General features: G+C 38.0%; 41 protein-coding genes and 2 pseudogenes (1 of these 43 running past the window's edge). 24 read left to right on the top strand and 19 right to left on the bottom strand.

The genetic code is table 11. The features are described from left to right. Positions 1-2,099, top strand: partial view of a TIGR02302 family protein gene (locus tag ACFIM1_RS00215; protein ID WP_375609032.1) — the 3' portion only. The gene continues 331 nt to the left of window position 1, outside the view; the window shows 2,099 of its 2,430 coding nt (coding positions 332-2,430); its start codon lies off the left edge, out of view; it ends in the stop codon at positions 2,097-2,099. A 223-nt stretch (positions 2,100-2,322) separates the two neighbouring features. After that, positions 2,323-3,093: a methyltransferase domain-containing protein gene (locus ACFIM1_RS00210; protein WP_375609033.1), complete on the top strand. Its 771-nt coding sequence runs from the start codon at positions 2,323-2,325 to the stop codon at positions 3,091-3,093. A 900-nt stretch (positions 3,094-3,993) separates the two neighbouring features. Here ACFIM1_RS00210 and ACFIM1_RS00205 read toward each other — a convergent pair. The 3 genes from ACFIM1_RS00205 to tsaD all read right to left on the bottom strand — a co-directional run bounded on the left by ACFIM1_RS00205 (position 3,994) and on the right by tsaD (position 7,988). Beyond that, complete coding sequence (locus ACFIM1_RS00205; RefSeq protein ID WP_375606042.1) at positions 3,994-4,674, bottom strand: response regulator transcription factor; 681 nt, start codon at positions 4,672-4,674, stop codon at positions 3,994-3,996. Between the two features lie 1,189 nt (positions 4,675-5,863). Continuing rightward, positions 5,864-6,298, bottom strand: coding sequence for an EVE domain-containing protein (locus tag ACFIM1_RS00200; RefSeq protein WP_375606041.1), 435 nt, complete (start codon positions 6,296-6,298; stop codon positions 5,864-5,866). A 595-nt stretch (positions 6,299-6,893) separates the two neighbouring features. Beyond that, positions 6,894-7,988: a tRNA (adenosine(37)-N6)-threonylcarbamoyltransferase complex transferase subunit TsaD gene (gene tsaD / locus ACFIM1_RS00195; protein WP_375608454.1), complete on the bottom strand. Its 1,095-nt coding sequence runs from the start codon at positions 7,986-7,988 to the stop codon at positions 6,894-6,896. A gap of 362 nt (positions 7,989-8,350) precedes the next feature. Here tsaD and ACFIM1_RS00190 point away from each other — a divergent pair, with 362 nt between their 5' ends. From ACFIM1_RS00190 to ACFIM1_RS00175, 4 genes are all read left to right on the top strand, one after another. Continuing rightward, entirely contained in the window at positions 8,351-9,535 is a 1,185-nt protein-coding gene (locus ACFIM1_RS00190; protein ID WP_375606039.1) for a hypothetical protein, read from the top strand. A gap of 11 nt (positions 9,536-9,546) precedes the next feature. After that, the gene (locus ACFIM1_RS00185; protein ID WP_375609034.1) at positions 9,547-11,106 is read left to right on the top strand and encodes a heme biosynthesis protein HemY; all 1,560 of its coding nucleotides are present in this window, start codon (positions 9,547-9,549) and stop codon (positions 11,104-11,106) included. Positions 11,107-11,255: 149 nt separating this feature from the next. Next, positions 11,256-12,002 carry a glutamine amidotransferase gene (locus ACFIM1_RS00180; protein ID WP_375609035.1) on the top strand — a complete coding sequence of 249 codons (747 nt, stop codon included), beginning with the start codon at positions 11,256-11,258 and terminating at the stop codon, positions 12,000-12,002. 792 nt (positions 12,003-12,794) lie between these two features. Next, on the top strand, positions 12,795-13,781 hold the full coding sequence (locus tag ACFIM1_RS00175; RefSeq protein WP_375606036.1) for a DUF2125 domain-containing protein: 987 nt from the start codon (positions 12,795-12,797) through the stop codon (positions 13,779-13,781). Between the two features lie 1,306 nt (positions 13,782-15,087). On the opposite strand, the gene ACFIM1_RS00170 is transcribed toward ACFIM1_RS00175, so the two are convergent. Beyond that, positions 15,088-19,797 (bottom strand): NAD-glutamate dehydrogenase, encoded by a 4,710-nt coding sequence (locus tag ACFIM1_RS00170; protein WP_375609036.1) that lies wholly within the window; start codon positions 19,795-19,797, stop codon positions 15,088-15,090. Between the two features lie 274 nt (positions 19,798-20,071). On the opposite strand from ACFIM1_RS00170, the gene ACFIM1_RS00165 reads away from it, so the two are divergent. The 4 genes and pseudogenes from ACFIM1_RS00165 to rpsP all read left to right on the top strand — a co-directional run bounded on the left by ACFIM1_RS00165 (position 20,072) and on the right by rpsP (position 23,271). Next, positions 20,072-20,728, top strand: a complete 657-nt coding sequence (locus tag ACFIM1_RS00165; protein WP_375608458.1) for a carbonic anhydrase — start codon at positions 20,072-20,074, stop codon at positions 20,726-20,728. 230 nt (positions 20,729-20,958) lie between these two features. Next, a complete protein-coding gene (gene ffh / locus ACFIM1_RS00160; RefSeq protein WP_375609057.1) occupies positions 20,959-22,527 on the top strand; it encodes a signal recognition particle protein in 1,569 nt (522 codons plus the stop codon). Between the two features lie 24 nt (positions 22,528-22,551). Next, positions 22,552-22,880, top strand: a pseudogene (locus ACFIM1_RS00155) (chorismate mutase). 16 nt (positions 22,881-22,896) lie between these two features. Then, complete coding sequence (gene rpsP / locus ACFIM1_RS00150) at positions 22,897-23,271, top strand: 30S ribosomal protein S16 (protein WP_375609037.1); 375 nt, start codon at positions 22,897-22,899, stop codon at positions 23,269-23,271. 132 nt (positions 23,272-23,403) lie between these two features. Here the strand turns inward: rpsP and ACFIM1_RS00145 are convergent, their stop codons facing one another. Next, the gene (locus ACFIM1_RS00145) at positions 23,404-23,619 is read right to left on the bottom strand and encodes a DUF1674 domain-containing protein (protein WP_375608460.1); all 216 of its coding nucleotides are present in this window, start codon (positions 23,617-23,619) and stop codon (positions 23,404-23,406) included. Between the two features lie 84 nt (positions 23,620-23,703). On the opposite strand from ACFIM1_RS00145, the gene htpX reads away from it, so the two are divergent. The 3 genes from htpX (at position 23,704) to ACFIM1_RS00130 (ending at position 27,972) form a co-directional block, all read left to right on the top strand. After that, positions 23,704-24,750, top strand: coding sequence for a zinc metalloprotease HtpX (gene htpX, locus ACFIM1_RS00140; RefSeq protein ID WP_375609038.1), 1,047 nt, complete (start codon positions 23,704-23,706; stop codon positions 24,748-24,750). Positions 24,751-24,797: 47 nt separating this feature from the next. Next, positions 24,798-26,162: an RsmB/NOP family class I SAM-dependent RNA methyltransferase gene (locus ACFIM1_RS00135; protein ID WP_375609039.1), complete on the top strand. Its 1,365-nt coding sequence runs from the start codon at positions 24,798-24,800 to the stop codon at positions 26,160-26,162. 64 nt (positions 26,163-26,226) lie between these two features. Then, on the top strand, positions 26,227-27,972 hold the full coding sequence (locus ACFIM1_RS00130) for a heparinase II/III family protein (RefSeq protein WP_375609040.1): 1,746 nt from the start codon (positions 26,227-26,229) through the stop codon (positions 27,970-27,972). Positions 27,973-30,291: 2,319 nt separating this feature from the next. Here the strand turns inward: ACFIM1_RS00130 and ACFIM1_RS00125 are convergent. The 3 genes from ACFIM1_RS00125 to ACFIM1_RS00115 form a co-directional block, all read right to left on the bottom strand. After that, positions 30,292-30,444, bottom strand: a complete 153-nt coding sequence (locus ACFIM1_RS00125) for a DUF1127 domain-containing protein (RefSeq protein WP_375608464.1) — start codon at positions 30,442-30,444, stop codon at positions 30,292-30,294. A gap of 352 nt (positions 30,445-30,796) precedes the next feature. Continuing rightward, positions 30,797-32,416: a bifunctional phosphoribosylaminoimidazolecarboxamide formyltransferase/IMP cyclohydrolase gene (purH, locus tag ACFIM1_RS00120; protein WP_375608465.1), complete on the bottom strand. Its 1,620-nt coding sequence runs from the start codon at positions 32,414-32,416 to the stop codon at positions 30,797-30,799. Between the two features lie 2,443 nt (positions 32,417-34,859). Next, positions 34,860-35,648 (bottom strand): SURF1 family protein, encoded by a 789-nt coding sequence (locus ACFIM1_RS00115; RefSeq protein WP_375609041.1) that lies wholly within the window; start codon positions 35,646-35,648, stop codon positions 34,860-34,862. Positions 35,649-35,924: 276 nt separating this feature from the next. Here ACFIM1_RS00115 and rpmB point away from each other — a divergent pair, with 276 nt between their 5' ends. The 3 genes from rpmB (at position 35,925) to ACFIM1_RS00100 (ending at position 37,913) form a co-directional block, all read left to right on the top strand. Continuing rightward, positions 35,925-36,242 (top strand): 50S ribosomal protein L28, encoded by a 318-nt coding sequence (gene rpmB / locus ACFIM1_RS00110; RefSeq protein WP_375609042.1) that lies wholly within the window; start codon positions 35,925-35,927, stop codon positions 36,240-36,242. 78 nt (positions 36,243-36,320) lie between these two features. Next, positions 36,321-37,004: a VUT family protein gene (locus ACFIM1_RS00105; protein ID WP_375609043.1), complete on the top strand. Its 684-nt coding sequence runs from the start codon at positions 36,321-36,323 to the stop codon at positions 37,002-37,004. A gap of 765 nt (positions 37,005-37,769) precedes the next feature. Next, positions 37,770-37,913, top strand: coding sequence for a hypothetical protein (locus tag ACFIM1_RS00100; protein WP_375606024.1), 144 nt, complete (start codon positions 37,770-37,772; stop codon positions 37,911-37,913). Between the two features lie 517 nt (positions 37,914-38,430). Here the strand turns inward: ACFIM1_RS00100 and cobT are convergent. The 3 genes from cobT to ACFIM1_RS00085 form a co-directional block, all read right to left on the bottom strand. Then, entirely contained in the window at positions 38,431-40,329 is a 1,899-nt protein-coding gene (cobT, locus tag ACFIM1_RS00095; protein ID WP_375609044.1) for a cobaltochelatase subunit CobT, read from the bottom strand. A gap of 15 nt (positions 40,330-40,344) precedes the next feature. Further along, the gene (gene cobS / locus ACFIM1_RS00090; RefSeq protein ID WP_375609045.1) at positions 40,345-41,325 is read right to left on the bottom strand and encodes a cobaltochelatase subunit CobS; all 981 of its coding nucleotides are present in this window, start codon (positions 41,323-41,325) and stop codon (positions 40,345-40,347) included. A 203-nt stretch (positions 41,326-41,528) separates the two neighbouring features. Further along, entirely contained in the window at positions 41,529-42,149 is a 621-nt protein-coding gene (locus tag ACFIM1_RS00085; protein ID WP_375606021.1) for a J domain-containing protein, read from the bottom strand. Between the two features lie 124 nt (positions 42,150-42,273). Here ACFIM1_RS00085 and ACFIM1_RS00080 point away from each other — a divergent pair, with 124 nt between their 5' ends. Further along, the gene (locus tag ACFIM1_RS00080) at positions 42,274-42,546 is read left to right on the top strand and encodes a BolA family protein (protein WP_375606020.1); all 273 of its coding nucleotides are present in this window, start codon (positions 42,274-42,276) and stop codon (positions 42,544-42,546) included. A gap of 18 nt (positions 42,547-42,564) precedes the next feature. Here ACFIM1_RS00080 and ACFIM1_RS00075 read toward each other — a convergent pair whose 3' ends face one another. Continuing rightward, on the bottom strand, positions 42,565-43,533 hold the full coding sequence (locus tag ACFIM1_RS00075; protein ID WP_375609046.1) for a tyrosine recombinase XerC: 969 nt from the start codon (positions 43,531-43,533) through the stop codon (positions 42,565-42,567). Between the two features lie 3 nt (positions 43,534-43,536). Next, on the bottom strand, positions 43,537-44,358 hold the full coding sequence (locus ACFIM1_RS00070) for a SapC family protein (protein WP_375606018.1): 822 nt from the start codon (positions 44,356-44,358) through the stop codon (positions 43,537-43,539). A 131-nt stretch (positions 44,359-44,489) separates the two neighbouring features. Between ACFIM1_RS00070 and rimM the strand changes: the two genes are divergently transcribed. The 7 genes from rimM to ACFIM1_RS00035 all read left to right on the top strand — a co-directional run bounded on the left by rimM (position 44,490) and on the right by ACFIM1_RS00035 (position 50,604). Next, complete coding sequence (gene rimM, locus ACFIM1_RS00065) at positions 44,490-45,047, top strand: ribosome maturation factor RimM (RefSeq protein ID WP_375609047.1); 558 nt, start codon at positions 44,490-44,492, stop codon at positions 45,045-45,047. 286 nt (positions 45,048-45,333) lie between these two features. Next, entirely contained in the window at positions 45,334-46,032 is a 699-nt protein-coding gene (trmD, locus tag ACFIM1_RS00060; RefSeq protein ID WP_375606016.1) for a tRNA (guanosine(37)-N1)-methyltransferase TrmD, read from the top strand. 209 nt (positions 46,033-46,241) lie between these two features. Beyond that, positions 46,242-46,682: a 50S ribosomal protein L19 gene (gene rplS / locus ACFIM1_RS00055; RefSeq protein WP_375606015.1), complete on the top strand. Its 441-nt coding sequence runs from the start codon at positions 46,242-46,244 to the stop codon at positions 46,680-46,682. 470 nt (positions 46,683-47,152) lie between these two features. Then, complete coding sequence (gene sdhC, locus ACFIM1_RS00050) at positions 47,153-47,554, top strand: succinate dehydrogenase, cytochrome b556 subunit (RefSeq protein ID WP_375606014.1); 402 nt, start codon at positions 47,153-47,155, stop codon at positions 47,552-47,554. 18 nt (positions 47,555-47,572) lie between these two features. Continuing rightward, complete coding sequence (gene sdhD, locus ACFIM1_RS00045) at positions 47,573-47,959, top strand: succinate dehydrogenase, hydrophobic membrane anchor protein (RefSeq protein WP_375606013.1); 387 nt, start codon at positions 47,573-47,575, stop codon at positions 47,957-47,959. Between the two features lie 6 nt (positions 47,960-47,965). Continuing rightward, positions 47,966-49,810 (top strand): succinate dehydrogenase flavoprotein subunit, encoded by a 1,845-nt coding sequence (sdhA, locus tag ACFIM1_RS00040; protein ID WP_375608474.1) that lies wholly within the window; start codon positions 47,966-47,968, stop codon positions 49,808-49,810. Between the two features lie 14 nt (positions 49,811-49,824). Next, positions 49,825-50,604: a succinate dehydrogenase iron-sulfur subunit gene (locus ACFIM1_RS00035; RefSeq protein ID WP_375606011.1), complete on the top strand. Its 780-nt coding sequence runs from the start codon at positions 49,825-49,827 to the stop codon at positions 50,602-50,604. A 1,912-nt stretch (positions 50,605-52,516) separates the two neighbouring features. Here ACFIM1_RS00035 and ACFIM1_RS00030 read toward each other — a convergent pair. The 6 genes and pseudogenes from ACFIM1_RS00030 to ACFIM1_RS00005 form a co-directional block, all read right to left on the bottom strand. Further along, entirely contained in the window at positions 52,517-52,816 is a 300-nt protein-coding gene (locus tag ACFIM1_RS00030; protein ID WP_375608475.1) for a hypothetical protein, read from the bottom strand. 1,067 nt (positions 52,817-53,883) lie between these two features. Continuing rightward, entirely contained in the window at positions 53,884-54,945 is a 1,062-nt protein-coding gene (gene virB11 / locus ACFIM1_RS00025) for a P-type DNA transfer ATPase VirB11 (RefSeq protein ID WP_375608476.1), read from the bottom strand. Further along, complete coding sequence (gene virB10, locus ACFIM1_RS00020; RefSeq protein WP_375608481.1) at positions 54,920-56,080, bottom strand: type IV secretion system protein VirB10; 1,161 nt, start codon at positions 56,078-56,080, stop codon at positions 54,920-54,922. The genes virB11 and virB10 overlap by 26 nt, the downstream gene beginning before the upstream one ends. Then, entirely contained in the window at positions 56,080-56,886 is an 807-nt protein-coding gene (gene virB9, locus ACFIM1_RS00015) for a P-type conjugative transfer protein VirB9 (protein WP_375609048.1), read from the bottom strand. Before virB9 ends, virB10 begins: the two co-directional genes overlap by 1 nt. 13 nt (positions 56,887-56,899) lie before the next feature. Further along, a complete protein-coding gene (locus ACFIM1_RS00010; RefSeq protein ID WP_375609049.1) occupies positions 56,900-57,598 on the bottom strand; it encodes a virB8 family protein in 699 nt (232 codons plus the stop codon). After that, a pseudogene (locus ACFIM1_RS00005) lies at positions 57,595-57,671 on the bottom strand (TrwH protein); the annotation flags it as partial. The gene ACFIM1_RS00010 and the pseudogene ACFIM1_RS00005, both read right to left, overlap by 4 nt.

Here is a 57,671-nt window from a genome sequence, read left to right as displayed (position 1 = left end):
TATGTTCTGAAAATGATGAAGATTTTAGTGTTGTTATTTGGCGTGAACATCAACGCCGAATGGCAAAGCAATTATACCATTTAAAAACTGGATTTATCTCTCTTAATAGTGCGGATTATGATCCTTTAGCTTTGAGGGCTTTGTGTGCTCTTCTTTTTGTGTGCGCTTTTAGTTTTTCTTTTGGTTCACAAGGGGGGCGTTTGGCTGATGCCTTTGATTTTCGTCCTGTCGTTGATGAAAAACTCATGCGGATTGATGCTTGGGTAACACCACCTGCTTATACCGGTGTGGCACCGATTTATTTGACAAAAGATGAGAAAACACAACTAGAAATCCCTGAAGGGAGTAATGTTGTTGTGCGTGTTGTCAATGGGGCTGGCATTACAGTAAAAGCAAAGTCTGTAGAAGATGGGAGGGAAATTTCGTTTTCAGAGAAAACGGAGCAAACAGCTTTGAATGATCCAATTGTTCATTTTGAAACACATTTAAAGCATTCAATAAATTTATTTGTATCATCACGTCGTAAAAAACAGCAATGGCATTTGCAGATAATTAAGGACACGCTTCCAACAATTCATTGGTTGGAAAAACCAGGGAGGATTTTAACGGGATCATTGGAGTTACGATATGTGGTGGATGATGATTATGGTGTGACAAAGGCTTTTGTTGAAATAGAGCCTTTTCTTCCTCAGAATAAAAGTGCTTCTTCTCTTTATAATGCTCCGGAAATAGAACTTCTTCTTCCGCGTGGTGGAAAGGGGAAAATGCGAATGGTGCAGGATATATCAGCGCATCCATGGGCGGGTTCGCAAGTCAAAATTACTTTGGTGGCAGAAGATGGTGCGGGGCAGAAAGGACGTAGCAAAACTTTTGTTATGATATTACCACAGCGTGTTTTTTCGAATCCTGTTGCACGCGCAGTGGTTGAACTGCGTCGTTTATTAGCTCTTAATCCTTTAGCGCGAGAGCGGGTACTTGATATGCTTTCTGCTTTGCTTGTGCGTCCAGAAAAGGGGTTGCAAAATGCATCGCATTTTATTGTTCTACAAAGTGCGTGGACAAGACTTTCTTTAGCACAAACAGACGAGGATTTGCGCAATGTGGTGGATTATTTATGGCAAATTGCTTTGGGTATTGAAGGCAATCAACTTGAATCCGTGCAAAAAAAGTTAAAACAAGCACAAGCTGCTTTACGTGATGCATTGCGTTACGGTGCTTCAGCGGCAGAAATTGAACGGCTTATGGCAGATTTACGTCAAGCTATGGATGCGTATATTCGTGCTTTGGCTGAAAAAGCACCGGATAGTCAAGTTTCTAAAAATTCTAAAAGCTCAAAAAGTCCTAATCTTTCTGAAGCTACATTACAAGAAAAGCTAAATTTAATTGAGGAAATGGCTAAAACAGGCTCTTCTTTAGCAGCTGAACAACTCTTGGCGGAAGTTGAACAGACGCTTGATCATTTGCATGTGCAAAAAGGTAATCAAAATGAGGGAGAAAAAAGCCAATCTGCACAAATGAAAGAAAAGATGGACCAGCTTGGAGATTTAATGCGTCGTCAGCAAGAAATTCTCAATGAAACACATCAGTTAGAGATGGAACAAAAACGCGGAGAAAATGTACCGGAAACACAAAAAAAATCTTTAAAAAAACGTCAAGCTGAATTGCAATCTGAATTATCAACATTAGAAAAAGAATTATCAGAACAAGGATTTGAAACAGGAGGCGCCTTGAAAAGGGCAGAAGAAAAAATGAATTCTGCGGAAAATGCTCTTGATAATGGAAATCATCAGGTATCTATACAAAATCAGTCTGATGCTTTGGAATCTTTGAGGCAAGGTGCACAAAATGTTTTGAAAAAAATGCGCGAAACACTTAAAGAAACGGGAGATGATCAAAATGCTGATTCTGGTCCTAAAGATCCGTTAGGACGTCCACTTTCTTCAAAAACAGATGAAGAACAAGAAGGCGAGGCACTCCCACAAGAAAGTGATCAAATGCGTACGCGGCAGATTTTGGATGAAATTCGCAAACGTCTTGGTAAAGAGCATCTTTCAGAAGAAGAAAAAAACTATCTTGAAAGATTGCTTCATTTTAATTAATCAGTGTTGGCTTTTTTCTTAATTGATGTCAAAAACAGTGTATGAAGAACCTCTATGGAGTTCAGCTTCAAAGAAAATAATTAAAGCACTTGTAAAGCGATAATCATTCTGTTGTACTGCTTTTTTAATCATTTAAGTTTAAAATATGCAATATTGAAGTGTTCGCTATTGCGGAGAAAGAGCAGAAGTCCATATAAGTTGGATATATGAAAATCTGTAATGTTTGAAATTTGTTTCTACATGGTATGTTGAGTTGGATATCGTTACGCTGAAAGATTTTTATGCTTCTGCACTTGGGCTGCGTGTGCAAAAGACGCTGTGTGACCAATTAAATTTATGGTGGCCTGATCTTACGGATAAACGGATTATGGGGTTGGGTTATGCGATTCCTTATCTTTCTGTATTGCATGAACGTGCCCAACAATGTTTTGCTTTTATGCCTGCTGCTCAGGGTGTTTCGCCTTGGCCTTGTGCTGAGAAAGTTGCTACAGCGCTTGTTTTTGAAGAAGATTTGCCGCTTCCTGATGCGTCAGTTGATTGTATTTTATTGGTCCATGCATTAGAATATACAGAAAATTCATTTGAAACGTTGAATGAAATATGGCGTGTTTTAGCACCCAATGGTCATTTGATCGTTATTGTTCCTAATCGCTCTGGCTTTTGGGCGCGCAATACGACTACGCCCTTTGGTTATGGCGAACCTTATAGTCAACAACAGCTTATTCGTTTGTTCGAAAAAACAAATTTTATTTCTGGACCAATACAAGAAATTGTACACTATATGCCCTCTACGGGGTATTTTTCGCGGTTGTTCTCATTTTTTTACGAGCCATTTGCTCGCTATCTTTTGCCTTATTTTGGTGGACTCTTAATGTGTCAGGCACAAAAACGTGTTTATCAGGGTCTGCTCGTACAGCGTCGTCAGTCGCGACGTATTTTTATTCCTGCTTTATCACCACAGACAAGAAATATTTTAAATTATAAAGATAATTAATCATTTTGTCATTGTCATAAGAACCGCAAGTATAAAAGGATTCTCTTATTTCAATTTTTTGCATTTACAATTAAAAAATATTCTTTTGTACATTAATATGTGGAATTGGTATGTGAATAAAAATCTCAAGTATCTATATATCGAACCATATTTCATGAATAGCGGAAACATTTTAAAAGAAAAAATGCTGGTATCTTCGTAAGCATAAAAATAGCAGAGTCCAAAGGATCTTGCATAATATGGTTTATGGTGGTTAAAAACTGTACAAGGAAGGATTAAAATGCTTCTTATGAACCATCTCAAGTATCAAGGGCTCCTCTGCAACATCGAGATCTAACATAAGTGTGTGATGGTGCTGGCTTGTTCTTTTATAAGCGTAAAGATGGTGGTGCTCAGTGGCTTTATCATTAGGATAAACATTTAGCGTTATATCATGAATTATATAATCTCTTAAGAGGAGATAAAGTCATAAAGAATGGAGGAAAACTATAAAGATAAAAAACATCTCTCAAGTTAGGTTAGTGAATGTGAGATAAAGCAATGTGTGGAGCGGTTTTTCTGAAAAAAATAATTATAAATAGCACTCATCTAAAGATGATAGTTATGATCAAGAATGTTGCTAAAAGATATCACGATTATTTATATGCGAAACATATTAAAAACTTTAGAAAGAACAAAAGCATGTGAAACAGAAGTTACAAAGTATATCGTGAGAGTTGAAAGCATTTTTGTTTCTGGTTCTCATGTTGGAATATTTCGTTTTTTATTCGTAATGTTATATATTTTGTCATAAGAGTAAGTTCTAAGTAATAGCATTCGAATTATATGCGAAGGTTTTTTCATCTCGTTTCTGTTTTCATTTAGGATATTAAAATTATTTTTGAAACAGTAAATCTCGAATTAAAGATTTAAACGGTAACCATTTTGATCTGTTATGAGAATTTGTGCATTGGAGGGATCGTTTTCGATTTTTTGTCGCAAACGATAGATATGGGTTTCTAAAGTATGGGTGATAATATTTTCATTATATCCCCAAACTTGTTCTAACAATGTTTCACGGCTGACAATTTTATCATTAGCATAATAGAGACATTTAAGGATCGCTGCTTCTTTTTCTGTGAGACAGATTTTATTGTTGCATTGATCAAGAAGAAGTTTTTGTCTTAGTTTAAAAGTATAGGGACCAATATGAAAGGTTGCGTCTTCATTTTGTTCATATTGGCGCAACTGTGCTCGAATTCTCGCCAATAACACTGCAAAGCGAAAGGGTTTTGTTACATAATCATTGGCGCCTGTTTCAAGATCTAAAATATTATCACAGTCTGTATCATAATTTGTTATCATGATAATGGGAGCACGAAATCCTTGGGTGCGTAATTGTTTAACGGCTTTGTAGCCATCAAGATCAGGAAGTTGAAATCCCAAAATAGTGAGATCAATATTTTCTTTTTGGATTATTCTCATTCCCGCTTCTGCTGTTTTTGCTTGGGAAATTTTAAATTCTTGATGCATTTGCAATTGTTCTACTAAAATGGGGCGTAGATCATCGCCTTCAACGATTAAAAGAGTGTATTGGTTCATGTTTTTCCTTATAGGCATGTTGATGCACTGATTGATATAGTTTCATGAAAAATGAGATTTCATGCAAGAAAAATTAAAAGAGGAAAATTAAAAAAAAGTCTTTGAAAAAATAAACTTTTATAATTTCTATGGTTGTTTGCCGAAAAGAAGGTGTTTCCGTCTGCAGAGTATTTTACGTATTGGTTGGAAGCATTTTTTATGCTTTAGAATGTGTTTTAGCCATTGAGTGTCATCATTTTTACGCTTATGGAGAAACAAGCTAGCACTATCATTCACTTTGCCAGCTCGTGGGTGTTGCGGACAGTTCTTGGCACTTGAGACGATTCATAAGAGGAATTTTTAGTGCTTTCTTTCACGTTTTTTATCTATATGGGACTTTCTCCGCTTAGAATATGCAAGCAAATAGCTTTTGATTGATTCAATATAAACAGGTTGGGAATGAGAGAATCCAGCGGCATGAGAGGCTCTCATCCAACATGCGAACAATGAACACTCAATATGATGCGTTTTTTAAGCGTGAAGAGAACTGTGCAACACCTAGCAGATATGTACCGTTTAGGAGAATTTCACGGTCATTTTTATTGTTTTTTTATCCACGTTCAGTTTTGTTTTTTCGTAGAGTTTGTGTGCGAAGAGGTCTGTGTGATGCTCGTGGGTGTTGCTTATTATAATCGTTGAGTAAGTCTTGCCTTTAGAAATGCCTAAAAAATACCTAATGAAGGGGGGAAGTTTTGGGGCATTTTATATTGAGAAGAGTGCAGAATGAAAAATGATAAGGAAGAGTATCCTATTTATGTATTTAGCGTGAAAACACATCAATAGAGAGGGATGCCTTGTGCGATATGAAGTGCTTTTTCATATGAGTCTAACGGTAAATTCATCGAACACTCCCATCTTTACGCTTATGAACAAGTAAGCCGGATCACACACTTTGCCAGCTCGTGGGTATTTCGAGACAGCCCTTAGCACTTAAGACGGTTCATAAGAGCCATTTTCACTCTTTTCTTTAACAATTTTTATTCACACACTCATCCCGCTTTTTATGTGCAAGAAAGTGGTTTTAATTGATTCAACATGGGACAAATTTGAAATGGGAGAATCTTACGATATTCGGGACTCTTATTCAACATGCAAAACAGTAATTTATCATTATAAATCAATGGATTATTAATGAATAAAATTTATTGCTTTAAGATAAAAGCATTTCCTTCTTAAGGTTGCCCATCAAACAGACTTCTGTCCATTCCTCTTCTGTCACGGGTTGTACTGATAAGCGGCTGGCCTTGACCAACACCATATTTGCTAGTTTAGGATTGGCTTTGATTTGTTTTAATGAAACAGGTGTTGGCATGTCACAAAGTGCTCGGATATCTACACATTCCCAGCGTGGATCAGAACTTGTAGAATCAGGGTGTGCTTCAGCACATATTTCTACAATTCCTACAATTTCTAAACCTTTATTTGAGTGATAAAAAAAACCTTTATCACCATATTTCATAGTGCGCATATTGTTACGTGCTTGATAATTGCGTACACCATCCCATTGTTCGCCATTAACTCCTTTTTTCTTTTGCATCTCCCATGACCATTTATGGGGTTCAGATTTAAAAAGCCAATAAGCCATGAGTTCTCCTTTTTCATAGACTGTTATGCATTTTTATAAGTATCTTTGTAATACCATCAACGATGATTTTTAAAATGGGGTAAATAACGGCTATTATCTATTTTTCTTGTTTCAAAATAATGTGTAGTAGAGAGACGCGCTCCATTGATATTTCATGTTGTATAAAAGTATTTTGCTCTTTGTTTCTCTTTTCAACTATGGTCTGAAATGCGGTCACTATAAGAGTTTGTTGGAAAAAATTAAGAAAATTGGTTCTAAAAAGCTTTAAGATTACAATGACAATGAAACGAATAAATGGTCAAAGATGATGAGGTCAACGAATGGCATTCATATCTATGCTTTGTGGGAGAGAGTAGATCTTATTATGCTGTAAAATACCGTCATTTGAAGTGTAATGATATAAGGCAGTTTTTTGAGACATGAGGTTTTTAAGAATGTGTGGTGAATATTTAGATTTACGTGTCGAGCTTTGGGTTAAGTGAATTGTGTGAGTGGGAAGCAGGTGGAATCTGCTCGATAGAGAATTCGGACTATCTATAGACCGGAGTGAGTAGAAATCTTCGTTCTTTAAGATGTGTGTGGGACGTCAATTTTATTATGCTTTTGTTCCACGGCGTCCCATCCCGATCAAGGGCGGGGCTTTTTCATCTAATGGCCAGCGTGAGCGGGGTGCAATGTCAAGAGAGCTTGTTTCTCCTCGTGCGAGTTTTTGTGCACCGGCAAAAGCAATCATTGCAGCATTATCCGTACACAAGGAAAGAGGAGGGGCTATAAATTCAAAACCATGTTGATGAGCAAGGTCTTGCAACGTAGAGCGAATGGCTTGGTTTGCGGCAACGCCGCCCGCAACAACTAAAGCAGGAGAACGCTTTTCTTGATTATCAGAGAGAGGATATTGGTGGGTAAAGTGTTGTAAAGCTAGGTGAACACGATCACGTACCGTATCAGTCACAGCGGCTTGAAAACTTGCGGCAATGTCAGCAATATCATTTTCTGTAAGGGGAGCTATGGCTGTTGCGGCTTGTCGAACAGCAGTTTTGAGTCCTGAAAAAGAAAAGTCTAATCGTTTTTCACCTTTTAAAGGTCGTGGAAGAGGGATGCGATTTTTATCACCAAATAAAGCTGCTTTTTCAAGTGCTGGTCCACCAGGATAAGGAAGACCTAAAAGTTTTGCTGTTTTATCAAAGGCTTCTCCTAACGCATCATCAATAGTGGTTCCTAAACGCTGGTAGTTGCCTACTCCATGAACAATGATTGTTTGTGTATGACCTCCTGAAACTAAAAGTAATAAATAAGGAAAGCTGACGTTGTGCGTTAACACAGCTGTTAAAGCATGTCCCTCTAAGTGATTTACCGCAATAAATGGTTTGCCAGTGGCAAGAGAGAGTGCTTTTGCGCTCATAACGCCTACCAACAATCCTCCTATCAAACCAGGACCACTGGTGGCTGCAATGCCATCAATATCTTTTAATTTTGTGTTTGCTTCTGTTAGTGCTTGCAGAATTAAATGATCAAGAACTTCAACATGGGCACGAGCAGCAATTTCAGGAACAACACCGCCGTAAGGTGCATGGTGATCAATTTGACTCCAAACAACATTGGAAAGAATTCGGCTGTTTGATTCATTGTTATATTCAATGACAGCCGCTGCCGTTTCATCACAACTTGTTTCTATTCCCAGCAGACGCATTTTAAACAAAACCTTATATTGAAGCTTCTTTCTTACGTGCGTACCATGAACAGAAAAAGATGCAAAGTATTTCTCTTAGAATTGATTTTTCTATGAAAAATATGTGTTTTGGCATTTTCTTTGAATTTTATGATATCGTTGATTAAAAAATAAAGCTGTATTTTCGAGTATAAAATGCAAATATTTTTTTAAAACTTGTCTATTAAAGTCTATAATTGTAAATATTATTGAGAAAAATGAGATTTGGAAAATTTCTGTAAATTTATACTCTTTCGAAGATATTTGAGAAAAGCTTCATTTTTAAAACTTTTTTCATTTTATTATTTTATTTTTGAAAAAAGTGTGCACAAAAAGTGATAAAGATGGTCGATTCTTCAAAACCAAAAGTTAAATCACATTATACTGGTACGCGCCGTAAGAAACCAGTTATTGAACATGAAGCTATTCCCCATGATTCAGAGGAAAAAATCCACAATTCTGTAGAATCTCCTGCACGAGAAAAACAGAATATGCAAGGTCAGGATAAAAGTATCTCTAGTACAATTTGGCTTTTCTTATCCCTTTCTGGGATTTTGGGGGGATTCATTGCTTTGGGAATTTTTATGGGGCTTCAATGGGCTGGTTTTTTTCCTTCTCCTTTTGTGGCAAATTCTGCTGGGGAGGAAAAAGCCTTGCAGATTGCTGAAGCCGCAAAAAGTCAAGGTGAAGACACAAAGGAACAATTGAGCCGGGTCTTTCAAGAAATCGATGCGTTAAAAACAGAGTTTTCTTCTTTTTCATCACAACAGTTTAAAACAACGAAAAATGATGAACTATCGAAAGAAGAAAGCAAAAAAGCTTTTGCGATTTTAGAGGAAAAAGTAAAAACTCTTGAAGAAACTGTACAAACTTTTGTTAGAGAGTCGAAAGAGATAGAGACGGCTTTGTCTGTTGGGCAGAGCAATGCAAATGATCTTGCTGCGTTAAAACAACAGTTAGAAGCACTACAGGAAGAAACTGCTGTTAAAAATAGTGAGAAAAAAGAAATAGATACCGCGCTCTTTACTGCAATTAGTTCATTAAAAAATGCTGTAGAGCGTGGTGGATCTTATAATAATGAATTAAAGCTGTTGCGGCAATTATCGCCTTCGATTAATGGACTTGATGTGTTGCAAAAAACAGCTACTGTGGGTCTTCCAAGTTCAGCACAACTTTCAGTTGATTTTGCTCATGTTGCTGATGCAATTGTTGGTACGCAAAATCTTGTTGCGTCAGATGCTGGTTTTTTTGACCGAATTTTAGCGTGGATAAAAGGGCTCATTGTTTCGCGACCGATTGGAAATGTTGAAGGGACAACGCTGGGGGCTATTGCGGCACGCATGGAAGTTGCCATTCAAGCTGGTGATTACGAAAAGGCTTTGAGTGAATGGCAATCATTGCCCCAAAGTGCAAAAGATGTTTCAATGGATTTTGTTAAGCAGCTTGAAAGACATATTGCTATTCAACAGTTGTTGCAGCAATTGTTATTGTCTGTGCAACAAGGATCTTTTAAAGCAACAAAGATGTAAATAGGCCCAAGATGATACGTGTTTTTATTTATATTTTTGTTGTTTGTATCCTCGGTTTAGCTTTCACGTGGGTTGCTAATCACAATGGTATTTTTGTTCTCACATTTTTGCATTTCAGATTTTCTGCTTCATTTCTTACAGTGTTAAGTGTGCTTATTTTGTTTTTTGTAACGCTGGTGCTTTTATGGTGGTTATTGTCTTTCTTTTTTTCCATACCGAATGCTCTTTCCAATTATTTTTATAAACGCCATCAAAAGCGTGGTTACGAAGCTCTTTCAAAGGGGATTCTTGCAACTTTTGCTGGTGATAGTATGGTTGCGCAAAAAATGGAAACACGGGTTGCTAAATATCTTGCAGGAAAACAAGAGCCATTGGTAAAACTCTTACAAGCGCAAACCTTGTCTTTACAAAATGATTCTGTTCGCGCCATCGGTCTTTATGAAGAGATGAGAAAGGAAGATCCGACAAAACTGGTTGGACTTTATGGTTTGTTTCGTGAAGCGATGAAGAGTAAAGCTTATGAGGCAGCGCAACAATATGCCGAAGAGGCACTGACTTTATCGCCAGCACTTTTATGGGCGCATCAGGCGGTGCTCGATCGGTTAAGTACTGAGGGTAAATGGGATAAGGCACTTACTATTTTTGAAAGAACGCAAAAAGCTCTCCCGCGTTCTATTCGCGCGACTCCAGAGCGGCAGCATATACAGGTTTTACTACTAAGTGGGCAGGCACTTTCTTTGTTTGATACACATCCTGTACAAGCACGTGAAGCTATTTTGAAAGCCCATAAATTGGCACCTGATTTTGTTCCAATAATAGTTATTGCTGCTGATATTCTTTATAAATTAAACGAAACGCGTAAAGCGGATAAAATGATTATAGCGGCTTGGCAAAAGGAGCCTCATCCTGACTTGGGAGCGCTTTATCTTGAAAGAGAAGAAGGAGCCATTGGGCGATTGAAAAGGGCTAAGACACTTGCTTCTTATAATAAAGATGCATTTGAGTCGGCTTTCCTTATTGCTAAAGCAGCTTTGGATGCTGGTGAAACAGCATTAGCAAGAGAGAAGGCACAAAAAGCATTACAATGTCATCCACGGGAAAGTGTTTATTTATTGTTGGCAGATATTGAAGAGGCACAGGGAAACAGTCAAGGTGCTGTGCGTCAATGGCTTTCTTTAGCACTTCGTGCTGAACGTGATCCAGTGTGGATGTGTGATGGGGCCATTTTTTCTTCTTGGTCAGCGGTTTCTCCAATCAGTGGACGTTTGGGCTGTTTTGAATGGAAGGCGCCTCCTGGTATGCCTTCTCTCACATTAGAGGCGGACAATATTGTGTCGAAAAGGCAAGACAAAGAGTATGTTATGGGAAAAAGTGATGATGTTGGAGATAAGAAGCTTGAAAAATTAACACCTATAGATGATTCTCTTTTGCATAATGCGCAGGTGGAGAAACAAGATATAAAAGAAAAAGATGTAAAAATGTTCAGTCAAACTCACTTAAATGTTGATGATCCAGGGGTTAAAACAGAAGAAGAAACATCTTTATCGAGGAAAAAATTTCGTTTATTTTAAATTGCATCAATATGGTAGTATGAGCGTTTTTTCAGAAGAAAAAATTAATATAGAAGAAAAAAAATTATCTTTAATCTTGTCCAATAAAATTATTCTCTTATGCTTAAAAAATGAAATTTTGCTTGGTAGCAGAGGTGATTGGTTAAAAAATGTTTTTAAATCAGAGATGTCTTGATAAAAAACAAAAAAATAACAAACCAAGGATTGCTGTCGTTATTCATCGGCGCTCTACCTATACTGGTCGTTTGGGAAAATTTTTACAACAAAATGGTTTTGTTCTTGATATTTATCGTCCTATTTTTGGACAAAAACTCCCTGATACATTAGAGCATTATGCCGGCGTTGTTATTTTAGGGGGACCGATGAGTGTGAATGACAGCGAAGCCTATATTGGTGAGGAAATTGATTGGATTTCGTTATCACTAAAGGAAAATAAGCCTTTTTTGGGTATTTGTCTTGGAGCACAAATGTTAGCGCGAAATCTAGGGGGGCGCGTTGGTACAAGAAGTGATGGGACTGTTGAAGTCGGCTGGTATCCACTAGAAGCAACCCCACAAGGGAAGGAATTGATGAATTGGCCAGAGATGGTCTACCATTTCCATGATGAAGGTATTTATGATTTACCGAAAGAGGCAATGCTTTTGGCAACAGGGAATACATATCCTACACAAGCTTTTCGTTATGGAAACAATGCATGGGGTTTGCAGTTTCATGCTGAATTTACACGCGCTATGATGCGGCGTTTGGTCGTGCGTTCGGCACATAAATTGACTGAAAAAGGTGCTCAACCTGCTTGTGCACATTTGAAAGGTCATTTAATCTATGATCGAGCTTTGAGTCAATGGTTTGAAAGCGCATTACACCAGATTTTTTGTACACCGCCCGTACTTGTGTGATTATTGATAACGCATTGATTTATATAGGTAATTCACGGTTTTGTATATTGAATGAGAACCCCGAATATAGTAAGGTTTTTTCATTCCAAACCTGTGTATATTGACTCAATAAAAACCTCTTGTTTGCATGTCACAAGTAGGGCTGGCGTGTGGGCAAAAACTGTATAAGAAAAGACTAAAAATGCTTCTTATGAACTGCCTTAAGTGCCAAGAGCTGTCGCAACATTTGGGGGCTAGCCAAATATAATGATGGTGCTGGCTTTGGGGCCTCCATAAGCGTAAAGATGGGGGGCTCAATGGCTTTATCGTTAAGAAACACTATTCATTATCATTTTTGTTGTGCTGTAAAAGAGTATGGTTTAAGGCAGAGGTAGAAAATCTATGTAAAACTTTACACATGAGGTATTTTTTGTTAAAGGGTATAATCGTTCTTCTTAAGAAAACCTTGTTGAGTTTATGAGATACAGTACTTTAGAATGATGTATGGGGGCTTCTTGAAGTGATCAGTAGATAAAGTCCGGTCGATTAAGAAGTTGGGTTGTGTATAAACTGACCGGGGTTAGAAATCTTTGTCCTTTTTAGGGTGGGAGAAAGTTAAGAGATAAAGAAAGTTTTAATGTTGTCCAAATCCTCTCAATTACCATTAAGACGAAAAAGTTTTTCTTTAAGCTATTTAATTTTTGGGCTTTTTTGTTTGGCTCTGATATTTATTTATAGCGCACTCTGGTTTTTTTTTCACGTAAAATAGAAGACCATGTTTCTGATATATTTGTAAAAGTATCTTCCCATAATATGGCGGCGGTATGCGAGAATGTACGCAGGGATGGTTATCCTTTACGTGTCGGTGTTGTTTGTGACAAGTTTCAATTTTCTTGGCCTTTACATGGGGTTTCTTTATCGACGGGGCGTTTGACGGCTGGTGCACCAATTTATTCACCTTATTTGGTCGAGTTTAATGTTCGTTCTCCTGCATTAATTGTTTTTTCCGGAAAAACTCCTATAGTATCGCATTGGCGCAATTTGGTGATTGAAACAGAGCCTTATTGGAAAACGGGTAAAACATTGAAGTTTATAGCTGAAGGGCTTGAGATTGCATCTTTTTCCTCTTTCTCTGAAGATCAAAAGCTTCAAGAAGCATTAAGAGCACAAACGATAGATAAAAAAACGACACAAGAAAATATTGAAGATCCGGCATCTTTGCAAAATACGCATGACGTGATTATTCAGCCATTAGAGCCACAAGATATGCCTCAAAAAATAACGGCAGAATTTTTGCGTTTTGATCTAAAACATGAAAAGAATGATTTATCGGGACATATAACTTTTGACGGTTTTGATGCTTCTCCCTTTTTAAAATCTTCTTTTGTTGATATTCCTAAAATTGATGGTAATTTGAAATGGATTTTAAATGACATTTCTTTTCTGTCTGAAGATGAAGAAAAAAATTGGCAACAGCGACTGTATGGAAAAAGTGGACTTTTAAAGCAAGGTGAATTGACTTTTCATACAGGTGGTGCAGTGCGTATTAGTGGACCTTTTTCTTTTGATGATGAAGGATATTTGACAGCAAAATTTGAACTTGTCCTTATTCAGTCCATGAAGCTTCTTGACACTCTGCAGCGCTTATTTCCCGCGCAAGCCAATAATCTTCAAGCGTTATTTTTTATTTTAGGTGCTTTGCCTAAAAATGCGGACGGCGCTCCCGTTCTTTCATTGCTCATTAACAATGGGTGGGTAAAACTGGGATTTTTAAAACTTGGTCGTCTTGCTCCACTTTAGGTGTTGTACCAAAGCCTTTTTTCATCTTTACTATCAAATTTCGACTTTTTCTGATTTTCACACTTTTTTGCAATTTTAGGGTGTCAAAATATATTTTAACAAAATGCGTATTTAATGGTAAAAAAAATAGCTATAAAAATAAAAAATTATCACCTACTCCTAACTCGTCCAACCTCTTTTCACTTAGTACAAAATCTTATGTCAAACTACATATAACAACAGTGTTTGTATGGAAAAAGTGGTATTTTAAAGTATGCTGAATTGCCTTTTTATACAGGTGGTGGGTTGTGTGTTCGTAGATTTTTTATGTATGGAGCAAGCATATTGTATATATCTGTTTGGGGGTAATCTATTAAAACAAGTCAACAGCTTAACTGGAGGAGAATATGAAGTTGTAAAGGGGAAAATCAACATCCATCTTTACTGTCATTTTTTATTCGATTTTACGCATTTCAAAAGCAGTTACAGTTATATCTTTTAAATAATGGATTAAGCTTATCCTTTTATTTCTGATATTTTTTAATGAAGCCATATGTCTTCCACGTAAAACAGAATATATTTGTATTGCATATTTACGCATTTGTTAAAAAAATATTTCTCAGTACTTCTTATTTCCGATGTCGCTTATGAATGGTATAAGGATAAAGCCATTAAGCACCACCATCTTTTCGGTTATGGAGTAACAAGCTAAGGGGCAACACCATCATATTATATTTGCTAACTCTCAATGTTACTGCAGATTTTGGCACTTGAGGCAGTTTATGAGGGGCATTTTTAGTTCTTTCTTTACTGTTTTTATCTATTCGGCTTTCCCATTTGCAATATGCAAGGGGAAATGTGGTTAATTAATTGAATATAAACAGATTTTAAATGAGACAAATTTAGAATATCGAATTATCAGTCATCATAAAAATGATAAAATTATGATTGTAAATCAATATATTATATTTTTATGATGAAGGATATTTGACAGTAAAATTTGAATTTATTTTTTATTTTGAGTGCTCTGTCTAAAAATGCAGGATAGGGCTTCCGTTCTTCCCTTGTTGGTTAGTCATGGATGGATAGAACGGAGCAAAAGCTTAGCTGTTTTGTACTGCTTTTAAGTCTGAAAGTTTATGTTTTTAGGGTGAAAAATCAATCCTGTTGTTTTTTTGAAATTGTTGCAAACAATTCTATTGTGATAAATAGCGAGATTTTATTTTGGGTGTTATGTTTAAAATGCAAACTCCCGCTCTATATTTTCGCTGGTTTGTTGTGGTGGTGGGATAGAACGGGAGATTGAGTGGGTCGTTTTGTATTTGCTTTAGGTTTGAAAGCCAACATTTTGAAGTTGAGAAATCAATCCTGCTGCAAAAGTAAAACGAGAAATATTGAGATCATTTTCAATAAGGGCACTAATGCGGTTTGTAATATTATGAATATTATTTTCTTCTGTTTTTTTCCAAGTGTCAAAAGGATCTTTTTTCTTGCCATAATTTTTGAGGATTTTCATAACGATTTGCCGTAAGCTTTCGGAAACATTTTCTTTGGCTTGGCTTAGAGCCATACTATCATAATAATCTAAGATGGGAATTGTTCGACGAGCTTCATTAATGCGGTTTATACGAATGATTTGTGCAAGCGAGAAATAAATCTCTGCAGTTTTAATAAGATCACTGTTGCTTTGTTTTGCAATCAAAGAAATATCACAGATTATTGGTGCTGCTTCCAAGAGAGCCAATTGTTTTGCTAATGCTTTTGGTGCTCCTTCTTCACTGTAGTGTAGTGCTTTTTCTTCAATCTTTTGATTAATATCGTTGTTGGGAGAATGCATAAGCTCTTTTTCAATAATACTACGGGCTTGCTTTATTGTTTTTACAATTTCTTCTAGTGGACGTGAGAGATCCATGTTGTGCAAACCCCAATTGGTCGTTTCAAAGAGCATTGGGGTCATTGCTGCATAGAATTTGTTTTGGACAAGACCAGGTATTTTATTATCAAGCTTATCAATTTGATCAGATAATTGAGGAATTTCAAAACCATCACGGATGGCAATAAAAACGCGAATAATATTTTCAACCTTTTGTTGTGTTTCATCGTGTAGCCGATTAACAAAAGTGGGGCCTCCACGATTTACAATGTCATTGGCAATCAGTGTTGCGATAATATTACGACGCAATTGATGGTTAATCACTTCCTTCTTAAAATTTTCTTGAATTTGGGTTGGAAAATAGTTCAGCAAGGCTGTATTGAAATAGTGATCATCAACAATGGGGCTATTAGCAATTTCTTCTTTTAAGGTCAATTTAGCATAGGCAAAAATAACGGCGAGTTCTGGACGGAGAAGACCTTTGCCTTGGGTTGTTCTTTGTCGTAAAATTTGCTCATCAGGGAGTATTTCAACTCTGCGATCTAGAAGTTTTTTTTGTTCCAAATCGTGCATAAAGCGTATTTGATAGGGCAAATCAGTAGTGCTTTGGTTTTCCGCCAAAGAAAGAGCAAGGGGTTGTAGATAATTGTTACGCAAGACGAGTTGCTCGACTTGAGGCGTCATTTTTTTCAAGAGCTTATTGCGATCTTCGCGGGTTAACGTTTTGGCACGTAGTGCTGATGCAAGAACAATTTTGAGATTGACCTCAATATCAGAACAATTCACACCAGCAGAATTGTCAATGGCATCCGTATTGCATCGACCACCATTTGAGACATATTCAATCCGTCCACGTTGTGTAACACCAAGATTAGCTCCTTCACCAATAATTTTTGCACGCACTTGTTCTCCGGTAATGCGTATTGCATCATTTGCGCGATCACCTACTTGAGCATCGTTTTCTGTTGCAGCACGGATATAAGTACCAATACCGCCGAACCATAAAAGATCAACCGGGGCTTTGAGAAGAGCAGAGATAATTTCAAAGGGTGTTCCTGTTTGTTTTTCAAAACCAATGGCTTGTGCTGCTTCAGGTGAGAGAGTAATGGTTTTTTCTTTTCGTGAGAAGATACCACCGCCCTTTGATAATTTGCTTTTATCGTAATCTTGCCAACTTGAGCGAGGAAGTTTAAAAAGGCGCGTACGCTCTGCGTAGCTTTCGTCTATGTTTGGATCTGGATCAATAAAGATATCGCGGTGATCAAAAGCGGCAATCAATTTTGTTTGTTTGGAAAGCAGCATTCCATTACCAAAGACATCACCAGACATATCGCCAACACCGACACAGGTGAAGGGCGTTGTTTGAATATCATGATTAAATGATTCTCTAAAATGTCTTTTGACGGCTTCCCATGCGCCTTTAGCTGTAATACCAATGTCTTTGTGGTCGTAACCTGCTGAGCCTCCAGAGGCAAAAGCATCATCAAGCCAAAAGTGGTTTGCTTGGCTGATGGCGTTGGCTGTATCAGAAAAAGTTGCTGTTCCTTTGTCTGCTGCTACAACAAAATAGGGGTCAGGGTCATCATGACAGATGATATTGTGGGGCGCACTTATTTTGCCATTAACCAGATTGTCTGTGATGGAGAGCAAAGCAGTGATAAAGTCTGTATAAGCTTGACGTGCTGCTTCTATGATAACAGCACGGTCATTTGTTTGGGGAAGCCGATGGGGATAGAATCCACCTTTTGCACCTGCAGGAACGATAACTGCATTTTTAACTTGTTGGGCTTTGACTAAGCTCAGCACTTCGGTACGATAATCTAATGCACGATCAGACCAACGAATTCCGCCACGGGCAATAGGTCCAAAACGCAAATGGACTCCTTCAACTTCCGGTCCATAAACAAAAATTTCTCGGTAAGGGCGCGGTTCAGGCAAACCTTCAATCTGGCGCGGATTTAATTTGGTGGCTAAAATACGCCGTGGACTTCCATCAGGAAGAGGCGTAAAGGCATTTGTTCGTAAACTCGCCTCTATAAGGTTACAATAACGGCGTAAAATGAGATCATCATCTAAACCAGAGACTTTTCGTAATTTTTCTTCAATGCGCTTTTGAATGACTTGTTGGTTTTTTTCCTGTTCTTTTTCTGTATGGCTTTGATGAAATTTTAAATGAAATAAAGCATAAAGATCTTGGGTGATGTCAGGATAAGCATTTAAAGTTTGGGCAACGCGATCTTGCGAATAAGGAATTCCAGCTTGTTGGAGATAGCGCCCATAATGGCGCAAAATAACAATTTCATGCCAATCAAGCTCAGCTGTTTGGGTGAGAGCATTAAAGCCGTCATTATCAGCATTTTGTGCCCAAATGGCTTCAAAGGTTTCGGCGTGTTTTTGACCGTCTTTTTCAAAATCGATACAGCGTTGGAAAGTACTTTCTAGCTGCATATCATGAAGATACACAGAGCGCCCATTGCCATCTGGTAATTCAAGAGTTTGTTCAGCAATAACGCGAAACCCCATATTTTCAAGGAGTGGTACACGTTTGGAAAGGGCAAGTGCTTCATGGCGGTGAAAAAGCCGAAGAGAAATGCACTGTTTTTCTTTGTTTTGTGCATGATAAAAGATCACGAAAAGGGGCTTTTCATCATGAAGACTTAGAATATGTCCGGCATCGTTAATAGCGTCTTCAGCTGAAAATAAATCACGATAGCTGTTGGGGAATTCACTGGCTAGACGTGTTTGTTGCTCTGTTATTTTCTTGTTAAGAGCGATGGCTTGAACCCTGTCTTCCCAACTTCGTGCAATCGAACGTACATGTTGTTCAAGTGTGGAGCGCTCAATAAGGGGAACAGTTTCGTTTCCTTTACGATGGATGATATAATAGACACGTATAAGAGTGCTTTCCAAAAATAGCGGATAAGATTCAAAAAAGTCACCTTTATAGAGCTCAACAAAATGTTCGCCAACTTTTTCACGCAGGCTGCTGCTATATTGATCACGCGGTACGTAGACAAGGATAGAAACAAAGCGCCCAAAAGAATCAGTATGGGCAAGAACCCGTAAACGTGGGCGCTCATCTAATTGTAGAATAAGTTTAGTGTTTTCTGTCAATGTATCAACATCAGAGCGAAACATTTCATCTCTTGGATAGGTTTCTAAAGCACTGATGAGTGCTTTTCCTGAATAATCGGCGTGATTGTGTCCAAGACGTTGAATAATAGTTCGGGCTTTTTCTTTTAAGAAAGGAATTTGCAAAATAGAACGTGTATAAGCTGAGGAGGTAAAAAGCCCTACAATGCGTAATTCTCCACAGAGTTGGTTTTCTTTATCAAAGATTTTAAGACCAATATAATCCAGCCAAACAGAACGGTGAATTTTGGAGCGGCTGTTCGCTTTTGTCACGATAAATAGATTATCGCTTTCCATGAAGGATAAAACTTCTTGAGGAGGCTCTTTCATGCTTTTATCGTCAACAATATGAATAGAAGCATCCGTGAGTATACCAAGTTCAATATTACTCGCTGTAAAGGATTTTAGGGGTTTTTGGTCTTTGATGAAGTTGTAAGTGCGCATACCAAGGAAAATGAAATTATCGTCCATTAGCCAGTGAAGAAATTCAATGGCTTTTTCGCCTTCTTGTTTGTAGTGCGGGGGAAGACTTATTTGGTAGGCATGAATATGTTTTTCAACTTCTTCAAGCATAGGTTTCCAGTCTTGTACAGCAGTATTAACCTGTTCAAGAACTAAGGTGAGTTCATTTTCAAGTTTCTGCGTCTGCTGTTTATTGAGTGACTCGATGTGAATTTGCATCAGACTGATGCGTTTTCCAGAAGCACTATCAAGAATGGGGTGTGCAATCAAATAAATATGGCTTTTGTGTTGATTGAAGACATTTAAAATAGAATCGAGAAGGAAGGGTTTGTTATCATTGACAAGCGTGATAACGGTTATAGGCTTGTTATTACGGGTCAAGTTTTGTTCAAAGAAGATGGTATTTTTTCCCGTCTGATGGAGATTAAAAGCTTTTACCGCGATAGCAGTGGCCTTTTGAAGTTCTTCACTTTCGTAATAAGCAATATCTTCTTCATCGGTTTGAGCAAAAAGGATTTGTTCTATTTTATCTTGGGTGTTTTTTATTTCTGTTTTTTTTTGTTGCAACACATTCACTCTCCCTTTTTGCTCTTAGGGGTCTTTTCTTCTCTTTGTTAAAAGCAGACCATTATATTTTTACATACTGTAACACCTTCTTCCTAAAGAAAATAGCTCTTTATTTGGAAAGAATGAGTTTGTTTTTGCTATTTTTTAGTAATATTTTGTACTTTAAAGAAATATTTTTCTTCAAGGAAAAGGCATTTTTAGTATTTTTGTATGTTAATAGTTTGTTTTTTAAAATATACAAAATGAAAGTAAAAAAAGAAGCAAAAGTAAAAAAAGAATGGCGCATTTACCAGAAAGACTTTTAAGTGGTTACCAAAACTTTATAAACAATCATTTTTCATATAAAACAGCACATTATCAGCAATTGGCGATTGAGGGGCAGAAACCTGAAGTTTTGGTCATTGCTTGTTGTGATTCGCGAGCAGTACCAGAAATGATTTTTGATGCTAAGCCGGGGGAAATTTTCACCTTACGCAACGTGGCAAATGTGGTTCCTCCTTTTTCTCCTGATAACAAATATCATGCAACATCAGCAGCTCTCGAATATGCCGTGCAATTGCTTGAAGTGAGACATATTGTTGTTTTTGGTCATGCCCATTGTGGGGGAGTTCATACTGCTCTTAAGCAGACGTGTAAATCTTTATCGTCAAATGATTTTATCGGTCAATGGATAAGTCTCTTAGCACCAGCCGCAGAAATTGTTTTGAATAATAAGTCGCTGTCGTGGCCAGAAAAACAGACGGCATTAGAGCAGCTTTCTATTCGTCATTCGTTGAGAAATTTAGAGACGTTTCCATGGATAAAGCTTCGCAAAGATCAAGGTTTTTTGACATTGCATGGGGTTTGGTTTGATATCTCTAGCGGAAAATTATGGAGCCTGGAACAGGAAACAGGTTGTTTTATGCGCGTTGAAGTTGAAAGTTTTGAAGTATAGTATTTGTTGTTTTTATTTCTTCGTATAAAAAGACATTTTATGATAAAACTTGACAAAGCTGGGGTTTTATTGTTTGAAGGAGCAAGCTTTCAGTGACAAAATTAACTTGGAGCCACCGACTGAGACCCCGGTTTAAGGGTATAAAGAGATCTCAGAGGTCAACATCCGACGGCGCGATGCGTTCTCGGGTGCCACTTTGGTTTGTTTGTTATGCAACAATGAGGTAAATGATGTTTGAATCTTTGCAAGAGCGACTTGGTTCTATCCTGTCTCATTTGACAGGGCGTGGCGCTTTATCTGATCAGGATGTTGTAGAGGCGCTGCGTGAAATTCGTCGCGCTTTATTGGAAGCCGATGTTGCTCTTGATGTTGTGCGCTCTTTTACCGATAGAGTTCGGGAAAAAGCTGTTGGGGCCGAAATCGTTAAATCGATTAAGCCAGGCCAAATGGTGGTTAAAATTGTTCATGATGAATTGGTTCATATTCTTGGAAATGAAAGTGTTCTGAGTGATTTGAATGCTCCTTCTCCAGTTGTTATTATGATGATTGGTTTGCAAGGTTCGGGAAAAACAACCACAACAGCAAAGCTTGCAAAACGGTTAACGGATAAGCACAATAAAAAAGTTCTCATGGCGTCATTAGATACACGCCGTCCCGCTGCACAGGAGCAATTGCGCCAATTGGGAGAGCAGGCGACACTTGCAAGCTTGCCTATTATTGCGGGACAGTTGCCCGTTGATATTGCATCACGTGCTGTGCAAGCTGCTAAATTGGGTGGTTATGATGTGCTTCTTCTTGATACGGCAGGGCGTAATCATATTGATGAAGCTTTGATGTTTGAATTGGCTGAAATTAAAGCGTGTTCCCTTCCTCATGAAATTATGTTGGTGGCTGATAGTTTGACGGGGCAAGATGCCGTTCATCTTGCTCGTTCTTTTGATGAGCGTGTAGGGATTACAGGAATTATTTTAACACGGATGGATAGTGATGGGCGGGGTGGTGCTGCTCTTTCCATGCGTGCTGTTACAGGCAAGCCAATTAAAGCAATTGGAACTGGTGAAAAAATAGATGCTTTAGAAGAATTTCATCCCAGTCGTATTGCTGATCGTATTCTCGGAATGGGGGATATTGTTTCTTTGGTTGAAAAAGCTGCTGAAACAATGGATCATGAGAAAGCCGCTGCTTTTGCAAAAAAAATGCAAGCCGGAAAATTTGATCTGAATGATCTTGCTGAACAGTTGCAGAAAATGAAAAAACTTGGTGGAATGGGCGGTATTATGGGCATGTTGCCAGGATTGGGGAAGGTCAAAGAGCAAATTGCGGCTGCAGGGCTTGATGATCGTTTGTTTAATCGCCAATTGGCTATTATTTCATCTATGACACCTCAAGAGCGTGCAAATCCAGAGCTTTTAAAACATAGCCGTAAACAACGAATTGCTAAGGGGTCTGGTACAACGGCGGCTGATATTAATAAACTTTTGAAGATGTATCGCCAAATGGCTGACATGATGAAAGCCATGGGTGGTAAAGGAAAAAGTGGTTTGATGGGAAAAATGTTGGGAGGCCTTGGTTCCAAAATGGGATTTGGAGGCAAGGGAAACTTGAGTGGAGATTCTCCAGTTATACCTGATTTATCGGGAATGGATTTGAAGCAATTCTCAACGTTTCAAAAGCAGATTGAAAATGATAATGGAGGGAAGATTTTGCCTGGACTTCCCAAGCGTGGGCCTATATTTCCTGGTCTTTCCAATAGCATTGCCGATAGGGGAAAATTTCCTCAGCATCCTAAGAAAAAATAAGATGTAAAGAGGGAAAGGAATATGATGCAGGAAACAGTATTAAACGAATTAGCACATTTACGAGCATCCATTGATAATTTTGATGCAACCTTGATTCATATCTTAGCAGAGCGGTTTCGTTGTACGAAAGCTGTTGGGCGCTTAAAAGCCCGTTATGATTTGCCTAAAGTAGATCCTCTGCGTGAGCAATATCAGGTAGCGCGTTTGCGGCAATTGGCTATAGATAGTCATCTTGATCCTGATTTTGCTGAAAGATTTTTAAAATTTATTATCAAAGAAGTTGTGAGTCATCATGAAGTTATTGCTGAAGAGCAAAAAACAAAAAAGTCAATTTAAACGAAAGCCAGAGCTGACAATAGGAGATAAAATATGGCATTGAAAATTCGTTTGTCCCGTGGAGGTTCAAAAAAACGTCCTTACTATCATATCGTCGTTGCAGATGTTCGTAGTCCGCGCGATGGGCGGTTTCTTGAACGTGTTGGTGCATGGGATCCAATGTTGCCTAAAGATGGACCGAGGGTAAAACTTAATGAAGAACGTATCCAATATTGGCTTGGGCAAGGGGCTCAACCAACAGATCGCGTTTTACGGTTTTTAGATGCAGCTGGCTTGAAAAAGCGTCCAACTCGTAATAATCCACATAAAGGTGAACCGGGTAAAAAAGCACAAGAACGTATAGCAGCAGCAAAGCAAGCGGCAGAAGAAGCAGCGGTAGCGGCTGAAGCAGAATCTGCTTCAGCATAAAAAGCATGATGGTTCAACCAACGCGTCTTTAAAAGTTCTAGAAGAATGAATATTATCCGTTTTTGTTCATCAAAAACGGATCTCCTTTAAAAACTTGTTTTAAAATAGTGTTGGTTTTTTTAAAGTTGAATTTTAAAAGTCAATGGCGCGGCCTTTAATTTCCCAGTCTCCATAGCGCGAAGGGTCTTTGCCGCCGCGTCCACCATTTTCGACAGGTTGTTCTTTTTTTGCTTCGCTTTTTCGTCGTTCTTCAGCTTCTTTAAGGGCGCGTTGTGCTGCGGGTGAGAGAGATTGTTGTTTAACGACAGTTGCATTTTTTTTGCTCGTTTTCTCGTCTTTTTTATTCATTTTTATACCTATTCTATTGAAGAAACAGAAAGAAAACCCCATCATATAGTATTGATAAACTTTTATCATGGAGTTTTTTGAGTAATGAATATAATGCGTACAGCTATGCTTTTGGCTTTTTTAACTGCTCTCTTTATGGGAGTTGGTTATCTTGTTGGAGGGGGTGGTGGCATGGTCATTGCTCTTTTGATGGCAAGTGGTTTAAACTTTTTTTCTTATTGGAATTCAGATAAAATCGTTTTACGCATGTACGGGGCGCGTGAAGTTGATCAGCATTCTGCGCCGGTTTATTATAAAATTGTAAGTGATTTAGCGCAAAGAGCTTCTCTTCCTCAACCAAAAGTTTATGTTATTGAGAATCCACAGCCAAACGCTTTTGCAACGGGACGTAATCCGCAAAATGCAGCTGTTGCTGCAAGTACTGGATTGTTAAAGCGGTTGAGTTCGGAGGAAATTGCCGGCGTTATGGCGCATGAGCTCGCACATATTGAGCATCGTGATACATTAACAATGACTCTAACCGCAACGATTGCAGGAACCATTTCAATGCTTGGTAATTTTGCTTTCTTTATGGGAGGACCGCGCAACTCTTCAGAAGATTCTCATGGCGCTGGGGCAATTGGAGGATTTATTGCCTTGCTCGTGGCTCCTTTTGCAGCGATGCTGGTGCAAATGGCGATTAGCCGTACACGGGAATATGCTGCGGATCGGAGAGGGGCTGAAATATGTGGTAATCCTTTATGGTTGGCTTCCGCATTGCGTAAGATTGCTGATGGGGGACGTGGGGTATATAATGAAGAAGCAGAGCATAATCCAGCAACCGCGCATCTGTTTATTATTAATCCTTTGAGCGGTGAGGGAGCCGATAGTCTTTTTTCGACACATCCAGCAACTGCAAATCGTATTGCTGCTCTTTATCGGCAAGCAGAAGAGATGAAAGGGGCTCTTGCCAAAAGTGTGGGCTGGAATAAAGAAGACGCTATACATGAAAAAAGCAGCGGGATGAACTATGGAGATTTTCATAGTGGTCAGGCTCATGCATTAGATGAGCAAGAAAACATTTCTTTTCAGCGTGTTACAAAACGTCCTTCTTGGCTTCGTTATGAAAATTCAAAAAGATCTCGTTCATAGAGTTATTGAGGGAGTTTTTAAGGAAGCAGTAATATAAAGGTGGTGTTTTGAAACACAAAAAAGCGGGGCATGTGTCTGAAAAAAATGTTCCAGGATTAGCTGTTCGGCGGGTGTGTGTGCGCCTTTTAGGGGCGGTGGTTGATAAGTGTACGCCTCTTTCTGGTTTGACGGATAATGAACACGGACATCCACACTATTTAAAACTTTCACAACGAGATCGTTTGTTGTGTCGGGCTATTTTGATAGCTTCATTACGTCATCGAGGGCAGATTATAGCGGCTTTCTCACGATTTTTGGTGCGTCCTTTGCCTTCACAAGCACTTTCACTTCAGCATCTTTTGCATATCAGTGTCGCACAAATTCTTTATCTTGATATTCCTGATCATGCGGCTATTGATTTAGCTGTACGTGTGGCAAAACTTGATCCTCGTATGCATCGTTTTTCAGGGGTTGTGAATGCTCTTTTGCGCAATGTTGCGCGTGAGGCAGAGCTTTTATGCCAACAAGTTCCTACCATTGAAGGTGTTCCAGCGTGGTTTGGACAGCTTTTAGTGTCAGCTTATGGAACAGAAAAAGCACATCAGATTATAGCAATTCAAAGTATGGAACCCCCTCTCGATTTGACAGTGAAATCTGATAGCGTTGGATGGGCTGAAAGGCTTGGCGGTGTTGTGTTGCCTAATGGTTCTGTTCGATTGAATCGTCTGGAGTGTTCTGTTTCTGATTTACCAGGCTATTGTGAAGGAGCTTGGTGGGTTCAAGATTTTGCTGCAGCCTTGCCTGCTTGTTTACTTGGGAATATTCGGGGTAAACGCGTTGCTGATCTTTGTGCAAGCCCTGGGGGGAAAACAGCACAATTGGCTTTGCAGGGGGCAGAAGTGACAGCAATTGAGCTTTCTGCTAACCGCGTCAAGCGTTTAAAAGAAAATATGGAACGGCTTGATTTTTTAGTTCAAACTTGGCAGGGTGATGTGAGAAATCTCCACCCCACACAGCTTTTTGATGCGGTTCTTCTTGATGCTCCTTGTTCTTCTACAGGAACAATCCGTCGTCATCCAGATATTTTATGGACGAAGTCGAGGAAGGATATCATCAAGTTAGCAGCGTTGCAATATGAGTTGCTTGTCGCTGCAATTGCCTTGGTAAAGGAGGGGGGACGTATTATTTTTTCCAATTGTTCCCTAGCAAGAGAAGAAGGTGAAGATCTCATTGAAAAAATTTTATCAACACGCAATGATATTGTTTTAGAACCTATTTATCCAGAGGAAATGGGAGCACTGGCACATTTGCTTTGTGAGGGGATGTTGCGTACAACGCCTGCGGATTTTTGTCATAAAAATTTCGATGCTGAGAAAACTGCATTTTTAGGAATGGATGGTTTTTTCGCTGCGCGCTTACGAAAAATTGCTTAATTAACGCTTCATTTACAAAAATGGTCGAAATTGTATTTGATTCAGCATAAATGGAGATAAGATTTTGGCGGTTGCAGTAAAAGCTCCTCAGGTAAAAATAGTGGCCTATGTCGATACTCTGCAGCACTTTATGCGGCGTTTATGGGTTGGACCATTGTTTCGCTGGCGATTTTCAGGATTCCGCCCTCATAAAATTTTAGCACATCCTATTGATTTGCATGTGGCTGACCCAATGATGGCCCATGAATTTTATCATGGTCGTTTTGCTTTTGCTCGTCATGTGGTTCATTCTGGTGCTGTTTCGCCATTTTCATTGGTTCCTCCAACGCTTGAATGGGAAACGGCACTACATGATTTTCATTGGTTGCGCCATATGGAGGCAGCAGAAAGTAATTTAGCTTCTGCACATGCACGCTCTCTTTTAGAAGATTGGCTTGATCATGCTGGTAAGAAGGTAAAAGGGCTTGCTTGGAGTAGTCCTGTTGTGGCACGGCGCTTGATTTCGTGGATTTGTCATTCAAAAATGTTGTTAGAGGGAGCAAGTGAGCGGTTTGAAAAACGCTTTTTACGTGCGCTTGGTTTGCAATTTCGTTATTTGCGCGTAACAATTTGCAGTATGGAATATGATGATCAACGTTTACAAGCAGCGACAGCTTTGACTTTCGCCTCTCTTGCTTTGCCTGTTTCTGTGGCAGTGAAAAAAAAGGTACAAACGATGCTTATAGAGGAGCTTTCACGTCAAATCCTAGTTGATGGTGGGCATATTTCCCGTAGTCCTGTTATTTTGCTGAATTTGTTATCGGATTTATTGTCGTTACGGCATCTTTTTATGCGTAGTAATGAAACAGCACCCCGTATTTTGATTGATTCTGTTGAGCGTATGTTGCCAGCTTTACGATTCTTTATCCATGAAGATCAAACATTGGCCCATTTTAATGGGGTTGGTCCTCTTGTGTCGGAACGATTATTATCACTTTTGGAGCTTGATGAAACAGGAGGGCATCCTTTTAGTTATGCCCGTTATTCAGGATTTCAGCGCTTAAAAGCCAATCAAACAACAGTGCTTGCAGATACAGGAAAGTTTCCACCTCGCTCTGTAGCACAGCAGGCTTGTTCGGGGTGTTTGTCTTTTGAAATGTCTTCACAAGGGCACCGTTTTATTATCAATACCGGTGTTAATCCTGATGGGCGGGAAGATTATCGATATTTAGGGCGTGTTACTGCAGCACATTCAACAGCTACACTTAATGATTGTTCGGTAGGCGTTTTTTATAAAAAAAAGAAAAGTGGAGCTTCCTTTTTGTTTGATGGACCAACGGATGTTCAAGTGCGCCGTATAGAGGATTCAGAGAAGACAGGTTTTATTGCGAGTCATAATGGTTATGTGCGTTCTTTTAATCTTATTCATGAGCGTGGTCTTATTTTGGCGACAAATGGAGATATGATCGAGGGATTTGATCGCTTTTTTATGCCAAATAAAGGGGGAAAGAGACATAAGAGTGCGCAAAGCGAACAGAATCATGTTGCTGTTCGGTTTCATCTTCATCCACAAGTTGAAGTTAATTATGATGGCAAGCGTGTGTGTTTAGCCATAAAGAATGAGCACGTAAAGAACGAGCAAGTATGGTATTTTATTTCGCCTGATGCGGATATTTGTCTTGAAGATTCGATTGATTTTGCGGAATTAACAGGTCCACAACGGACGCAACAAATTGTTTTATATTTTCGCCCTGCATTGCAGGAAAAAGTTCGTTGGCGCTTTATCCGTAAAGCATTTGATAAAAAATCAGAACAATGTTCTGATCTGTAGTTCATATATTTTATCTTCATACCGCGAAACATCATCGCTTATTGTGGTAATATTTTCAAAATTTGAAGGCCATGTAAATTTTTATACATGAGGTACTTTTTAGAGTATGTAATGGGTATTTTTAGGCAAGGTTTGCCTATAGAATCTCATGAGGTGGTGCTAAGGGGATTGATTTCAGATAAACAGAATTTTTGATAGATCGGTATTGGTTAAGAATTTTTATCTTTTAAAAGTGTGGAGAGAAAGTCAAGCTGTTGCGTGTCTTAGAAAGTTTTTGCATGTATTGTTGTGATCAATATTTATCTCTGAGAAAGCTGCATATTTAAGATAGTCAAATGTTTTCCTGCAAATGCACATTCTTGTTTTAAAGGAAATATCGTTCAATGTTTATTGTTCTCATTTTACGATGGAATCCGTATAGAATATAATGTAAAAATCTCCCGTAAATGGTGTAGGGTTATTGTGTCTCCCATTTTTACCGTTTCTTTTTATTTTGCTTTATGATTTTTAAAAGCATCTAGAATAACAGCTTTTAAAGAATGTGGATGATACTTTATTTTCACATTTTAATGGATTAACATATTGATTTATATCAATTATTTTTTAAAAATTAAAATTCGAAAATCGTGAGATTCTTTCTTTACAAATCTGTTTATAGTGAGGCAACTAAAAGTATAGGTTTGTACGTTATAAGAAAACTTGGCGTGTAGATAAAACCTATGGAAGAAAGGAATAAAATAGCTCTTCTGAACACTCTTAATTATCGAGGATTATTAAAACATGAGGGGACTGGAAAATGGCATAATGTTATAATTTGTTCCTTTGTTAAACATACAAGATATTGATTTATAAAGATAATTTACAGTTATTTATGTTGAATTATCCCCCCCGAATATTGTAAGATTCTTTTGATTTCAAATTTGTGTATGTTGAATCAATCAAAATCACTTGTTTGCATATCACAAGCGAGGTTGGCTTATAGGCAAAAAACGATCAAGAAAGGAATAAAATAGCTCTTCTGAATTGTTTTACGTGCTAAGGGCTGTCCCCGATACACCCACAAGCTGGCAAAGTGTGTGATGGTGCCGGCTTGTTTCTTCATAAGCATAAAGGAGATAATGCTCAGGAGATTTTATGATTCTTCATAAATGTTATCATGAGAGGGGGATCACAAGCATTGAGGGATGTTTCCTTAAAACAAAATCGTGTGAATGTGCAGCATATAATGTCGTTTTAATTTTGGATCTTTTATTTTGCCTGAGGGATACGATTTTATTAAAGAGCGAGAGAAAAAGGTGTGATCATGTGTAATCTCCATTCTTTAAAACTATTATTCTCAATGCTTTTGAAAATTGTAAAGCAAAGTAAAAAATGATAATAAAGATGAGGATGGGTTTTTATCTTTAAGATTTTCTCTTCTTGTCGAATTAGGTTGTTTCCCATTTTAGGAGTAAACCAAATCTATAGATTCATATTTTCTGTCACCATCTTGCATAAAAAAGCTGATATAGAAAAGCATTAAGCCATCTTAATCTTACATTATTACTGTGTTAAGATTGAGGATGTTGATTGATAAGCAACAGAAAACAGTACGGGCTTTAGAAGTATAACGATATCATAAAAGGTAAAACATACCAGTGCTGGATTGGGGAAATATTTCGGATTTTATCAGATATTTAAGCAAACAATGACAATTACACACTTAGCTTTACGAATGCCCCTCAAGCTTTGCTTTTGTTACAAGTATTCATACATGCTTTTTGCGTTATATTCATAAAAATCAAATTGATGGGGATCTATGATAATCTTTGTTTGAGCATAAAAACATTGACATGATACTCCACTAGAGTTTTGCATATACTCGCATGCACTTCCATCTTTACGCTTAATAAAAGCGCAAGCTGGTACTCTACTTTGTCTACGTTCAATGCTGTGCGATAGCCTTGTGCTCTTGAGAGTGTTTATAAAAGTTTTTTTATTTCTTTCTTGATTGTTTTTTTGCCTATACGCCAACCTCGCTTGTGATATGCAAGCGAATGATTTTTATTGATTGAACATGAAACAATTTGAAATGGAAAAAGCCTACAATATTAGAACTTCTCATTCAATGTGGAAAACAATAAACTCTTTTTATAAATCAAATGTAGTCCATTATAAAAGCATTGAGAACTCAAGAAATAACACATAGCAACGATATGTGGAAAAAATATAAATATTCTCTCTGCTTTTTGTTATTATACTAAAAATGAAGTCATAATAACCAACTGCACAACGCTCATTTTCTCATACAACAAGCATTCTCTCAACTTCAAACAACTTTTAGAAAGATCTATACGAATAACGCCGTGCAATGGACTTAATATCACCTCGATAAATGCCAAGATCACTCAGCTCATCCGTTGAAAGACGGTTCAATGCGTTAACGGTTCGACGATAACGACGCCAATTATTATAAGAACGTAGAATATTCATGTCCTCTACTCAAACTTTATATTACACTTTTTAGTTTAAAGATAGAACATATTACTAAAAAGAGTTGTGCTATAATGTCATAACAGGTATGCATCTACACATAAAAGAAACCATTTTAACACTTGTCTCATATAAAAGGACAGACTATTAAAGTTACTAACGACTACGCTATTCTATCTCTAAAACAATGGCTCAATTATGTTTGTTCGTTGTGGTGATAAATTTATTCATTACGCGTAGATTCTTTGAATTAAATAATTGCTCTCATTGCAACAGTTATCAATCGACAGATGACGATTATGAAAAATTCCTTGAAATATTTATCTTATATGAAGGGAAATCTACAAAATGATTAATGTCGGAAATGTCGTGTTCCTGTAAAGACCATAGCTAAACCTTGCTCATCAGCAGCTGTGATAACTTCTGCATCACGCATGGAGCCTCCTGGTTGAATAATTGCTGTTGCACCTGCCTCAGCTGCTGCTAATAAACCATCGGCAAAAGGAAAAAATGCATCTGATGCAACCACTGATCCTTTTGTGAGAGTTTCTGTTAAGCTTGCTCTTAGCGCACTTTCTGCTGCTTTACTTGCAGCAATTTTTGCTGAATCAATGCGGCTCATTTGTCCGGCTCCAATTCCAACTGTTGCACTATTTTTCGCGTACACAATAGCATTCGATTTAACGTGCTTTGCTACACGAAAAGCAAATTGAAGATCACGCATTTCATCTTGAGTTGGTGCCCGCTTTGTCACTACTTGCAATTTAAGATCATCAACCACCACATTATCACGCGATTGCACTAAAATGCCTCCCGCTAATGTTTTAGCAAGAAGTCCTCCACAACGTGGATCAGGAACTCCACCTGTAATAAGCAAACGAAGATTTTTTTTCTTGGCAATAATTTCACGTGCCGCCATTGTGGCATCAGGAGCAATAATCACTTCTGTAAAAATTTTAACAATCTCTTCTGCACATTCTTCATCAAGGGTCTGATTTAAAGCAACAATTCCACCAAATGCCGATACATTATCACACATAAGAGCTTTCAAATAAGCTTCTTTCAAATTTTTGCCTTCTGCAACACCACAAGGATTGGCATGTTTAATAAGAGCAACAGCAGCAGTTTTTTGCGGATCAAATTCTGCCACAAGTTCAAAGGCTGCATCTGTATCATTCAGGTTGTTATAAGAGAGCGCTTTGCCTTGTAAAAGTCTTGCTGTTGCAATACCAAAACGCTTTTCATTATTGCGATAAAATGCTGCTTGTTGATGTGGATTTTCCCCATAGCGCATAACACTTTCAAGATGACCGGAAAAACTCTGCCATGATGGAATTTCAATTTTTAAATCCCGTGCAAACCACGCTGCTATTGCTGTATCATAAGCAGCGGTGTGTGCATAAGCGCGCATTGCTAGCTGACGACGTGTGGATAAGCCTAAACATCCGTTATGCTGTTTTAATTCGGCTAGAATCGAAACATAGTCGTTTATCGCTGTTACAACACCGGTATAAGCATAATTTTTTGCCGCTGCGCGAATCATCGCCGGTCCGCCGATATCAATATTTTCAAGAATTGTTTGATTGTCGGCGCCTGATTGGACTGTCTCTTCAAAAGGATAAAGATTCACAACTAAAAGATCAATTCCATGAATGTTGTTCTTTTCCATGGCATCTTTATGGCTAGGATCTTCTCTTACCCCTAACAAAGCACCATGAATCAAAGGGTGGAGTGTTTTAACACGCCCATCCATTATTTCAGGAAATCCGGTAACTTCAGCAACATCTTTTACGGGTAAACCAGCAGCTATGAGTGTTTGGGCTGTTCCTCCTGTTGAAATCAATTCAATATTATAATCTGCATGAAGGGCTTGTGCAAATGCAACAACACCTGTTTTATCAGATACAGAAAGAAGAACACGACGAATCTGATGAAGATCAGGTATGGGAAAATTTTTGGCAACAACACCCATTATAGAAGCCTTAAAAATGAAAGAGTTAAAATTTCAGAAAAATAAACTTATACATTTATAGCATAAGCCTTTAGAAAAATACACTGAAAGAATAAATTGCTTTGTTAAAATACACTAAGAATGATTCATCTTTTTTCTATTATTCTGTTATCTTGGAATGCTGTCATTGAAGATGTGGTAATAGAGGATATACACGTTTCATTGATACATTAAATGTTGTTTTAGTGCATGGTCAATATTCTTAGATAGGCCTTTTCTGTAGACTTTTTGTAATCGTATGAGTAGGAAGATCAAGCGTAAAGATGGAGGTGCTCAATGGATTTACCTTTATACCCTTCATGGGCGCTGCCGTGAAATGGGCTTGGGTGCTTTGAGAAATGTTTCTTGAAAAAAAGCTCGTGAATTAGCAAGTCAATGACGTTCTGTTTTACATGAGGAATACACACGGTAAGAATCCGGATTGTTTACAAACCAGATGGGGTTAAAAATCTTCATGCTTTGATATGGTGGGAGGAAGCCAAAAAGAAGCAGATCCTTGCTTACTATAAATTGATTTAAAATGGTAATTTAGTTTTCTATATTGAATGATGGCACTGAACACTATTAGATTTTCTCATTTTCTTCCCTTGCATTCAGAAACAAAAGCTTTTCTTATACATTCTCTAAATGCAAAAATAGAGTAAAAGTGAGAGCTGAGAAATAAGATAATATTTGCTTATACCTTGACTAAACCTAAAAATGAAGCACCGTGGAGGCTTATCCTTTATGAGCATCGTCAAAAGATGAAATTGAGAGCAAGACAAGATATCTTGTCAAAGAAAATACTTAAAAACACAATACTGTTTTAAAAGTTTATACGACGATAAGCACGCTTACCTTTATCCTCTCATATATATTTCTTGACATAGTTTTATACTTTCATAAGAAATGTCTGTTATTTCAGCGAGGCAATTCCATAGATGGGAATGAAAACTATGGAGATATGTTCTAAATTTAGAATGTTTGATGTCAGTTGGATGCAATTCATGTGCAAAAGGACTTTGATCAGAAAAAGAAAAGATAATAAATTTTTTCAATGAGTTTAGTGCTTTTGAAGTAATAAGCCGGTACCATCACACAATTTGCCAGTTCGTGGGTGTTGCTACAGGCTTTTGGCACTTGAGACGATTCATAAGAGCCATTTTTAGCCTTTCTTATACAAATTTTATCCACACGCTCATCCTGTTTATAATGTGCAACAGACATGGTTTTTGTTGATTCAAAATAAATAAATTTGAAATGAGAGAATCTTAAGATATTCGGGACTCTCATTCAACATACAAAACAATGAATTATTATTATAAATCAAAGTATTATTGATGATCAAGATACGAAAAACTTTGTTGTTTTGTCGGGTTTCTTCTTATGTTTCCTCGCCAAAGATTGTCCATAGATTATTGTTAAGCTGATCTTTATGAATATGGTGCAAAGAAAAAAAGAATATGTACGAGTGCTTACTAAAATAAATAAACGCAAAGCTAAGTATATTATTGTTATTGTTATTAATTATCTTAAAATCCAGCATATTTCTCCAATCCATTGCGGGTATATTGGTGAATTTATAGTATGTTATGTCTCATAAAGCTTTTGTTTCTTGTAACGCAACATCTCATCTTTATGAAGCAGCAGGTTTGAAATAAAAAACGCATCCATACGTTTTCTGCTCTATGATTTTGTATGTTCGATGCAGGCCAGAGGATTACGTATATAAATTTGAGTAATCTCTGGAACAGCAAACAATCAAATGAGGCAAAAATATAATAGGAATGAGCGCCCATCTTTCCTGTTATTTTTAAATTGTGCGTTAGTTTTTTCAAAAGCGTTTATAACAATGTTTTTTTAGAATGGGGATAATGCATTGCTTCTTTAATGAGGTTACGATTTTCATGCACAATAAAATACTATTATGTTGCCAATTCACGTGTGTTTATTTTAAAGAGACGTTTTTTAATGAATCACTCCCTATTTTATGATGGTCTTTTGAAGAGTATCGTGTAAATTCTTCGTGAATAGGATAACAGATCCATTGTATGCCTATGATTTTTACTAAATAAAAGCGCAAGTCGGTATTCTTAATTCTTGGTCAGTTCTCAATATTTTAACAACTCTTGGTCCTTGAGATGGAAGAGGTATTTATTTTCAATAATTTTATCCGTACGGTTATTTTTGCTTGTGGGGAGCCAAGAGAATGATTTTGATTGCTTCAGCATAAGAAGATTTGAAGTGAAAGAGTCTTACGATATCTGAAGTCTTTTTTAGTTATAAAATGATAGGATTATCAAACTATTGTTTCTTGAAAAAACAGATTTTATGGTGTGTTTAATACAACAGCGTTAAAATATGCTCTATTATGAAGCATATTAATGAGACTATATTGGAGGATGGGTATTTTACTTTTAATTTTTTAGTTTTTTTGCCTTAGCAGAAAAAGAAAAGCTCCTAACATCCCAGCGGCTAAAATAAACCACGTGATTGCATAAACGAGATGATTGTTTCGAAAATGTACAATCGTAAGACCAGCAACGGGAAGGTTTGCTTGTGGGGTTGTTTTTTTCCCGGCATCAATGAAATAAGGGGCAACAGTGGACAAACCAAGTTTTTGTGCCATAGCGGGGAGATCGCGCGTATACCATAAATTTTTGTCAGGATTATTTTTGCGTGGAAAAAATCCATTTTTTTCACTCATGCGTAATAAACCTATGATCGTTGTTTGTTCTGTGTCCGTGGTAGAATGTTGCTGAGATGAGGCATTTGTATCCAATTGCTCTGAGTTTTGAAAATTGTTACGTTCATCCATGGGGATAAAACCACGGTTGATAAAGGTCAATGCATTGTCATTAGTGGTTTGTAAAGGAGTCAAAACCCAATATCCCGTAGTATTTTGAGCGGTAGCCGTGACCAAAATATTTTTATCTGTTAAAAATTTTCCCGTGATAACAACAGGTTGATATTCATATTTTTCAAAAGTAACATCTGCCCATTGATTTTTGGGGGGGGCTTTTATGGGGGGCAAGTGAATGCGCTGATTGGTACTGGTGATAAGATTTGTTTTCCAGTTTAACCGTTGTACTTGCCATATACCTAATGCGCTGAAGAGAAGAAAAAAACAAACACATAAAGTTCCAAACAAAAAAGAAGAAAAACGGTTAGGATTTTCTTGAAGCTTTGTCATGGGGGACTCTTGTTTACTCATGATTTATATTTCCTTTCAGGACAATAAGCTTTCATTCTAACATGGTGTGACTTAAAAAAAACATTTTGTACGCCTTATTGCAGAAAAAGATGAAAAATGCTCCCATAAGAGATGAAAAAGGTTTTATAAAAGACTTGACCTTTTGTTGTCGATCCCCTATTAGAAAGAAACTTCCCAATGATGCCCGTTCGAGGTAGTGTTGTGCGTGCTTTACGTTAATTCTATCCTTTGGGTATAGGGATTTGAAAGTTTCTTAGAGTTTTAAGGGTGAAGTTTATGTCTCGTGCATGTGAATTGACAGGGAAGACGGTTCTGTATGGTAATAATGTTAGCCATGCAAATAATAAGACTCGGCGTCGTTTTTTACCAAATCTTTGCAATGTGACATTGATTTCAGAAGTGTTACAGCAAAGTTATCGTTTGCGCATTTCTGCAAGTGCGTTGCGTTCTGTTGAGCACCGTGGTGGTCTTGATGTTTTTTTAATAAAAGCAGACGATAAAGAGTTATCGCAACGTGCGCGTTTATTAAAGCGCCAAATCATTAAGAAGAAATCTGAGCAAGAAGGTGAGAAAAAAGCTGAGCAAGCAGCGTAATTTTTAGCGTCATTGTTTCCGGCTTTTTTCTTTTTGATCGCTCTACTTTATTTGGTTCCATACCCCAGGTTAAAAAAAATGTCTTCAAGCGGTCCTTTATTAGAACAGCAAAAGAAAAGGTATATTGTTTTTTCTATTTTAGCAATGTGCCTTGCTGTCACTGCTTCTAATATTTTTGTTCAATATCCTGTCTACTGGTTTGATTTGAATGAGCTGTTGACTTATGGGGCTTTTACCTATCCATTTGCTTTTCTGATTAATGATTTGACCAATCGTTTTTATGGTCCATCTGCTGCGCGGCGTGTGGTTTATGCTGGTTTTTTTGCGGGTGTCTTTGTTTCTTGGGTATTGGCGACCCCACGGCTTGCAATTGCCTCTAGTCTGGCTTTTTTATTTGGGCAACTCCTTGATATTATTGTTTTTACTCCGTTGCGACGTAAAACATGGTGGAAAGCGCCTTTAGCAGCAGCATTGGTTGGTTCGGCTTTGGATACAGTGCTGTTTTTTTCTCTTGCTTTTTCTAGCTTTTTTGCCGTTCTTGATAGGATAACAGGCTATGCTGATAGTTCTCTGGTGGAGAGTACTGTTTTGGGAGGGATAGGCATGCCAGTTTGGCTCTCACTTGCTTTTGGTGATTTTTCGGTAAAAATTGTTATGAGTCTGTTTATGTTGATTCCTTATGGGACAATTCTTAACATTATAAAGCTTCCTCTTTATCGAGGGCATTCAAAGGATGCTTCCTCTTTTGTTTGTAACAAATAATAGTCTTTGTCTTTTTGTTTTCCTGAAGCCAAAAAAATTGTACGCTATGTTTAGTATGGCACGTTATTTATAATGATACTTTATCATTTACCAACTTAAGTAAGAACTCTAACACAAAACACTTTTCTTCTTTCAAAATTCTCTTGTGAGGAAGAAATAGAGTCATTTGTTTGTATCTCACAAGAAGGCAATGTGAATAAAATTGTTTGAGAAGTGGCTAAATATACTTTTTACGAGCGGTTTAAGGTGAAAAAGATTATAACTTATTTTCATTAATAGATTAAAATGATAATTATGTTTTTCATTTGAGTGAAAAAGTCCAATATCATAAACTTTTACGCCTTTTAAATACTCTTATTATTGAGTGAATAAAAATTATTTATTTGTCTATGTTACAAGAGAAATTGGCGTGGAGACAACGCCATTTGAAAAGGAAATACTTCTTATGAAGAGCTTTAATGCAATAAAAGTGCAATATTAGACGCTGGAAGTATACTGATTGACCTTAAAATATTGGAAGCTTGAAAATAGGTTTCTGCTGTTGGCTTTTCGCTTGTAAAGCGTAAAGGATGATTCCGGATTCTACATTATGCTATATATGGGTACTGTCGTGAAATCGGCTTCAAGGTGAAATGTTTCTTCGAGTAGGCGCGTGCGAATACACTATATAATGGTGTGTTCTTTTTCGTGAATGAAGCAATATTCTTTTTTTCGTGTTTTTTCTTATATTTTATGTGAGTAAAGGTTTTTGCTTTTATTAATGAGATGGGAGCTTATGTTGATCATTCACTTGTGGAGAGTACTGTTTTGGAATGGTTATGGAGTGTCAGTTTGGCTTGTCGTTTGCTTTTAGCAATTTTGCCGAAAAATCGCTATGAATCCATTTATGCTGATTCTTTTATAAAATAATTCTTAGTGTTTAAAACAGCCTCTTTGGATTATTCTTCTTGTCTGTATCATAAATACGAATTTTATCTTCTCGTTTTACTGAAGATGAAAGGTTAAGTATTATATTTTCTGTGAGAGCAACATTTTAGAGGCATGTTTAGTAGAGATATTGTTTTGTCTACGTGTCTTTCAATATCTAAAATATAGGGAAATAACACAAGATCGAGACAAAAATGGGTGATTATTCAGTCTTTTAATTTGAAAGGTACTCTAGGATACGGTCGTAAATGGAGAATTCCAAGTAAAACTTATCCGTTGCAATAAAACCGGAAAGTAAAAACAAACTCATTATAATTTTTGAAGATGGTTAGAGCATTTCTTTTAGAATTCATAATGCATCTAGTAAAGTAGAAGCCTTCCTTAAAGTTTGATATTCAATTTGTGGGATTATCTTCTCAGGTTTTTAGCCATCAAATTCCGATGGTTTAATGATAGAAATAATTTTTTAAAATGTAATCGTTGTTGATTCAAGGAAGGCTTATTTCTTATAACTATGAGGACTTTTATCACTAAAAAGTACTTCTAATTGTTTTGTTATCGCGTCGGCAAGTTCTTCAGCATTCATAATTGTTACAGCACGTTGATAATAACGTGTGACGTCATGACCAATTCCAATGGCAATGAGTTCGATGGGGGAATGGGTTTGGATTTCTTGAATCACTGCACGTAAATGTTTTTCTAGATAATTGCTGGAGTTGACCGATAGTGTCGAATCGTCAACAGGAGCACCATCAGAAATGACCATAAGAATGCGACGTTGTTCACGCCGTAATAAAAGGCGTTGATGCGCCCAAATCAAAGCTTCTCCATCAATATTTTCTTTTAATAATCCTTCTTGCATCATCAAACCTAAATTGCGTCGCGCTCGACGCCATGGGGTATCAGCACTCTTATAGATGATATGACATAAATCATTAAGACGTCCAGGATTATGGGGTTTGTTTTGGGTAAGCCATTTTTCACGTGACTTTCCTCCTTTCCAAGTTTTGGTGGTAAAACCTAAAATTTCAACTTTGACACCACAACGTTCAAGAGTTTGTGCCAAAATATCGGCACAGCTTGCAGCAACGCTAATAGGGCGTCCACGCATTGAACCAGAATTATCAATGAGGAGTGAAACAACCGTGTCTCGAAATTGGGTATTACTTTCCATTTTAAAAGAAAGGGGTTGTGTTGGATCAATAATAAGGCGTGGAAGTCGTGCTGTATCAAGATATCCTTCTTCAAGGTCAAATTTCCAGTTGCGATTTTGTTGCGCCATCAAGCGGCGCTGGAGACGGTTTGCTAAACGTCCAACGATGTTTTGGAGATGATTGATTTGCTTATCAAGAGAACGGCGTAAGTGATCTAACTCGTTTTCAGAACAAAAATCTGTTGCTTCCAAAATTTCATCAAATTGACGGGTGAAGATTTTATAATTGCCAAGTCTTTGCATTTGTTCCGAATCGGAAAAAAGGTGTTTGGGTTTGTGCGGCTTTTCTTGCCAAGGTCCATTTTTTTGCTCGCCGTCAGCTTGATCATTGTTGTTTGATTGTGTCGCTTGTGTTTTTCCGTCGTCTTGCACATCACTTTCTTGTTCAGTGCTGGTTTGTTCTTCACTTTGAGCGTGTTTTTTGTTTTCGCTTTCTTCTTCTGCTTGATCTTGAGCTTCATTCGCGTTTTTTAATTTTTTATTGTTTTCATTGGCAGAAGCTTCACCCTGTTGTACTGTCATTTTGAGTGTAACAAGCATTTGGCGAACGATTTGTGCAAAAGCCTGTTGGTTGTAAATATGATGTGTAAGTTCATTAAGCTCTGCTGCGGCTTTTTGTTCGAGTTCTTGACGCCACAATTCTAAAACAGGGCCTGCTTCTTTTGGGGCAGGGCGCTTTGTTACTTTTTCACGCAATAAAAGTGCAATCGCTTCTTGGATAGGGGCCTCACTTTGGTTGCTAATCTTATGATAATGGGCTCTCTTGTATTTATCAGCGAGCATGACATCAAGGTTCTTTGCAAGCCCCTCCATGGTTAACGTGCCAATTGCTTCAACACGTGTTTGTTCGAGAGCATCAAAGACAGCACGTGCTTCTGATTCTAGTGGAGCAAATTGCATGTGAATGCGGTTGTCATGCCATGCTTTGCGCAGAGCCATGGAATCACCTAATCCGCGGGTAATGGTGATGTCTTTATTCGTTGCGTATTGAGGTAATTCTGGTAAACGTGCACAACTTTCGCTCAAAGATGGTCTGTTGGAACTAAAGGAAACTTCTAGGTGAGATGTTCCAGCAATTGCACGCATACAGGTGGAAAGTGCTTTTTTAAAAGCTTCAGTATTAAGAATTTTGGGTGAAGTGTTGTTGGTCAGATTCTTGCTTTTGTCGTTAAGGTCGATAGCCATGATTGACATACTCCTTTAAGACAAGACGCCCTGCATGAATGATTCGGGAAGCTCTTGTCCAAAGGCGCGTTGATAAAATTCTGCAACAGTGGCACGTTCGAGTTCATCACATTTATTGAGAAAGGTTAATCGGAAGGCAAAGCCGACATCTTGAAAAATTGTTGTATTTTCTGCCCAAGTAATGACAGTACGTGGACTCATGACAGTTGAAAGATCTCCATTGATAAAAGATTGGCGTACCATATCAGCAACATGAACCATTTGTGAAATTATCTTTTTTCCTTCAGTCGTTTGAAAGGATTTGACCTTTGAACAAATGATATTAACCTCTTTATCATGGGGTAAATAATTGAGTATCGTAACAATAGACCAGCGGTCCATTTGAGCTTGATTAATTTGTTGGGTACCATGATAAAGACCGGTTGTATCGCCAAGACCAATGGTATTTGCTGTTGCAAAAAGACGAAACGCTGGATGTGGAGAGATGACACGGCTTTGATCAAGTAAGCTTAGTTTTCCAGAAGTTTCAAGAACGCGTTGAATGACAAACATAACATCGGGACGCCCCGCATCATATTCGTCGAAAACAAGAGCAACATTATTTTGATAAGCCCAGGGCAAAATGCCCTCTTTAAATTCAGTGATTTGTAGGCCATCTTTTAAAACGATAGCGTCTTTTCCTACAAGATCGATACGACTTACATGACTATCGAGATTAATGCGAAGACAAGGCCAGTTAAGACGTGCAGCAACTTGTTCAATATGCGTTGATTTCCCTGTACCGTGATAGCCAGAAACCATTACACGGCGGTTAAAGGTAAAACCTGCGAGAATCGCTAAAGTTGTTTGCTGATCAAAAAGATAATCAGCATCGATATCAGGAACATGGGGACTTTTTGTGCTAAAAGCAGGGACTTTCAGATCTGTTTCAATATGAAATAGATCGCGAGCACAAAGTGTAATATCGGGCAAATTTTCAACGGTAAGATTTGTCATTATGTTTCTGGAAGGGAGAGGACGCTATTTATTCATTAGAAACGATACAAGAGTTAAAGTATTTATGCAATGCTCTATAATGAGAGCCTTAGATATTAAAGAAAGATTTTTTTACGTATTCTATAATGTTTTGCAAAAAAAAGTAACATTTTGCGCAAATAATGATGGTCTAAATGAAAATAGACTCATATAAGCGCATATTTTCAGCACAAACCAGACTTTTTTAGCAAATTGTAAGCATGTAAAACATCACGAAAGCGCTCTTCTGAAGCACGATTACCACCATTGGAATCAGGATGGTGCTTTTTTACCAACTCTTTATATTTCATTTTGATGTCTTCTGCTGAAGCGTTTGCCTGTAGTCCCAGTGTATCAAAAGCTTTTGCTTCTAAGGGCTTTAATTTTCGTGAAAACTTATTGCTTGAATGCTGCCCAGTAAAAAGCGTGAAGGGATCGCGCATGCGATTTTGATAGGCCGCTGTTCCAGAGCGAATCTTTGCATAATTCGCGGCTGTTTTTTTCGATGTACCATTGCTCAGATCTGTAGGCCATGTCGGACGATGTCCTGTGAGAGCATCCTTTTGAAATTTTGCGATATCTTTATTGCTAAGACCAGAGAAGTAATTAAAATTTTTATTATAGGCGCGTACGTGTTCAATACAAAAATATAAATATTGTCCTTCGTGATTTCGACCTGCTGGTGCTTTATGGGACCCTGTTTTTTCACAACCTTCCCACTGACACTGTTGTGCTTCTGGCTCAGCTTTTTGTTTTTTATTTGAGCTTATGCGAATTGAATCGAATAATTTAGATGTTATTGTCATATTATTGGTTTATGCAAAATTGATTAATTTTACAAGAATTGACTTTTGAAAAATTTGTTTTCACACTTATTCTATTATGAAAAAGGTGTATTTTTGCACGTTCATTTTGTTTGAGGAATGAAAAATGTCTATAGAAACAATCATCAACAGAAAGCTTCAGGATGCTTTTCATCCGCAGAAACTGGAAGTGATTAACGAAAGTCATCTTCATGAGGGACATCCTCATGATGAACATGCTTTTGATGGTAAAGGAGAAACACATTTTCGGGTGAAAATTTTATCTTCTTCTTTTTCCAATATGACGCGTGTAGAAATACATCGAGCGATTTATCAAGTTTTAAAAGAAGAGCTTGCTACTTGTGTTCACGCTTTGGCACTTGAGGTTGAAACACTCTAATTTTTTGATGAGACGTTTTTAGGAACGGGGATGGGCCTTTTGATAGATTTTTAACAAATGGTCTGTATCGACGTGGGTATAGATTTGTGTGGTGGAAAGACTAGCGTGCCCAAGAAGTTCTTGAATGGTGCGCAAATCTCCCCCCCGTGATAAAAGATGGGTGGCAAAAGAATGGCGTAGTGTATGAGGCGTTGCAGTTTCTGGTAAACCAAGGCTTGCACGTAAATTACGGACAGCTTTTTGAATAATGGCAGGCTGTAGGGGACCACCCCGCGCACCACGAAACATGGGTTGGTTGTCTATTAAAGGATATGGGCAGCATTGAAGATAATTTTGTACGGCTTCGTAAACAATTTTTATGAGGGGAACAAGGCGTGTTTTGCCTCCTTTTCCAGTTATAAATAAACTTGTTTTTTCAGGATCAGAAAATTGTTCTGGTGTGAGGCTTAAGGCTTCTGATATTCGCATTCCACAGCCATAAAGAAGCATGAGGACAGCAGCATTACGCGCGGTAATCCAAGGTTCATTTTCCAGTTGATTTTCTTGTTTGACTATGTGAAGTGCTGATTTTATCGCTAAAGGTTTTGGGAGCGATTTGGGGTGTTTGGGGCTTCGGATAAGTTGAGCTGCGGGAACATTGACGATTCCTTCACGTGATAAGTATTTGAAAAAAGAACGGATGCCTGCTACTCCGCGGCTTAAAGAACGAGCACTTACATTATTTGTTCGCCGATAAGCAAGATAAGCACGCAAGTCACTAATGCGTAAATGAGCAAGATCTGTAAGGGTTGGTGTATGGCTTAAGTGTTGACAGAGAAAAGACAAAAATTGCCGCGTATCACGTTCATAGGCTTGCACTGTTTGTGCTGACATACGACGTGTTTGGGTAAGACACTCTAACCAATTTTTCCTTGCGTTTAAAATTGCATGGTCTGCTGGAATGAGAGGAATGTTTTCATCTTTTCTCTTGTCGTTTTTGATAGGCATTATCTAGTTGAGAGTTTCTTTCTTTTTAGATTTTTCATCGTTAGAATGACCATTCTTGTTTTGGGGTTTCTCTTCACGATTGATAAGCTGCTTTTCACCTTTGAGAGAGAGTATTTTCAAAAGATTGTGCGTTGACATCAAATGCGCAAAAATTAATCCTAAAAAGCCATTTTTATGAAGTTTGGCAAGTTGGCTTGCTGATAATTTATTCAATTTTTCTTCATCAACAACCCAAAAATGTTCCAATTGCGCTGAGAGACCTTTATCGTTTTTCACATTGATGGATTTTTGGCTTAGAAGATCCATTTCTACAAGAGCATCAATAAACTCAGAGGTTTTCTCCATAGCGATTTTAAAACTTTCAAGAAAGCGAATACGTTCTTCCATAAAAGGAGAAATAGAGCCATCGGAATTAAAAAGTTCTGTTCCTGCAACTTCATTAAACATACCGGACTGTTGATCAAAGCACACAGAAAGTTCTTTTTCATTGCTAATTTGTGCCAAAACAAAAGGGTAGCGGCGGACAAAAGCAGGAACATAAGTATTGTTTTTCCAACTTTTATCAGAAGCGATATAGTCATTTTCGTCATTAGAAAGACCGACAAGAGCTGCGGATGTGTAGTGCCGTTTTTTTTGTTCATCTTCAGCGCACATAAATAAAATAGGATAGTCTAGTGCTGCTTGAAAATATTCAGTACTTGCTAAAGGAACCCAATGAGTATCCTTGGCAAAAGACATATCACTTGGAGGAGCAAATTTTAGATTTTTATGGGAAATTTTGTTGATTGGTGTGATATCTTTGTAAAATAGCATAATATTTGCCATAAGACTTTCTCCTTTATTAATTTGTTTTTGTTACCAAGAAAGGTCTTTTAGAAGATTGTCTCATATGGCAACAAGATTGAATAGAAAACTATAAGATTGAAGGGTTCATTTTTGAGAGATAATATTTTTGCATGAAGTATAATAAAGAAAAGCTTAAAAATAAAGTCTGTCTTGCCATTATTGGTACGCCTCATGGTATAAAAGGGGATGTTTTTGTTAGAATTTTAAGTGCTGATCCCCAGCGTTTCAAGTCTTATGGTACTCTTTATGATGATATGGGGCGTTCTTATGACATTGTAACTCTTCGCATGCAAAAAAATAAGGCGATTGTACGTTTTAAAGGGGCAGAAAATCGTAATACTGCTGAGTCTTTAAATGGTATTCGCCTTTATGTGATGCGTGATCAATTAATTGATGATTTGATGGAGGATGAGTTTTATCAAGTCGATTTAATAGGTTTGTGTGTCCAAGATTGTGGGGGAAAAATCTTAGGTAAGGTATGTGGTTTTTTTAATTTCGGGGCTGGTGATTTGCTTGAAATACGTTTGAATACGGGTAAAAGAGTTCTTATTCCCTTTAGTAAGGCGGCAGTACCAGAAATTTGTATGGACTCTGGTTTTCTTGTTGTTGATCCCATGGCAGCTGGTTTTAGCGATAGAGGAGAAAATGATAAAAAGGAAATAGCTTGAATCTAAAAATAAAGATGAAGGTAAAAAACAACAGATGAATTTCGTCAATAAAAAGTGGAATGTGTGAAAATATTAAAAATGCTCTTTTGAGCAGATATTGTAAGCACTTTATTTCGAAATAGTCCTGAATTTTTAGAGTCTTTTTTTAGTGTAAGTATTTAGAAGGATCGTATTGAATATGGCGCAGATCAAGGAGACTCAGATTAACGCTATGGCGTTAAAAGTCTTGTTTGTGCTATTTTTGCTATTATAGAATCTGTTTAAGAAAATAAGGATAAGAAATAAAATGAAATTTCAGGCGCGCGTTTTAACCCTTTATCCTGAAATGTTTCCTGGTTTTTTAGGGTATTCTTTAGCAGGGCAAGCTTTAGAGCGTGGAATTTGGTCACTGGAGACGGTACAGATTAGGGATTTTGCTTTAGACAAACACCATAGCGTTGATGATAAACCTGCTGGTGGGGGAGCTGGTATGGTAATGCGGGCGGATGTATTGGCGGCTGCTCTTGATTGCTGTCCACAGGATTCGCCAAGATTGTTGATGAGTCCACGTGGACGCCCTTTTGACCAAGCTTACGCGCATAGCTTGGCTCGTGATACGGGTGTGACGTTAGTTTGTGGACGTTTTGAAGGGGTTGATGAGCGAGTCATAGAAGCACGAGAATTAGAAGAAATTTCTATTGGTGATTATATTCTTTCAGGGGGTGAAACAGCCGCATTGGTTATCTTAGATGCTATTATACGTCTTCTGCCCGGAGTGATGGGGAATGCAGCTTCTGCAAGGTGTGAAAGTTTTGAAAATGGCTTGCTGGAACATCCGCAATATACACGCCCTTCTCTTTTCGAAGGGCGGGGTATTCCGCCTGTATTGCTCTCAGGTCATCACAAAGCGATCGCAGATTGGCGTCAAAGCCAAGCCGAATTGTTAACACGTCAACGTCGCCCTGATCTTTATGCGCGTTATGATAAAAATCATCAGAAAACTTGATTCATATGATAAGGTGGTGTATTGCATGGCTCTCTTTTTAGAGAGTTTTTTATAAAAGGTTTTCTGTAGTTCCAGAATTAAAATGAAGGAATGGTGTATTCGCTCCTGTGTAAGACATAGCCTAAAGAGCTCCTTATTCTTAATAAAGGCTTTTTTGGTAAGAGTTGAGCGCTCTGACTGTTCGATAAAGAACGTGAAGGATAAAAGAAATGAATATTATCGCACAGCTTGAAGCTGAACAATGTGCAAAAATTGAAGAAAAGCGCCAATTTCCAGCATTTCAGCCAGGAGATACAGTCCGTGTTATGGTGCGTGTGACAGAAGGTACACGGACGCGTGTTCAGGCTTATGAAGGTGTTTGTATTGCACGTTCAGGTGGTGGGTTGAATGAGACCTTTACAGTACGCAAGATTTCTTACGGTGAAGGGGTGGAGAGGGTATTTCCTGTTTTTTCTCCTTTGATTGAAGGTGTTGAGCTGGTGCGCCGTGGTAAAGTGCGCCGTGCAAAACTCTATTATCTGCGTGGCTTGAGAGGTAAAGCTGCGCGTATCGCTGAAAAGAGAGATTATCGGAAAAAAGCTGAAAAGGTTGTTGAGAAAGTAGAAGCAGCAGCCGTAAGTACAGATGTTGAAAAGCAAGTTTCTGAGTAAAGATTATATCGGCTAAACTTTATGCAAAAGCGGCTTTTATGCCGCTTATTTGTGTCTTTCTTGATTCGTTTTGCCTTTTAAAAGGCTTGGAGGAGACATAAAAATGTTTAATCTATCAATTTTCCCTCTTTTTATTCTTAATCATGGGTGCAGTTTAAGAGACTATTGCATATATCGTGGATACTCAAAAGGATAAGTTTAATCTGAAAAAATGTCTGTTTATATTTGGAAAATATTTTAGACCTTTGACGTGAAGATAAAAGTGTATTAGATTAAGGCGAGTTTTGCGGATCATATCCGGGGAGTAATCGGTTTTTTTATGCGTGACCTTTAATCCGTTATTTGAGACAACCGACCTGTAATATCGGTATCTTGAGATGCCAAACAAGTAAAAACGAGAGAGTATGTTTAGTCGTTTTGCGCGAACTTTTTCGTTCATTGCGGTTGCAAAAACCAGGTCAGGATATTTTATGATAGAGACAACTAGGATAAAAGAGCGCCCTCGTTCCCCTCATATAAGCATTTATCGTTGGACAATTACTATGGCCATGTCTATTGCACACCGCATTACGGGTATGGCACTTTATGTTGGAACGGTTTTTCTTGCTGTTTGGCTAATTGCTATTGCGTGTGGCGAGGAGACATTTAGAACAGTTTACGAAATTTATAGTTCTTGGTTTGGATTGTGTATTTTGTTTCTTTATACTTTGGCAGGGGTTCATCACATGGTTGGTGGTGTTCGCCACATTGTTTGGGATCTGAAGCCTTGCCTTTTGGCAAAAGAAAAGGCAACAGTCACTGCGTGGGCGACAGTGTTTATTTCTCTTATTGTTACTTTTGCGATTTGGATTATTGGATATACCGTTGTTTAGCTGGGGGTGAAAAGAGATATGAAAAAAGATTTTCGAACGGAACTTGGAAAAGTACGGGGGCGTGGCAGTGCTCATGAAGGAACAGAGCATTTTTGGCTAGAACGTTTGACAGGGTTTATCAATCTACCACTTTTGATATTTTTTATTGTTCTTATTCTTTCGCTTGTGGGCAAGGATTATAGTATTGTGCGTGCACGGCTTGCACATCCTATTGTTGCTATTTTGATGGGATTGATGACTTTTTCGGTCCTTTATCATATGAAACTTGGTATGCAGGTGGTGATTGAAGATTATATTCCACGTGAAGGTTTTCGGATATTCTTTTTGACGTTAAATATTTTATTTTGTTTTCTCGTAGGTGGTATCATTATTTTTTCTCTTTTGAAAATTGCATTAGGGGGTTAAACAAGTATGGCGGGTACAGGATCATCTCTGGGCGCTAAAGCAGGTAACGCCCCTTATCGCACTGTAGATCATAAATTTGATGTTGTTGTTGTTGGGGCAGGTGGTGCAGGATTACGTGCAACATTAGGTATGGCGGAACAAGGATTAAAGACAGCTTGTATTACGAAGGTTTTTCCAACGCGCTCACATACGGTTGCAGCACAAGGGGGGATTGCTGCATCGCTTTCAAATATGGGGCCTGATAATTGGCAGTGGCATTTATATGATACCGTGAAAGGTTCTGATTGGTTGGGCGATACCGATGCAATGGAATATTTGGTGCGTAATGCTCCTGCTGCTGTGTATGAATTAGAACATTATGGCGTTCCTTTTTCGCGAACGCAAGAAGGCAAAATTTATCAGCGTCCTTTTGGTGGACATACGACACAATTTGGTGAAGGTCCACCTGTTCAGCGTACTTGCGCAGCAGCTGACCGTACAGGCCATGCCATTTTGCATACGCTTTATGGACAAAGCTTAAAGCATAATGCGCAATTTTTTATTGAATATTTTGCCCTCGATCTCATCATGACGGATGGGGTTTGTACGGGGGTTGTGGCATGGAATCTCGATGATGGTACAATACATCGTTTTTCTGCCAAAATGGTTGTTCTTGCAACCGGTGGTTATGGACGCGCTTATTTTTCTGCGACATCGGCGCATACCTGTACGGGTGATGGTGGTGGAATGATCGCACGTGCTGGATTGCCACTTCAGGATATGGAGTTTGTGCAATTCCATCCGACAGGGATTTATGGTTCTGGTTGCTTAATTACAGAAGGAGCTCGGGGTGAGGGGGGCTATTTAATCAATTCTGAGGGTGAACGCTTTATGGAGCGCTATGCACCTTCCTTTAAGGATTTGGCTTCACGTGATTTGGTTTCGCGTTGTATCACTCTTGAAATTCGTGAAGGGCGTGGCGTGGGACCTAAGAAGGACCATATTCATTTGGTTCTCAACCATATTGATCCTGCAATCTTGCACGAGCGTTTACCAGGAATTTCGGAATCAGCTCGGATTTTTGCAGGGGTGGATGTAACAAAAGAACCTATCCCCATCTTGCCAACGGTCCATTATAACATGGGGGGAATTCCTACCAACTACTACGGGGAAGTTCTCAATCCAACGGCTGATTCGCCTGATCGTATTCAACCAGGGTTGATGGCGGTAGGAGAAGCGGGATGTGCTTCTGTTCATGGGGCTAATCGCTTGGGGTCAAATTCATTGATTGATCTTGTGGTGTTTGGTCGTGCTGCTGCTATTCGCGCAGGTGAAATTATTGATCGGAATGCAGAAATTCCACCCCTGAATGAAGCTGCTGTTGATGAAATTATAGCACGTTTTGATCGTTTGCGTTTTGCAAAAGGGGCGGTACCAACAGCGGTATTGCGTGAAAAAATGCAACGCACGATGCAAGAAGATGCGGCTGTCTTCCGTACAGAGGATTCTTTGCAACAAGGATGTCAGCGGATGAATAAAATCTGGGAGGAATTGTCTGATATCAAAGTTACAGATCGTTCTCTGATATGGAATTCTGATTTGGTTGAAACATTAGAGCTTGAAAATCTCATGGCGAATGCAATCATGACTGTTTATTCGGCGGAAGCACGTTTAGAAAGCCGCGGTGCCCATGCGCGTGAAGATTATCCAGAGCGTGATGATAAAAATTGGCGTAAACATACGCTTTCACATTTGTCAAAAGAGGGTAAGGTGACGTTATCATATCGACCTGTCCATGTGGACCCGTTAACATCTGAAGCTGATGGTGGGATCGATTTAAAGCGCATTGCACCTAAAAAACGGGTTTATTAAGGGGAGACTGAAATATGGTACAAATTAAGCTTCCTAAAAACTCTCAGGTAAAACCGGGAAAGGTTTGGCCTAAACCTAAAGGTGCTAAAAAACTAACAGAATTTCACGTTTATCGTTGGTCGCCTGATGATGAGGAAAATCCTCGTTTAGATACCTATTACGTAGATCGTTCCGCTTGTGGCCCGATGATTCTTGATGGGCTTTTGTTTATTAAAAACCATATTGATCCAACTTTGACACTTCGTCGATCTTGCCGTGAAGGCATCTGTGGTTCATGTGCGATGAATATTGATGGAACCAATACATTAGCTTGTACCAAAGGGATGGATGATGTAAAACATCCCATTAAGGTCTATCCGTTGCCTTCCATGCCGGTTGTTAAAGATTTGGTTCCTGACTTGAATCGCTTTTATGCGCAACACCGAGTTATTGAGCCTTGGTTACAAACAGTTTCTCCTGAACCTGCAAAAGAATGGTTACAAAGTCACTCCGATCGCCAAAAAATCGATGGCCTTTATGAGTGCATTTTGTGTGCGTGTTGTCAGACTTCATGTCCAAGTTATTGGTGGAACGGTGATCGTTATTTGGGGCCCGCTGTTTTGCTTCAAGCTTATCGCTGGATTGCGGATTCACGTGATGAGATGTGTGGTGAACGTCTTGATAATTTAGAAGATCCTTTCCGCCTTTATCGTTGTCATACGATTATGAATTGTGCCCAAACTTGTCCAAAGGGATTAAATCCAGCGAAAGCGATTGCTGAAATTAAAAAACTCATGGTTGAACGCCGCCTTTGAAAATTTACTGATTGATCAAAAGAAAGCGCAAGGTGGAAAATTGTATCTCCTTTTAGCAATTAAATCTCTAAAAAAAGATCGGCTGCTTATGGGAGCGCAGTAGCTATAATCATTCTAAAAGTGAAGTAATCCCTAAAAAATTAAGCAATCCTTGCAATGGCTGAGCAGAAAACTCATAGTTGAAAATTGATCAATTAACGAACAGTAAAAAGAAAAATAGAAAATTGTGCGTGTTTTTTGTGCTTTTTGAGGCTTAATCTCTAAAAATTTATTGGCTTCTATGAAACGGTTAGTATAGTTATTATTGCCTTTAAAAAGGCTTTAGTTTTTTGAGTAGACTATACTTTAAATAGGCATTCTATGTAAAAATAATAAAATCAATATGCCATGTGTTTTTATTTTTATTAAATTCGTATCAGAATTTTTATTTTGATGCAGATTCAATTAATCATTTTTTATAAAAAACGATAACTCTGTATAAATATAGCACAAAAAATAAATGCTGATACAAATATTATAACGCATGTAAATTATCCTAAATGAAATACAAAGGAGTGATCATTATGACAATTCGTCATTTTACGACACATTTATTATAATATCGAAAACATTGCTAATATTCAGGGATTAGGAATTTTTGATAATATCATTATATATAAAGGTCATATTTTTTATTTTAAAGATTGGATTGTTAATCGAATTAAAAAACAAAATTTATAGTTCTCAAAAAAATGGAGAACGTAAAATCCCTCTCTATTGTAGAGATAGATCATATAGTTAAGGGGGGTAGTAATTTAAAACTATTGTAACGTCATAGATTTAAATTCACTAAAGAGCAAATAAGACGTTTGAAAAATATCAAATTTATAGTTTTTCCCGAAAATTTAGAAAACACTAGTGAGAATTCTAAGAACACGTGTTGCGAATGTGGAATAAGGGCTGTTTATAGATTAATTTGAGTTGAATGAATTCAATCATCAAAGAAAATATGTTATATTTTTATGCGTTTCGTAGGTTTTGATTTTATATATTTTTATCTATAAAAATAGAGATTTCTAGGTTTAATTCCTATTTTTTATATTACTCAATTTCATTTTTGTTTGCATATATTGCTTAAGAAATTTATTTAGGCAGTAAAGTGCTTTTTTGTTTTATTTTTCAGTATAGAGATATTTCTTAACATGAAGGAGAGGTCTACAAATATTAATGGTGTAATCAGTTATTGTTTGGGTGTTTATTCTATTGTACTGTAAAATACCCTCATTTGAGGAGCGCTAATTAAAGTGGTTAAAAAGTGGAACCGTTTTAAAGAGGTGTGTCTTAAGGCACCAAAGCCCATTTTGCGGAGCTGACCATGGATGGTATAATGGTAAATCTAATAGAGTACTTCCATCTTCATGCTTATAGAAGAAGCAAGCCGGCACCATCATTATATTAGCCAGCTCGTGGGTGTTGCGACAGCCCTTGGCACTTAAGACGGTTCATAAAAGGCATTTTTAGTTCTTTCTTGTATAGTTTTTACCTATACGCCAGCTCCGCTTGTGAGGTGCAAGCAAGTGATTTTGATTGATTCAACATAAACAGATTTGCAATGAGAGAATCCTACGATATTCGGGATTCTAATTCAATATGAATAACGATAAATTATTTATTATAAATCAATATCTTGTCTAGAAAAGGAGGCGGATTGTTTACAGATTGATGCGGGGTAAGAAGCTTCATCCTTTGAGGTAGTGAGAGCGAGATTCTGCTAGACAATGGTGTAAATTAGAACGCCCCCCAAGCGGGCAGGTACTAAGTCCAGTTTGTTGCATATATTGAGCCATACAATGCGTAGCGAGTGTACCATGACTGGTTGTAGAAAAAATTATTGCCAGATAAAAGGTACGTTTGTTTGGTCACTTTTGGTGCTTCAGATGATAAGGCCACGCGAAATTCTGTTGTAGCATTCCGTCGTCTTTTCATATTCTCGAGCCAAGGATAGAGTCCATATATTCCCATCAATATAATTTTTATAAATATGGCGCAAAGGACGTGTACGAATACTTGTTAGGATAAGAAAACGCAAAGTTAGTTGTGTCATTGTTTTTGTTTTGCAGAGTGTTTGATAAAAAGCAGGCAGCTCTTTCCAATTCATAGCTGGTAAATTTTGCGCTTTATGGTGTTGTTTACCTAAGAGAGCACGTGCTTTTTTGTTGCTTGTAATCAACATTATTCAATCTCAATGCAACAGCGCGTTTGAAACAAAGATTGAGGCAAATGAGAGCTTTATCAGGAATTCCAGCTTGTACATGGCAGATGGAGGAGAGGGTATTGCGTATCTGTGTTGGCGTAGACTCTGAAACTGCTATACAGCCTCATTTGTAGAGAATATAAAGTCGTAAAGGTGCAAATCAATCACAAGCCTTACCATCACTTTTAGTTCAGTTTTACGACTTTCAAAAGCATTTAAAGCAATATTCTTTAATAAAGGTGCTTACCGCTTTACGCTTTTGTTTATTGCATTCTTTAATAAGATCACGTCCCTCATGCAAAACAGAATGTTCCAAATCAAATACACTTGGGTTGCCAGTTCAAGGGCTTTTTTTAGAAACATTTCTTAATGCTTCCAAGTCCATTTTACGACACTACCCGTGAATAGTATAACAATAAAACCATTGAGCTCTCCATCTTTAGGCTTATGAAGGAGTAAGTTGATACCATCACATATTTTGTAAGCACCTAATGTTTGTAATTTAGGCATTTGAGATAATTCATAGGAGGCGTGTTAATCCTTTATTAACAATTTTTATTCCATTTTCTCCCTGCTTGTAACGTGCAAAAGACATGGTTGTGGTTGATTCAAACAGATTTGCAATGAGAGAGCCTATGATATTAAGATCTCTCATCCAACATGCAAAACAATGAACATTCTTTATAAATCAATGTCATGTAGTTTAAAAAGTGGGATTATAGATTTGTGCTTATAGGAATTTTTGCTCTTTGAGATGTAGAGAAGAGAGCAGGAATATTTAGAGTAGCGCTTGCCTGTGTATTTTGTAGACATTGTCTTTTAGGATAGGAAAATGATCAAAGGTTAAGAGAATTGAGAAAGAGTTTCATGTGTGATTTAATTTTTTTGTGAAGTTGTTTTCTCTTAACTTTTTTCTTCTTTTGTTCATTAAAAGTGTAGAAAACGCATTGAAGAAGCAAAGAGAAGAGGGGGATGAAAATAAAAAGCCATAACCAATTGGTTATGGCTTTTTGTCTTGTATAATACTATCGAGAGAAGAATCCCTCTTAAGCGATTTTTGATTTAGCAAAAATCGGGTCGTAAAAGACTTCAGTGAGTTTTCTATCTTTAAAGAACAACACTACGTCAACTGTTGTATAGAGAACGATTTTTATCATTTCTAACTCGAGTTGCCGGCCAATTTCTGATCTTTTAATCAAGGTGGCACATCTCTCAAATGTCTGCAAAGCGCTGTTGGCATGCGTTGTTGTAATCGACCCGGGATGACCAGTGTTGAGCGAATTGAGATATTCCCATGCTTCATTGCCTCGCAATTCAGCGAGAAAAATTCTGTCAGGCGACTGACGCATACATGCATCTAGGCATTCTTCAGCTGAAACACGGCCTACATTGTTACCATAAATCATATGTACATGATTGGGATGATTGGGTAGAAAAAGCTCATGAACATCTTCAATTGTGATAATACGCTCCTCTACAGGAACCTTTTCAATAAGTGAGCGGGCGAATGTTGTTTTACCAGATCCTGTTTTGCCTGCAATAATAATGTTGCGTTTGTGAAGGACGCATTCTTCCAAAAATTCAAGAATTTTTCCCTCACGTTTACTTTGTAAGAGTTGAACTTCAAATGGTTCCAACCGTGTAAAGTTCTGCTTCGATAACAAGTTATCTGCTTCTTTTGCTGAAGGCTTATTAAAACTTACATCAGAAAAATTATCAAATGCTCCTTCTTCTTTGAGTTCTTCTAACGTCTTAACTACAAGAGAATGTTTACGAATTACAAAAGAAAGAGCACCATCAACAACAGCTGGTGTTTGTATAATTGTACCACGTTGTCCACCAGGCAAGAGCACATAATTAATACTTCTGGGAGCCATACCATTATAAACGATAATAGCTGTAATAAGCGTTTGCAAAAAAGTGGTTGTTAATTCTGGCACGCTATATACCTGCCAACCCTTAAAGCTTTTTGTCCATACTTCACAGGGGCGGCAGATCGATAATTCAGTGATCTGCGGATCTTCTAAAAAATGATCAAGCGGTTGCAAAAGCTGAGAAACTGCTTGATCTTTCTGTATTGGGTTAACGTGTGACGAGACTGTAGACATCGCTGAAATCCAGATCACGAGCAACAAAGATGTTCACTCGTTCGCCTTGGTTTTTATAAAGTGTTGGTGCAATATTGATGGAACCTTGAAGAACATCGGTCACTATCGATTCAGCATTCTGAACACCTTGAGATTGAACATTTTGAGTTTGTGAATTCTCTTTACTATTTTTATTAATTTTGCTTCTTACCCATTCTCCTAAATCACCGATGATGCTAACCATAATGGCACTGCCAAATCGTTCCCAAAAGTGTCTATCAACCCAGCCGCCGATACCTGATTCACCAAGAGGACCTGTACCAGGTGAGTCAAGATTGACAACAACACCAGAAGGCGTTTCAATGCGTGACCATTGCACAAATACACGCGTTTGTCCTTGTTGTATGCCACTTTGGTAAAAACCAACAACTTTAGAACCACGGTCGAGCAAAACAACGCGACCACTTGTGGAGTAAATATCACGTGTTAGATGACATGTCGTCATGCCTGGTTGTGATGTGATGATCTTTGTTTCCAATGTGCAATCTATTTGTGTTCCTTGCGTAATCAAGAAGTCACGATTACGAAGTTGTGCTGCATGTGATTGACCTAAACGAACTGGTTGGAGACGGTCGAATAATGCGCCACTATTTCCATCATCATTCGATGCTTTTTTTGTCTCTGCAGATCCTTCACCCCCACCGTTGTTAAGGCTAGAACTGAGCATACGTCTGCGTGCTAATTCTTCAGAATCTTTAAGTAAATGTGAGGGAATGGTTGTTTGAAGAAGCTTACTCAAGGCTGGTGAAATATCCAAAGTTGAGTCTTCTGTTTGTGTTGGCTTATCTGCTTCTTCTACAAACTTTGGCTCTTCTATAACTCGGGGGGTATAGCTTGGTATAATTTGCTGTACTGTTTGTTGTGGTTTCTCTTCCTCCACTTCTACGGTGTCACGCATTTTAAAAGATTTCCAGGTCAAAGCAAGCGGTACCGCTATTATGACAATAAGTCCTACCATTAACAATGCGCGAGTACCTGGAATTGTCGGACGGCGTTCAGAACCTAGTTCCGATCCTCCATACACGCTTTCGACATGTCGTTGCTCTGCATTGTCTAGTCTTGTACCTTTCCCCTCTCCCTTCTCATTACCAAACATCATTTTCCTCCTTTATTGACGCGATGAACCACTGAAGATATTGTTCCAGTTGTATTTGGTATACCATTGGGATCATAGGCCTCATTAAAAACAGCTAAAGCACGTTTTCCAAGTCGTATAAGCCACTTAGGATTGACCTTATGAACGGCGATAATATCATTAGAACTGCCAACAACGGTACGTGGTATTAAGCTTTCATTCCCCTCAGCATCTACGACATAAATCGATGGCATGTCCATGTTAGCAGGAAACTTAAAGTAAGTAATACGCCCATTGTCCCAAGCATTTATTGGCGCAATATCTTGGTGACCGCTCATGGTGTAACTAAGATTATAACCTTTTACGCTTTGGTGAAAACCACGTTCAATTGCAAGCCGTTGATTGTTTGTGTCTGATTTTTCATCGTTTGAATCGGGATAATGGAAAGCCAATTCATAAGTTGCTCCTGCACGGTCATTGCGAAATTGCAGTCGGAATTTGTAACTTCGTTTATCAGTTACAACGATGAGATTGGTATTGGCAAGCTCTGCTTTTGGTTTAATAAAAATATGCCTTCCTTTATGCGCAAAGGCATAGGCCTCTGAATCACCAAAGGCATGAGTGATATACTGTTCACCTTCTTCAAGAATAATATGTGTTGCCACACCAAGAACTGTTTCAATTTGAACCACATCAGCTTCGTTATATGTTATATAGCGAATGCGATGATCATATTGTGAATTTGATGGGCTTTTGAGTGCTTGCACAGGCACCGTATACAGAGAAGAAAACGAAGACAATAGAACAATGAATGCAAGTTTTTTCATAACAATCAATACCTTAATCATTCAATAGTATTTCTGGGTCAGCACGATAACTTGTCACTTGGAAACCAAGGGGGTTAAGCAATCGATCAGATGATTTCATAGGTGAACCAACATAAGTGTAGCCAATTGTTGCGATTTGGTGTTGTTTTGCTCCAGCAGCACCGGTGCTGTCATGCTGTTGGGTCGTAAAACGTACAGTTGCTTGACCGAGCCCATTAGGTTGGATTGATCGTACTTTAACTGTGATACGTGCTTTGTTAGACAGAACTTTATCCCGCGCATTTTCTCCTTCATAAATTTTTAAATATTCTTGTTGAACAGCTGCTGCGCTTAAAAGTGCTGTTGTGTCATAGTTCAGTTGAATGGTATCGTAGTCGTAAGTTTCGCGGTTAAGCACATATTGATTGAGCCAATATCTGTCTACAACTTCACCATAGCTGGTTTCATGTTCACGCATGATGGAGATAACATCAACTGCACCTGTTGCATTATCAACACGTAATACTAAAGGGGTGGGAGCTGGTTGAGAAAAACCGACAACTCCACATATCATACCAAATAAGCCAAAAAGACCAACAGCACCTGCTACACGCCATGCCGTCCTACGCGATCTTATAAACTCACTTATGAGATCACGTTCTAAACCTCGGCTTTCTTCATAATAACTATTTAATTGTTCGGCTTTCACTGGTTTTGTTTGTTTTGTTTTCATCTGTCTCCTCGCTTGATTTCGGCAGGGATTGTTTTATTAATGGGTACGCGGTTTCTATCATTTGGTTGCTTTA

It is taken from the genome of Bartonella sp. AC158YNML (genome assembly GCF_042196725.1).
Taxonomy (GTDB): domain Bacteria; phylum Pseudomonadota; class Alphaproteobacteria; order Rhizobiales; family Rhizobiaceae; genus Bartonella.
The sequence above is the reverse complement of the archived record's forward strand: the minus strand, read 5'-3'. Positions and strand labels throughout refer to the sequence as shown.

Coding starts and splice junctions, on each gene's coding strand:
- ACFIM1_RS00205 (WP_375606042.1), bottom strand. CDS start 4,674: ATGAACCAATACACTCTTTTAATCGTTGAAGGCGATGATCTACGCCCC.
- ACFIM1_RS00200 (WP_375606041.1), bottom strand. CDS start 6,298: ATGGCTTATTGGCTTTTTAAATCTGAACCCCATAAATGGTCATGGGAG.
- tsaD (WP_375608454.1), bottom strand. CDS start 7,988: ATGCGTCTGCTGGGAATAGAAACAAGTTGTGATGAAACGGCAGCGGCT.
- ACFIM1_RS00190 (WP_375606039.1), top strand. CDS start 8,351: ATGGTCGATTCTTCAAAACCAAAAGTTAAATCACATTATACTGGTACG.
- ACFIM1_RS00185 (WP_375609034.1), top strand. CDS start 9,547: ATGATACGTGTTTTTATTTATATTTTTGTTGTTTGTATCCTCGGTTTA.
- ACFIM1_RS00180 (WP_375609035.1), top strand. CDS start 11,256: ATGTTTTTAAATCAGAGATGTCTTGATAAAAAACAAAAAAATAACAAA.
- ACFIM1_RS00175 (WP_375606036.1), top strand. CDS start 12,795: ATGGCGGCGGTATGCGAGAATGTACGCAGGGATGGTTATCCTTTACGT.
- ACFIM1_RS00165 (WP_375608458.1), top strand. CDS start 20,072: ATGGCGCATTTACCAGAAAGACTTTTAAGTGGTTACCAAAACTTTATA.
- ffh (WP_375609057.1), top strand. CDS start 20,959: ATGTTTGAATCTTTGCAAGAGCGACTTGGTTCTATCCTGTCTCATTTG.
- rpsP (WP_375609037.1), top strand. CDS start 22,897: ATGGCATTGAAAATTCGTTTGTCCCGTGGAGGTTCAAAAAAACGTCCT.
- ACFIM1_RS00145 (WP_375608460.1), bottom strand. CDS start 23,619: ATGAATAAAAAAGACGAGAAAACGAGCAAAAAAAATGCAACTGTCGTT.
- htpX (WP_375609038.1), top strand. CDS start 23,704: ATGAATATAATGCGTACAGCTATGCTTTTGGCTTTTTTAACTGCTCTC.
- ACFIM1_RS00125 (WP_375608464.1), bottom strand. CDS start 30,444: ATGAATATTCTACGTTCTTATAATAATTGGCGTCGTTATCGTCGAACC.
- purH (WP_375608465.1), bottom strand. CDS start 32,416: ATGGGTGTTGTTGCCAAAAATTTTCCCATACCTGATCTTCATCAGATT.
- ACFIM1_RS00115 (WP_375609041.1), bottom strand. CDS start 35,648: ATGAGTAAACAAGAGTCCCCCATGACAAAGCTTCAAGAAAATCCTAAC.
- rpmB (WP_375609042.1), top strand. CDS start 35,925: ATGTCTCGTGCATGTGAATTGACAGGGAAGACGGTTCTGTATGGTAAT.
- ACFIM1_RS00105 (WP_375609043.1), top strand. CDS start 36,321: ATGTCTTCAAGCGGTCCTTTATTAGAACAGCAAAAGAAAAGGTATATT.
- ACFIM1_RS00100 (WP_375606024.1), top strand. CDS start 37,770: ATGGGAGCTTATGTTGATCATTCACTTGTGGAGAGTACTGTTTTGGAA.
- cobT (WP_375609044.1), bottom strand. CDS start 40,329: ATGGCTATCGACCTTAACGACAAAAGCAAGAATCTGACCAACAACACT.
- cobS (WP_375609045.1), bottom strand. CDS start 41,325: ATGACAAATCTTACCGTTGAAAATTTGCCCGATATTACACTTTGTGCT.
- ACFIM1_RS00085 (WP_375606021.1), bottom strand. CDS start 42,149: ATGACAATAACATCTAAATTATTCGATTCAATTCGCATAAGCTCAAAT.
- ACFIM1_RS00080 (WP_375606020.1), top strand. CDS start 42,274: ATGTCTATAGAAACAATCATCAACAGAAAGCTTCAGGATGCTTTTCAT.
- ACFIM1_RS00075 (WP_375609046.1), bottom strand. CDS start 43,533: ATGCCTATCAAAAACGACAAGAGAAAAGATGAAAACATTCCTCTCATT.
- ACFIM1_RS00070 (WP_375606018.1), bottom strand. CDS start 44,358: ATGGCAAATATTATGCTATTTTACAAAGATATCACACCAATCAACAAA.
- rimM (WP_375609047.1), top strand. CDS start 44,490: ATGAAGTATAATAAAGAAAAGCTTAAAAATAAAGTCTGTCTTGCCATT.
- trmD (WP_375606016.1), top strand. CDS start 45,334: ATGAAATTTCAGGCGCGCGTTTTAACCCTTTATCCTGAAATGTTTCCT.
- rplS (WP_375606015.1), top strand. CDS start 46,242: ATGAATATTATCGCACAGCTTGAAGCTGAACAATGTGCAAAAATTGAA.
- sdhC (WP_375606014.1), top strand. CDS start 47,153: ATGATAGAGACAACTAGGATAAAAGAGCGCCCTCGTTCCCCTCATATA.
- sdhD (WP_375606013.1), top strand. CDS start 47,573: ATGAAAAAAGATTTTCGAACGGAACTTGGAAAAGTACGGGGGCGTGGC.
- sdhA (WP_375608474.1), top strand. CDS start 47,966: ATGGCGGGTACAGGATCATCTCTGGGCGCTAAAGCAGGTAACGCCCCT.
- ACFIM1_RS00035 (WP_375606011.1), top strand. CDS start 49,825: ATGGTACAAATTAAGCTTCCTAAAAACTCTCAGGTAAAACCGGGAAAG.
- ACFIM1_RS00030 (WP_375608475.1), bottom strand. CDS start 52,816: ATGTTGATTACAAGCAACAAAAAAGCACGTGCTCTCTTAGGTAAACAA.
- virB11 (WP_375608476.1), bottom strand. CDS start 54,945: ATGTCTACAGTCTCGTCACACGTTAACCCAATACAGAAAGATCAAGCA.
- virB10 (WP_375608481.1), bottom strand. CDS start 56,080: ATGTTTGGTAATGAGAAGGGAGAGGGGAAAGGTACAAGACTAGACAAT.
- virB9 (WP_375609048.1), bottom strand. CDS start 56,886: ATGAAAAAACTTGCATTCATTGTTCTATTGTCTTCGTTTTCTTCTCTG.
- ACFIM1_RS00010 (WP_375609049.1), bottom strand. CDS start 57,598: ATGAAAACAAAACAAACAAAACCAGTGAAAGCCGAACAATTAAATAGT.